The sequence below is a fragment of the Tahibacter sp. genome (genome assembly GCF_035481375.1).
Lineage (GTDB): Bacteria > Pseudomonadota > Gammaproteobacteria > Xanthomonadales > Rhodanobacteraceae > Tahibacter.
On the sequence record NZ_DATIGT010000071.1, the window covers coordinates 1 to 54,286 of the forward strand.

The following is a 54,286-nucleotide window of genomic DNA, read 5'->3' on the forward strand; positions in this document are numbered from 1 at the left end:
GCGCCGAAGCCGTCGGAGCCGAAGCCGTCGGAGCCGAAGCCGTCGGAGCCGAAGCGGTCGGAGCCGAAGCGGTCGGAGCCGAAGCCGCCGGCACCGAAGCCGAAGCATCGACCGGCATCGCCGTCGGCTTCACGGCCGCAGGCGTCGGCGACACCGGCGCCGAAGCGATCGGCGCGGCGCTGGTCGGCATGGCTGCAACACCGGCGTCGGACGGACGCAGTGCCGGACGCGGCTCGCGCGGCGTTTCGGTGCGCGCTGCGCCCGCGTCGCCCGAAGGCTTGGCCGTGTCGGCGGCATTTGCGGCTTTCGAATCATTTGCTACATCTGCGGCATCTTTCTCTTCGTCGTCGAAGTCGTCGGCGTCGAGATCGCTGCCGCCTTCGGCCGTCGTGCCGTCATTGCGACGACGGCGGCGACCGCCGCGACGTCCGCGACGGCGACGTCCGCCCTCGCGACCGGCCTCGTCGGCGGCGACGCCCGGCGCGACTTCACCGGCCGCCACGGCAGTCGCGGCGGCCGTTTCCCTGGGGTCCGTCACGGCAGCCGGCGCACGCGTCTCGGCGCGGGCTTCGGCCGGGCGCGATTCGGCCGGCGCTGCAGCGCGCGGCTCGACCGGCTTCGCGGTTGCGGTATCGGCGCGCGCATCGGCCGGTTTGGCATCGGCGCGCGCGTCCTGCGGGACGCGCTGGCCGCGGCCCTCGCCCTGCGGACGCTTGTCCTGGCGCTCTGCCTTGTCCTGACGCTCCGGCTTTTCCTGGCGCTCGGGCTTGGTCGCACCCGCCGCGTTCTGCGCCGTGCGCGCATCCTTGTCCTTGTCCTGGCGCGGGGGCTGGCCCTGGCCCGGTTTGGCCTGCTGGCCTTCCGGACGCGCCGGCTTGCCGCCGTCGCGCTGGCCGCGGCCCTGCGCGTCGCTGCGGGAACCGCGCTGGTCGCGACCGCCGCGACGCTGGTCGCGTTCACCGCGCTGCGGCTGTGACGGGCGCGCCGGCTTGACCGGCTGTGCCGGAGCGACGGCGGTCGGCGGGGCCGCGGGCTCGTCGCCCTTGAAGAACGCCATCACGCGCGACCAGAAACCCTGGCTCGGCACCGAGCGCGCCGGTGCGGCCGGAGCCGCCGGTGCCGGTGCTGCCGCGACGGGTTCGTCGCCGTCCGGACGCAGCGGAGCCGGGCTCGCCGGCACGACGCGGCTCACGGCCGGGCGTTCCGGCTCGGCGCTCGGCTGCGCGACCTGCGGCGGCGGCGTCACGACGATCGGCGTCAGGCGCTCGTAGCTCGGCCGCGGCGCATCGCCGAGGTCGGCGCTCTTGATGCGCTGGATTTCCAGATGCGGGGTTTCGAGCTTTTCGTCGGCGACGATGATCACGGCGACGTCGTGACGCTGCTCGATCTCGCTGACCTGGCGGCGCTTTTCGTTGAGCAGGAAATTCGCGACCGACGACGGCGCCTGCACGAGCACCTGGCCCGTGTTGTCCTTCATCGCGTGTTCTTCGACGAGGCGCAGCGCCGACAGCGACAGCGACTCGATGCTGCGGATGCGGCCGTGGCCGGTGCAGCGCGGGCAGACGATCTGCGTGGATTCGCCGAGGCTCGGGCGCAGGCGCTGGCGCGACATTTCGAGCAGGCCGAAGCGCGAGATGCGGCCGAGCTGCACGCGCGCGCGGTCGAGCTTCAGCGCATCCTTCAGCGTTTCCTCGACCTCGCGCTGGTGGCGCGGACTGTCCATGTCGATGAAGTCGATGACGATCAGGCCGCCGGCGTCACGGATGCGCAGCTGGCGCGCGATCTCGATTGCGGCTTCGCGGTTCGTGTTGAACGCGGTTTCCTCGATGTCGCCGCCCTTGGTCGCCTTCGCCGAATTGATGTCGATCGCGGTCAGCGCTTCGGTCTGGTCGATGACGATCGACCCGCCGGACGGCAGCCGCACGGTGCGCTCGAACGCGTTCTCGATCTGGGTTTCGATCTGGAAGCGCGAGAACAGCGGCGTCGTGTCGCGGTAGAGCTTGAGCTTGCGCAGGTTGGTCGGCATGACCTGCTGCACGAAGTCGCGCGCGTCGTGGTAGAGCTCTTCGTTGTCGATGAGGATCTCGCCGACGTCGTTGCGCAGGTAGTCGCGCAGTGCGCGGATGATGAGCTTGGATTCCTGGTAGATCAGGAACGGGCTCTGGCGCGAGGTCGCGGCTTCGGAGATCGCCTTCCAGAGCTGCAGCAGGTAGTCGAGGTCCCATTGCAGCTCTTCCGCGTCGCGGCCCATGCCGGCCGTGCGGATGATCAGCCCCATGTCGTCCGGGCAGTTGAGCTGATCCATGAGTTCCTTGAGATTGGCGCGATCCTCGCCCTCGATGCGGCGGGAGACGCCGCCCGCGCGCGGGTTGTTCGGCATCAGCACCATGTAGCGGCCGGCGAGCGAGATGAATGTCGTCAGCGCCGCGCCTTTGTTGCCGCGCTCTTCTTTCTCGACCTGGACGACGATCTCCTGGCCTTCCTTGATGAGTTCGCGGATGCCGGCGCGGTTGTGGTCGACGCCCGGCGTGAAAAATTCGCGGGAGATTTCCTTCAGCGGCAGGAAGCCGTGGCGCTCGCCGCCGTATTCGACGAAGCAGGCTTCGAGCGAGGGTTCGACCCGGGTGATGCGGCCTTTGTAGATATTGGCCTTTTTCTGTTCCTTGGACGGGATTTCGATATCGAGGTCGAACAGGTTCTGGCCGTCCACGATGGCCACACGCAACTCCTCACGCTGAGTCGCGTTGATCAACATGCGTTTCATTGTCTTGATTCCGTAATGCGCTCTACCGCGACGACGCGGAGGCGCATACCTCGCAGGAATACTCCTGCGTTACGCAGCGGCTGCTGCGTACGGAAAGACCGGCGGATGCCGGTCGGCGGACGACGGTGGCGCAATGCGCCGGTCCGGCGCCGTCCTGGCTGCGCACTCTCGCGGCCATCGCCGGGAGCGCGGTGTTGTTCTGGTCCGCCGCGACTCGCATCGCGTCGGCACGAAAAGTATTGCCGTTGCACGACCGGAGACCCTCCGCGGCGCTTGTTGCGCTGCGGGCAATCTCCGACCCGATCCGTTACGATGCCGCCGGTCGCCGCGATGGTTCCGGTCAGGAATCCGCCGGGGCCGGCAGTACAGTCAACGGGTAGGTGCGTCGCCGAACGATGGTCGAATACCTCGTTCCTTGACGCGAAGTGCCGCCCGAGTCTATCAGCTGACAGCAGATTTTTTCAATCGTGACGCGAACTTCGGGCAACTCCCCAGACGCGGCCGCAGGCGTGAGGCTGGTCCGCGTCGCGGACGACCGCGACGGGCAGCGCATCGACAATTTCCTCGCCGGGCAGCTCAAGGGCGTGCCCAAGAGCCTGATCTATCGGATCTTGCGGACCGGACAGGTGCGCGTGAACGGCAAGCGCGCCAAGCCCGACACGCGCCTGGCCGGCGGCGACGAGGTGCGCATCCCGCCCGTCCGCACGGCCGAGCCCGGCGTCGTGGCCCCGCCGTCGCGGGCGCTGACCGACCGTATCGGCGATTCCATCATTCACGAGGACCGCGACTTTCTCGTGCTGTCCAAGCCGGCAGGCATCGCCGCGCACGGCGGCTCCGGCGTCAGCCACGGCGCGATCGAACTGCTGAGGGCGCTTCGGCCGAACGACTCGATCGAACTCGTCCACCGCCTCGACCGTGACACCAGCGGCGTGCTCGTGCTCGCGCGGCGCCGTGCGGCGTTGACCGGACTACAGGAACTGATCCGCGAAAACCGCACGACCAAGCAGTACCTGTGTCTGCTGCAGGGCCATCTGGCGCGCGCTTCGCTCAGCGTGAACGCGCCGCTGCGCAAGTCCATCCTCCAGGGCGGCGAGCGCATGGTCCGCGTCGATACCGACGGCAAGCCGTCGCTGACGCATTTCAAGACCATGGACCGCTACGCGCCGGGCAGCTTCGTCGAGGCGACGCTCGAGACCGGCCGCACGCACCAGATCCGCGTGCACAGCCAGCATCTGGGGCATCCGATCGCCGGCGACGACAAGTACGGCGACGCCGATTTCAACAAATCGCTGCGGCCTTACGGCCTGCGCCGGCTGTTCCTGCACGCCAAGCATTTCGGCTTCGAACTCGGCGGCAAGACCTACGCATTCTCCGCACCGCTGGCCGAGGATCTCGCGGCGGTGCTCGACAAGCTGCCGCGCGCCGCGTCGCGGTAGCGCGGAACTTTTTGCAGGCGATGCGGTACTGAGCGCGGTGCGGTCGCGGGCTCCGCGACCCGCGCCGCTTCGGGCTATGATCGGCCGCTTATGCCTCGCATCCGCCAGCTCCCCGTCGAACTCGTCAACCAGATCGCCGCCGGCGAGGTCATCGAGCGTCCCGCTTCGGTCGTCAAGGAACTCGTCGAGAACAGTCTCGACGCCGGCGCGCGGCGCGTCGAAGTCGACATCGAGGAAGGCGGCGCGCGGCTGATCCGCGTGCGCGACGACGGCGGCGGCATCGACGCCGACGACCTGCCGCTGGCGGTCAGCGCGCATGCGACGAGCAAGATCGCGAGCTTCGACGATCTCGAACGCGTCGCGACGCTCGGCTTCCGCGGCGAGGCGCTGCCGAGCATCGCGTCGATAGCACGCTTCGCGCTGACGTCCAAGCCGGCCGCGCAGGCGCATGCGATGCGCGTCGAAGTCGACGGCGGCAAGCCGCAGCCGCCGAAACCGGCGCAGCATCCGGCCGGCACGACGATCGAAGTGCGCGACCTTTTTTACAACGTGCCGGCGCGGCGAAAATTCCTGCGCGCCGAGCGCACCGAGTTCGGCCGCATCGACGAGCTGATCGCCTCGCTCGCGCTCGTGCATACCGGCGTCGAATTCCGCCTGAGCAACAACGGCAAGCCGGTGCGGCTGTTGCGTGCGGCCGCCGACGCGGCGACGGTCGCCGCACGCGTCGGCGATCTGCTCGGCGAGGAGTTTCTGCAGCAGAGCCTGCGCATCGAACATGCGGCCGCCGGATTGAGCCTGAGCGGCTGGGTCGGGCTGCCGACGGCGTCGCGCGCCCAGGCCGACCAGCAATATTTTTATGTGAACGGCCGGCTGGTGCGCGACAAGGTGGTCGCGCATGCCGTGCGTCAGGCCTATGCCGACGTGCTGTTCCACGGCCGGCATCCGGCGTTCGTGCTGTTTCTCGATCTCGACCCGCTCGGCGTCGACGTCAACGTGCATCCGGCCAAGCACGAAGTGCGCTTCCGCGAGGCGCGCCTCGTCCATGATTTCCTGTATCGCACCTTGAACGATGCGCTGGCCGAGACGCGCGCGGGCACCGCGCCGTCGGTCGCCGCCGCACCTTTGCCGGGTGCCGCGGCGGCCAATGCCTATGCCTACGGCAACTGGCGCGGCCAGAGTTCGCTCGGGCTCGGCGCGCGCGAACCGCTGGCCGACTACGCCGCGCTGCTCGGCGGCGCGGCCGCGGCAGCCGCCGGCCCCGCGACAGCCATGGCGCCGCCGTCCATCTATTCTGGTGTGGACAATGCAGCATTTGCCGCGTCGCTCGCCGCGGCCGACTCGGGCGAGGCGCCGCCGCCGCTCGGCTATGCGCTCGCGCAGCTCCACGGCATCTACGTGCTCGCGCAGAACGCGCACGGTCTCGTGCTCGTCGACATGCATGCGGCGCACGAGCGCATCACTTACGAACGGCTGAAGACCGCGCAGGCCGGGCAGGGCATCCGCTCGCAGATGCTGCTCGTGCCGCTGTCGATCAGCTTGAGCGAACGCGAGGCCGCCTGCGTCGAGGACCAGGCCGCGCGCTTCGCCGAACTCGGCTTCGAACTGCAGCGCAGCGGTCCGCAGAGCGTCGTCGTCAAGCGGCTGCCGACGCTGCTCGACGGCGCCGATGCGACGCAGCTGATCCGCGACGTGATCGCCGACCTGCGCACGCAGGGCGATTCGCGCCGCATCGAGCAGGCCGGCAACGACGTGCTCGCGACCATGGCCTGCCACGGTTCGGTGCGCGCGAACCGGCGCCTGACGATTCCCGAAATGAACGCCCTGCTGCGCGACATGGAAGCGACCGAGCGCTCGGGTCAATGCAATCACGGCCGCCCGACCTGGGTGCAGCTTTCCATCAACGAACTCGACCGCCTGTTCCTGCGCGGTCGCTGACTGTTACTGACGAGGACCCTGCAATGTCGCTACTGCTTGCCGCCGCGCTGGCCGCGATGACGCCCACCGGCATCGTGCTCGAAAATGTCTCGATCGAGGACCGCTATCCGGCCGAGATCAAGATCTGGCGCGCCGAGCGTCTGGACCGGCTGAAGTCGGGAACGGGCTGGCTGAGTCTCGTCGGCCTGCACTGGCTCAAGGAAGGCGTGAACACGATCGGCAGTGCGAAGGGCAACGATATCGTGATCACCGCCGCGGCGCCGAAGCTCGGCAAGGCGACGCTGGCCAACGGTCAGGTGAAATTCGATCTCGAGCCCGGTGCGGTCGCCGTCGTCGGCGGCAGCGACCGGGCCACGAGCGCCGTGCTCCAGGACGATCGCACCGAGCGTCCGACGCAGGTCGCGTTCGCGTATGCGTCGTTCATCGTGATCGACCGCGACGGCAAGAAGGCGCTGCGCGTGCGCGATGCCCAGGCGCCGACGCTGAAGAATTTCAAGGGACTCGACTACTACGAGATCGCCGAGAAGTGGCGCGTCGAGGCGAAGTGGGAAGCGTTCGATCCGCCGAAGACGCTCGAAGTGCCGACCGTGCTCGGCACGGTCGAAAAGTATCCGGTTCCGGGCAAGGCCGTGTTCGAGCGCGACGGCAAGACCTACGAGCTCATGCCCGTGCTCGAGACGCCGAATGCCAAGCAGTTGTTCGTGATCTTCGCCGACCGCACGACCGGCAAGGAAACCTACGGCTCCGGGCGCTTCCTGTATGCCGACATGCCCAAGGACGGCAAGGTCGTCCTCGATTTCAACAAGGCCTACAACCCGCCGTGCGCATTCACGCCGTATGCGACCTGTCCGCTCGCGCCGCCGGAAAATCGGCTGAACCTGCGCGTCGACGCCGGCGAGAAGAAGTACAAAGGCGCGTCGCACTGACGCTGCGCGCATGCGCGTGCTGATCGTCTCCGACACGCACGGCCTGATCGATGCGCGCATCGCCGCGCTCGCGCAAGGCTGCGACGCGGTCGTGCACGGCGGCGACGTCGGCGCGGCCGGCGTGCTCGCGGCGCTCGGCGCAAGCCTGCCCGACGGACGCGTGACCGCGGTGCGCGGCAACACGACGTCGCGGCGAAATGGTCCGCGGGCGAATACGGTGCGCTTGCCGCGCTGCCGGAGCAGGCCGGACTCGATCTGCCCGGCGGCCGGCTCGTCGTCGTGCACGGCGACCGCTGGCCGCCGCGAGGCCGCCACGCGGCGCTGCGTCGGGCGTTCCCGGCTGCGCGCGCCGTCGTTTACGGGCATAGTCACCGGCTCGCGGTGGATGTCGATGCGGAGCCCTGGATCCTGAATCCGGGTGCCGCGGGCCGGGCGCGCACCTACGGCGGACCGAGCTGTCTGCTGCTTCAGGCGAGTACGCGCGAATGGCGCGTCGTCGCGCAGCGGTACGAGGACGGCTATCGCAGCCATTGATCCATCGCCACCACGCAAGGGGGAAACGTGGAATTCAGCAACAAGGCGCAGAAACTCTTTCTGGTGCTGACCGCAATCTTCGTCGCGAACGCGATCCTCGCCGAGCTCATCGGCGTCAAGATCTTCGCACTCGAAGACACGCTGGGGCTCGCACCGTTCAACTGGAATCTCTACGGTCAGACCGGTTCGCTGAGCTTCACGGCCGGCACCCTGCTCTGGCCGGTCGTGTTCGTGATGACCGACGTCATCAATGAATACTTCGGCCGCCGCGGCGTCCGCATGATTTCCTGGCTCGCGGTGTTCCTGATCCTCTATGCGTTCGTGTTCGCGTTCGCGGCGATCGCGCTCGCGCCGGCCGGCTGGTGGGTCAAGGTCGGCGAAGCCCAGGGCGTTCCCGACATGCAGGCCGCGTTCGCGCAGATCTTCGGCCAGGGACTCTGGACGATCGCCGGCTCGGTCACGGCGTTCCTGATCGGCCAGCTCGTCGACGTCGGCATCTTCCACGCGATCCGAAAGCGCACCGGCAACAAGCACATCTGGCTGCGCGCGACGGGCTCGACGCTCGTGTCGCAGGCCTTCGACAGCCTCATCGTGCTCTACATCGCGTTCGTGATCGGTCCGCAGCAGTGGCCGATCAGCCTGTGGCTCGCGGTCGCAACAGTGAACTATGCGTACAAAGTCTGCGCCGCGATCGCGCTGACGCCGGTGATCTACGCGATGCGCCGCCTGCTCGACGGCTGGCTCGGCCAGCCGCTCGCCGACGAACTCAAGACCAGGGCCGCCGCCTGAGCGGCGCGCGACCGAACAGCCCGTACCCGGAGTGCCGATGACCACGACGACCGCCCCCGCGCCCGCCGCCCGCATGCCGCGGCAGATTCCTTACATCATCGGAAACGAGGGCTGCGAGCGCTTCAGCTTCTACGGCATGCGCAACATCCTCGTGCAGTTCCTGATCACGTCGCTGCTGCTGCAGCACATCACGGCCGGCGCCGAGCGGGAGCTTGCCGCCAAGGACCTGATGCACACGTTCATGATCGGCGTGTACTTCTTTCCGCTGCTCGGCGGCTATCTCGCCGACCGCTTCTTCGGCAAGTACAACACGATTCTCTGGTTCAGCCTCGTCTACTGCATCGGCCAGTTCTGTCTCGCGCTGTTCGTCGATAACCGGCTCGGCTTCTTCATCGGCCTCGGCCTGATCGCGCTGGGCTCCGGCGGCATCAAGCCGCTCGTCGCCTCGTTCGTCGGCGACCAGTTCACGCAGGCCAACAAGCATCTCGCGAAGATCGTGTTCGACGGCTTCTACTGGATCATCAACTTCGGCTCGCTGTTCGCCTCGTTGCTGATGCCGCTGTTCCTGAAGAACTACGGCCCGCAGGTCGCGTTCGGCATTCCCGGCGTCCTCATGCTGGTCGCGACGCTCGTGCTCTGGCTCGGCCGCCGCCAGTACGTCATGGTGCCGCCGGCAACCAGCGCCGATCCGGATTCGTTCTATCGCGTCGTGCGCACGGCACTGCTGACGCGCCGCGGCGGCGAAGGCCGTCCAGGTCTCGTCGTCGCGATCGCCGGCGCCGTGCTCGCGATCGGCGCCATCGCCTTCGCGCACAAGCTCGGCGTCGTCATCGCGATCTGCCTTGCGCTCGTCGCGCTGCTTGCGGGCATCGGCGGCGGTGCCTGGGTGCAGCTCGAACGCGCGCGCGGCCGGCATCCGGATGCCGCCGTCGACGGCGTGCGCAGCGTGCTGCGCGTGCTCGTGATCTTCGCGCTCGTGACGCCGTTCTTCTCGCTGTTCGACCAGAAGGCGTCGACCTGGGTCATCCAGGGCAATGCGATGACCAAGCCCGACTGGTTCGTCGCCTCGCAGATGCAGGCGCTGAATCCGGCGCTGGTCATGATCCTGATCCCGTTCAACAACCTCGTGTTGTATCCGTGGCTGCGCCGCATCGGCTGGGAGGCCACGGCGCTGCGCCGCATGACCGCGGGCATCGCGTTCAGCGGACTGTCGTGGATCGTCATCGGCACGATCCAGGTCGTCATGGACGGCGGCAGCCCGATGTCCATCGTCTGGCAGGTGCTGCCGTATGCGCTGCTGACGTTCGGCGAAGTGCTGGTGTCGGCGACCGGCCTCGAATTCGCCTACAGCCAGGCGCCGTCGGCGATGAAGGGCGTCGTCATGAGCTTCTGGAACCTCACGACGACGATCGGCAACCTCTGGGTGCTGCTCGCCAATTTCGCCGTGCGCAATCAGGGCGTGACCGACTCCATCGCCTCGACCGGCTTCAGCGTGACCGCGTTCCAGATGTTCTTCTTCGCCGCATTCGCGCTGATCGCGGCGCTGGTCTTCGGCCTGTACGCGCGAAGTTATCGAGAAGTGGACAATTACAGGTCGGCTTGACCGCGGGTCGGGTTGAGCCGAAGGCGAAGCCCAGCATCAAGGTGCATCTGCGCGAAATGCCCATGCCGAAGCGATCGGCGGAGTTTCCCGGACGATCGCTTCGACACGCGTTCTTGGTCGGTGCGATACCTTGATGCCGGGCTTCGCCGGCACTCAGCCCAACCTGCGTTCCCCAGAAACACCGCCGGCTGTCCCGGCCCGGCAGTGCTCCGCGAATAAAAAAGCCGGCGCGATCACCTCGCGACGCGCCGGCAAACGGAGGACTCGTTCAGCGCTTGGCGACGGCGGCTTCGACGGCCGGCGTCTGGCGTTCGTAGACGATGCGTCCGGTGCCCCCGTTGCAGGTGCCGACGGTTTTGCGCTCGTCGGCGGCGTCCTTGGCGATCACGGTCAGGCTGTACTGCCTGACGCCCTTGGCGTCGAGGCCGGCGGCGATTTCCTGGCGCAGCTCGTCGCAGGGCTTGCGCGCCCAGGCGGCGCCGGTGCTCAGGAACAGGGCGACAGCAAGCAGGGTCAGGACGGTTTTCACGGAAGTCTCCAGTCGGGTAGGGCCGTTGTCGGCTGGAAAACAGCTTCGCGCCGGCCGCTGGCGGCATCCGGTGCGAGTTGTGGCAAGGTGCTGACGGAGCGGGTCGGAACGCGGGCTGTCGTCGACGCATGAGCTGGTACGTCTATCTGATCGAATGCCGCGGCGGCAGCATCTATACCGGTGTCGCCGTCGACGTCGCCGCGCGCTACGCCGCGCACGCGGCCGGCAAGGGCGCGCGCTACACGCGGTCGCGCCCGCCCGAACGGCTGCTCGCGGTATTCGCGATGGCCGACAAATCCGCGGCACTGCGCGAGGAAGCGCGCATCAAGCGGCTGACTGCGTCTGAAAAGCGCACGCTGGTGGCCCTTTCCGAAAACTGAGCGGCCCCGGACGCGTCGCCATGCAAGGCCCTGCGGCCCGGCTCTGCGATTCCCGCCGCAGGCAATGACTTCCGGCCGATACGCTACTGTCAACTTCACACTATCGTTCACTCAAGCCTATGAATCAGTGAGCGGCAGATGGACGGTATCGATAGCCATCGCAAGAAGTTCGAGCGCGAACTCAGCGCCGGCACCGTGTCGCTGGTGCTGCTGTCGGTGCTCGCGCAGTCCGCCGAGCCGCTGTATGGCTACCAGATCGCGAAACAGCTGGAAAAGAACGGCGACGGCGTGCTGATCGGCAAGCAGAGCGCGCTGTATCCGGTATTGCGGAATCTCTGCGCGGCGGGGCTGCTCGACAGCGAGGTCGAGCCGTCGGTCACCGGGCCGCCGCGCCGCTACTACCGCGCGACCGACCTGGGCCGCGAGGTCTTGCGCGAATGGGAAGGCGCCTGGACCGCCACGCGCACGTTTGTCGACACCGTCATCGAGGGGAAGAAACTATGAACCGGCCAACGCCGCGCACTATCGACGAATACCTGGAGCAGCTGCGCGACGCGCTGCGCGGCGAAGACGCCGCGCTGATCCAGGACGCCCTCTACGACGCCGAAGACCATCTGCGTGCCGAGTTCGCCGAAAACCCCGGCGCGGCGCCGGCGGAACTGCTGGCGCGCATCGCCAACAGCTACGGTGCGCCCGACGAAGTCGCCGAAATCTACCGCGACAAGGAAGTCGTCGTGAACCGCGCGCTGCGCACGCCGCGGCCGCCGCCGGCGAAGTCCGCGCTCGCGCGGTTCTTCGGCGTCGCGGTCGACCCGCGCGCCTGGGCGTCGATGTTCTACATGCTGCTCGCGCTGCCGACCGGCATCTTCTATTTCACGTGGGCGCTGACCGGTCTGTCGCTGTCGTTCGGCCTGATGATCCTGATCATCGGCCTGCCGCTGACCGTTCTGTTCCTGGCGACCGTGCGCGCGCTGAGTCTCGTCGAAGGCCGCATCGTCGAGGTCATGCTCGGCGAGCGCATGCCGCGGCGTCCGCCCTATGCACCGCGCAACCAGCCGCTGCTCGAGAAGGTCAAGCAGCTGTTCACCGACGCGCGGACCTGGGGCACGCTGTTCTACATGGTGCTCATGCTGCCGCTCGGCATTTTCTACTTCACGCTGCTGATCACGTCGATCAGCGTCGGGCTCGGGCTCGCGCTGAATCCGATCGTCCACATGCTGACTGGTTTCGGCCTCGTCAACATCGACGGCGAAGTCTGGATGGCGCCGCTGTGGCTGCAGCCGTTCCAGGTGCTGCTCGGCGTGCTGATCCTGTTCGGTTTCATGCATCTGGCGCGCGGCATCGGCAAGCTGCAGGGCGCGCTGGCCAAGCAGCTGCTCGTGCATGCGGGATGAGGTGCGGGAACAGGGAGCGGGAATACGAATCGTAGTAGCGGGCCGCCGCTCCGTGAGAGGGACCTGCAGTCGATCGAGAATTCGCCGCGGCCGGTGACGGTCCGCGGCGAAATTTTTTTCCGGATCGCTGTCGATCCGGCGCACGCTGCTTCGACGTCTGAGTAGAACCGCCGCCACGCGCGGCCGACCACCGACGTAGGAGAACGACGATGCGCTGCATGATTCTGGTCAAAGCCAACCACGACACCGAAAACGGCGTGATGCCGACCGAGCAGGAATTCGCCGAAATGGGGCGCTACAACGAAGAGCTCGTCAAGGCCGGCATCATGCTGGCCGGCGAAGGATTGAAGGCAAGTTCGCACGGTGCGCGCGTGGAGTTCTCGGGCAGCTCCCGCACCGTCGTCGACGGGCCGTTTGCCGAAACCCGGGAACTCGTCGCCGGTTTCTGGCTCTGGCAGGTGCGCGATCTCGACGAAGCGATCGAATGGGTCAAGCGCTGCCCGAATCCGACCGGGCAGATGGGCACGATCGAGATCCGTCCGCTGTTCGAGATGGAGGATTTCGGCGCCGAACTCACGCCGGAGCTGCGCGCGCAGGAAGAACGCCTGCGCGCCGAGGTCGAGAATCGCAAGTGATTCGCCGGCGCCGCGGCGTGCGCGTCTTGCGTGCGCCGCGGCCGCATTCCACCATCGCACGCGGCCGCAGCGGCCGCTCCATGACATCGGGGAACACTCATGTTGAAGATCATCCTGCTGGTCGTCCTCGTCGCGATCGCCGCACTGCTCGTGGCCGCGGCGTTCCGGCCCGATTCGTTCCGCATCGAGCGCAGCATCACGATCAAGGCCGCGCCGGAGAAAGTGTTCGCGTTGATCGACGATTTCCACCGCTGGACCGCCTGGTCGCCCTGGGAAAAGCTCGACCCGGCGATGAAGCGCGAGCACAGCGGCAGCGCGAGCGGCAAGGACGCGGTCTATGCCTGGGAAGGCAACGGCAAGGTCGGCAAGGGCAGCATGCAGATCGTCGAGTCGGTGCCGCATTCGAAAGTTCTTATACAACTGCACTTTATCAAGCCGATGGATACGCGCAGCCACGCCGAGTTCACGCTGCGGCCCGGCGGCGACACGACCGAAGTGAACTGGGCCATGTACGGCCCGCAGCCCTACATGTCCAAGCTCATGGGCCTGGTCTTCAACATGGACAAGATGATCGGCAAGGACTTCGAGAAGGGACTGGCCGACCTCAAGAGCGCGGCGGAGTCCTGACTGCCGATGCGAGCGCACTGCGATGAACCCGTACTCGCTCTGCGGTGCCGCGCATGAGCGCGGCATCGCACAAGGCCATCGCGACGGTCTGGCGCATGGAGTCCACGCGCCTGATCGGCGGCCTCATGCGCATGGTGCGCGACCTGAGCCTGGCCGAGGACCTGGCTCAGGATGCGCTCGTTTCGGCGCTGGAGCAGTGGCCCGATGCGGGCGTGCCGGACAATCCGGGCGCCTGGCTCATGGCCGCGGCCAAGCACCGCGCAATCGACCGGCTGCGGCGTAACGACATGGCGCAGCGCAAACATGACGAACTCGAAGTCGAGCACGAGCTGCAGCAGCTGCTGCAGGCGCCCGACGGCGAGCAGCTCGACGACAGCGTCGGCGACGACGTGCTGCGGCTCGTCTTCATCGCGTGTCATCCCGTGCTGTCGAGCGAGGCGCGCGCCGCGCTGACCCTGCGCCTGATCGCCGGCCTGACGACCGACGAGATCGCGCGCGCATTCCTCCAGGCCGAGCCGACGATCGCGCAGCGCATCGTGCGTGCGAAGAAGACGCTGAGTTCGGCCAATGTGCCGTTCGAACTGCCGCCGGCCGGCGAACTCGCACAGCGGCTCGCGTCGGTGCTCGGCGTGATCTATCTGATCTTCAACGAAGGCTATTCGGCGACGGCCGGCGACGATCTGATGCGTCCGCAACTGTGCGAGGAAGCGCTGCGTCTCGGACGCATCCTCGTCGCGCTGATGCCGCGCGAAGCCGAGGTGCACGGCCTGCTCGCGCTCATGGAAATCCAGGCCTCGCGCGCGCCGGCGCGCGTGGACGCGAGCGGTGCGCCGGTGCTGCTGCTCGACCAGGACCGCGGGCGCTGGAACCAACTGCTGATCCGGCGCGGCCTTGCCGGACTTGCGCGCGCCGAGGAACTCGGCGGCGCACTGGGCCTGTACGCCCTGCAGGCCGCGATCGCGGCCTGCCACGCACGTGCGCGCGTCGCCGCCGACACCGACTGGCGGCGCATCGCCGCGCTGTACGGCGCGCTCGCGCAGGTCGCACCGTCGCCCGTCGTCGAACTCAATCGTGCGATGGCCGTTTCGATGGCATTCGGGCCGGCGGCCGGACTCGCGATCGCCGACGCGCTGCAGGACGAACCCGCACTGCAGAGCTATCACCTGCTGCCGAGCGTGCGCGGCGATCTGCTCGCGAAGCTCGGCCGCAACGACGAGGCGGCGGCGGAATTCCGCCGCGCGTCCGGGCTCACGCGCAACCTGCGCGAACAGGTTGAATTGCAGCGCCGCGCGGCCGAGTGCCTCGGGCGCCACGGCATCGACAGCTGAGCCACGCGGTGCGCAATCGCATCCGCGTGCGCGCCGGCGTCGTCCGCTCAGCCGCGTAGCAGCATCGACCAGAGTTCCGCGGCGACGGTTTCCGCCTGATCCGGCGCGAGGCCGCGCGCGCCGACCTCGAGAATCAGCCCGCGCCCGAGCACGAGCACCTGCCCGCTGCCGGCGCGCGCGAAACCGAACGACTCGCCATCGCGGCTGCGCCGGAATCGCAGCGTGCGTCCCGCGCCGTGGCTGTTGCGCGCTTCGGCCACGAGGAGGCGCCAGCTGCGTTCGAGCGATGCGTCGTGGCGACGCGCCGCGGCAGCGGTATGCACGTAGACGGCGAGCTGCACGGCATCGTCAGTTCCGGTTCCGCGCATGAGGCAGGCGCCCGCAAGCGAGCCTTCGCGCGGTTCGGCCAGCGCGAGCGGCCGCGCAATCAATCGTGCCGCGGCGCCGCGCGCGAGCGCGCAGGCGTCGATTTCGGTCTGCGCCGCGCTGCGTGCGCGACAGCCGGACAGCATGACCGCGGCGGCGAGCAGGCCGGATGCGACACGGTGCGTGATTCCGGAAGGCGCGCCGATCACGTCCGGTGCCGCATGACGGCCGGCCGCGTCGAGCCGCTGTGCGAGTCGCGGCAGATGCCGCGCCGGCACCGCCGGACAGGCGTGATGCTCGTCGTGGTAGAGCATGTTGAAGCTGAGCCACTGCAGCCAGCCGCTGCGGCTGCTGCGTGCGGTGCGGCCGGCCGATGCGCAGCCGCGGTGCACGCTCCAGATGCCGATCATCGGCACGAGCGCGTTCGCTGCGATCAGCGAGATCGCGAGCGTCTGCAGGCCTGCGTCGCCGCCGCACCAGATCAGGGTTTGCAGCGCCGCGACGGCGGCGAGTTCGCGTCGGACCCAGCGCCGCTGGCGTGCGCTGCCGCGGCGCAGCGTCTCGACATGGATCAGCAGCGGATACGCAGGACTGCGCAGCAGCGCGGCCCAGAAGCCGTAGCCGGCTATGCGTCCCTCGACATCGTCCGCGGCGAGGCAGTTGCGATGGTGGTGCAGGTGCGTGTGTTCGATCGCATGCAGCGCGCCGCCGAGCAGCAGGCTCAGGGCGAACAGCAGCAGATCGCCTTCGCGGCGCGCGAGGCCGAGGTTGCGGTGGAACGTGTCGTGGGTCAGACGCAGCGCCGCGGTGAAGAACGGCGCGACGGCGAGGACGGCGAGCAGCGTCCATCCGGCCGCGGCGCAGCTCCAGGCCAGCACGAGCCACGGCAGCGGCAGCAGCAGTTCGGCGATTCGTTCGCGCGGGCTCAGGTGTGCGAGATCCTGCCAGCGGACGCGCTCAGCCATGACCGTGCTCCCGGCGCCGGCGGCGCAGGCCCGGCCGCCAGCGCGTGAACAGCCGGTAGGCCGCGTCGGCTGCGCGATAGAGCGCGTCGAAGCGTTGCAGCGGAGCGACGAGCAGGCGCCAGCCCGGCAGCCGCTGCCACAGGCACAGATGGGCCTGCAGGCCGATGCGCAGACGCCCGTCGCCGTCGCGCACGTGCAGCAGCGCGAGCGCCGCGGCCAGATCGAAGCCGTCGCGCTCGACCGACGGCGCGTCGCTCGCGATGTCGTGCCAGCGGATCGCGGCCTGCGGCGCGAGCCGGCGGTAGGCGGCGACCTCGCGGCGGCAGACCGGGCAATAGCCGTCGAAGAACACGGTGATGGGTTGCGGGCAGGGCATGGCGACAGTCCGGCGGGGCGATGTCGCCAGCCTCGGACGCGCCGCGATGCGCGCGCTTCCGCAATGACCATTCCGCAGCAGAAATTCCGCCCTTGCGCGTGTAGCCCTGCGCAATCAGCAGGTTACGGATTTCCAGAATGATCGTTATGCAATCGGTGCGGCGCTTGCGCCGGCGTCCGCGGCGCGCTTGCGATAGCGGCCCGGCACCTCGCCGGTGATTTCGCGGAATGCGGCGTAGAAATTGGACTGCGAGGTGAAGCCGACCGACAGGCCGACCGACAGCACCGACGCGTCGGGCTCGGCCAGCAGCAGGCGCTGCGCCGCGGCGACGCGATGCTCGCGCACATGGCGCGAGAAGCCGACGCCGAAAGCCGTGTTGATGAGTTCGGACAACTGGTGCGGCGTCAGCTCCATGAGTTCGGCAAGACTCGCGAGACTCAGGTTTTCATCGGCGTAGACCTTGTCTTCGGTGAACAGCCGCGCGAGCCGCGCGAGCGCGGCGTCTTTGTCGACGCGCGCGAGCGTCGAATTCGCGTAGGCGCTGCGCACCGCGTCGGCGGCGCGGCCGGGCAGGTCGGGATGGCGCAGCAGCAGCCACAGGGCCAGCCAGAAACCCACCGCGATCAGCAGCGCGTAGCCGACGACGTAGGCGCGCTCGCCGACCCAGCTGGCCGCGAGGCCGAGTGCGAGCACGAGCGCGGCGATCGCCGCGAAGCCGGCGAACGCGGCCGCTTCGACGCGGAAATGGCGTCGCTGCGAGCGCAGGCGATGGACCAGCCGCAGCAGCAACAGTGCATGCGCGGTGCCGAATGCGAACGCGAGCGGCACGGCGATGCGGCCCGGCAGGACGAAGGCGAGCGCGAGCGGCGCGTAGTGCAGCGCACGCCACCAGCGAGGCGGCGCCGGCGGCTGCAGTGCGGCCGTGAAGAAGCGATGGAACGCGGCGGCGGCGACGAACAGCAGCGCGACGTAGACCGGCCTGTCGAACAGCGGCGTGCCCTCGAGCAACTGCGCGGCATGCGCGCCCTGCAGGGCCGCGAGACTCGCGAGCAGCACGAGCCCGTGCGCGCGGGCGGTCGCGTCCTGGCCGGTCGGGCCGTAGCCGCCGAGTCCGGCCGCGATCAGCAGCAATGCGCTGCCGACCGAGAAACCGACGGCGAGCACGGTGAGCACGGCAAATACGGTCAGGACGGCGAGCATCGAGCGTGGTCGTGCGCAGACATGGTGCGGAGCATCGCGGCTGGACTCTGGTCGGCGCAAGCGGCGCGCATCGACAATAGCCGGACGATTCCCGCGGAGCAGCGCCATGCGTGCCGATGCGTCAGACAGGACCAACGCACACGCCGTCGCGCATGCGCAGTTCACGATACGGCGCAGCTACGCGGCCGCACCGCCGTGGGTGTTCGCGGCCTGGGCCGATCCGGCGGTCCGGCAGCGCTGGTTCGTCGCGTCCGACAGCTGGGACGTCTGCGATCACGGCCACGACTTCCGCGTCGGCGGCGTCGAGCACGGCCGCTTCCAGCGTCGCGCGGGTGAGCCGGTCTATGCGAGCGAGGCGATCTATCTCGACATCGTCGCGCCGCGCCGCATCGTCACGGCCTGCACGCTCGCGCGCGACGGCGTGCGCATCGCCGCGACGCTGCTGACCGTGCAGTTCGACGCCGACGGCAGCCGCACGCGCCTCGTGCTGACCGAGCAGGGCGCCTTCCTCGACCGCCACGATTCCTCGCGCGCCCGCGAGCAGGGCTGGCAGCAACTGCTCGACGCGCTCGGGCGCGAGTTCGGCGGCTGACGCGAGAAAAAATCGCGGCGCGTGTCGATTCCGGCCGCGCCGGTTCGACGCCTCTGCAGAGCGCGATGCGCGGACCGGTACACACTGCCGATCGCCGCGGCTCGCGTATCGTTCGTCCACTGCCCTGGAGCCTCGCCATGTCCCTGCATCCGCGCCTGTTCGCCCTGTTCGCCGTCGCCGCGCTGCCGGCCTATGCCGCGCCCGAAAAATACGTGCTCGATCCCGACCACACGTTTCCGAGCCTCGAAATGCCGCACATGGGCCTGTCGGTCTGGCGCGGCAAGTTCAACCGCACGAGCGGCGAGGTGCTGCTCGATCTGGCCGCGCGCCGCGGCACGGTGAAGGTCGAGGTCGACGCGAACAGCATCGACTTCGGTCTGGACTCCATGCACGAACATGCGATCACCGCCGACTGGCTCGACGTCGCGAAGCATCCGAAGCTCGTCTATACCGGCGAGCTGCAGTTCACCGGCGACAAGCCGACCTCGGTCAAGGGCCAGCTCACGCTGCGCGGCGTCACCAGGCCGCTGACGCTCGACATCAAGAGCTTCACCTGCATGGAGCATCCGTATTTCAAGAAGCCGGTCTGCGGCGCCGACGCCGAAGCGCGCCTGGATCGCGGCGACTACGGCATGACGCAGCACACCGACAACGGCATGGGCAAGTTCCTGATCCGCATCCAGGTCGAAGCGTTCAAGGATGCATTGCCGACGATGCCGACGAGCTGAGCGCAGTTTGGGTTGAGCCGCAGGCGAAGCCCGACATCGAGGTCGTCCTGCGGGGCGAACGCCCAGCGAATGAAGTGGCTCGCGGTGCATTCGAATCGTGCCGCGAGCGCATTCCTCCGACGCGGGTTCTTTGCAGCGGAATCACTTCGATGTTGGGTTTCGCCTGCTCAGCCCAACCTACGAAACCGCGCCGAGCGCATCGCCGAGGCGCTCCACGCCGACGATGTCCATTTCGCCGATACGGGATTTTTTCGGCGCGTTCGCCTTCGGCACGACGGCCTTGAGGAAGCCGTGGGTCGCGGCTTCCTTGAGGCGTTCCTCGCCGTTGGGGACGGGGCGGATCTCGCCGGACAGGCCCACTTCGCCGAAGGCGACGAGCTTGTCGGGCAGGGCGCGGTCGCGGAAGCTCGACAGGATCGCGAACAGGATCGGCAGGTCGGCTGCGGTCTCCTGTACGCGGATGCCGCCGACCACGTTCACGAACACGTCCTGGTCGTAGACCGCCGCGCCGCCGTGGCGGTGCAGCACGGCCAGCAGCATCGCGAGCCGGTTCTGTTCGAGGCCCAGCGCGACGCGTCGCGGGTTCGCGAGCGGCGACTGGTCGACGAGCGCCTGCACCTCGACGAGCAGCGGCCGCGTGCCTTCCCGCGTGACCATGACGGCGCTGCCGGGCGTCGGGCCCGCATGCGCGGACAGAAAGATCGCCGACGGATTCGGCACTTCGCGCAGGCCTTTTTCCGACATTGCGAACACGCCGAGTTCGTTGACCGCGCCGAAGCGGTTCTTGAACGCGCGCAGCACGCGGAAGCGGCTGCCCGATTCGCCTTCGAAATACAGCACCGCGTCGACCATGTGTTCGAGCACGCGCGGGCCGGCGATGCCGCCTTCCTTCGTCACGTGTCCGACGAGGAACACGCTGATGCCGGTCTCCTTGGCGAAGCGCGTGAGCTTCGCCGCCGATTCGCGCACCTGGCTGACCGAACCCGGCGCGGCGGTCAGCACTTCGGTCCATATCGTCTGGATCGAGTCGACGATGAGCACGCGAGGCTTCTGCGCGGCCGCGTGTTCGATGATGCGTTCGACGCAGGTCTCCGCGAGCGCGCGCAGCGGCGCGAGCGGCAGGCCCAGGCGCTGCGCGCGCGCGGCGACCTGGGCCAGCGATTCTTCGCCGGTGACGTACAGGCCGCTGAGCCGCTCGCCGAGCGCACCGAGCATTTGCAGCAGCAGCGTGGATTTGCCGATGCCCGGATCGCCGCCGATCAGCACGACCGAACCCTCCACGAGCCCGCCGCCGAGCACGCGGTCGAGTTCGCCGATGCCGATCGAGGTGCGTTCCTCGATGTTCTGCGCGACGTCGACGAGCGAGAGCACGCGCGGCGCGGCCGTATCGCCCGCATAGCCGCCGCGCCGCGGTGCGGCAGCTGCCTTGGCCGGCGTCACGACGATTTCGGACAGCGAATTCCAGGCGCCGCAGTCGGTGCACTGGCCCTGCCACTTCGTGTGCTCGCTGCCGCACTCGTTGCAGACATAGGCCGTTTTTGCCTTGGCCATCGACGTCTCCGTGTCAGTCTTCGACGAACAAAACGCGCTTGGTCATACCGCAGGTCAGATCGTAGGCGATCGTGCCGGCGCGTTCGGCGACGTGTTCGACCGGCAGGCCTCTGCCCCAGAGCAGCACGCGGTCGCCGACGCGCGCCGAGGTCGCGCCGCGCAGGTCGATCGTGACGAGGTCCATCGACACGCGACCCACGATGGCAGCGCTTTGGGTCCCGACGAGAACGGGCGTGCCGACCGCGGCGCTGCGCGGATAGCCGTCGCCGTAGCCGATCGCGATGACGCCGACGTCCATGTCCTCCGGGCATTCATACGTGCCGGCGTAGCCGACGCGCTCGCCGCGCTGCAGCCGGTTGATCGCGATCAGCCGCGTCGACAGGCTCATGGCCGGCGCGAAGCCGAAGTCCTCGCCGGACTTTCCGGCGACGACCGAGAGTCCGTAGAGCAGGCCGCCGGCGCGCACCCAGTCGCCGCGCGCCGCAGGCCAGCCGAGCACGCCGGCCGAGTTCGACAGGCAGCGCTCGCCGGGCAGGCCTTCTGTTGCCGACTGGAATTGTGCAATCTGCGAGGCCGTCGTCGTGTTGTCGAATTCGTCGGACGCGGCGAAGTGCGTCATCAGCACGATGTCGCGCTCGATCGACGGCATGACATGCAGGCGTTCGAGCACGCCGCGCGCGCGTTCCGGCGCGAAGCCGAGCCGGTGCATGCCGGTGTCGATCTTCAGCCAGACGCGCAGCGGCCGTGCGTCGCGATCGGCCTCGAGCCAGGCGAGCTGCGATTCATGATGGATCACGGCATCGAGGCGCAGGCGGCGCAGTTCAGCGAGGTCGGCCGCTTCGTCCGGCCCCGACAACACGACGATGCGCTGGCGATGACCCGCGGCACGCAGGCGCTGGCCGTCGGCAATCGCGGCGACGCCGAACGCATCCGCTTCGGCGAACGCCCGCGCGACGCGCTCGAGCCCGTGACCGTAGCCGTCGGCCTTGACCACTGCCATGACCTTTGCGCCCGCGCTCAGGCTGCGGATGCGTGCGAGATTCGCGCGCAGGGCATCGAGGTGGATGGCGGCGACGGCGGTGCGGCTCATGAAAGCAGGGGAGAGTGCAGAAGAGTGGGAAAAGAGAGGGGCAGCCGTGAAGCGACTCCGGAAACCGGTGGAGAAGCAGAACAAGCGAATTCAGCGCATCCTGCTCTCACTCGTTTCTCACTCCTCTCCACTCTTTTCTCGCTTCACTCGTAGGACCCGAGATAGTTGTCCGACGCGTAGTTCTCGAACTTCGTGTACTGCCCGAGGAACGTGAGCTTCACGCTGCCGGTCGGACCCGAACGCTGCTTGCCGATGATGATCTCGGCGAGACCTTTGTCGGGCGAATCCTGGTTGTAGTAATCGTCGCGGTAAATGAACATGATCACGTCGGCGTCCTGCTCGATAGCGCCGGATTCGCGCAGGTCGGCCATGACGGGGCGCTTGTCCTGGCGTTGTTCCAGCGAGCGGTTGAGCTGCGACAGCGCGATCACGGGCACATTCAGTTCCTTCGCGAGCGCCTTGAGGCTGCGCGAGATTTCTGAAATTTCCGTGGCGCGATTCTCCTTGTTCCCGGGCACCTGCATGAGCTGCAGGTAGTCGATCACGATGAGGCCGAGGTCGTGTTCGCGCTTGAGGCGGCGGCAGCGCGCGCGCAGTTCGCCGGGCGACAGCGCCGGCGTGTCGTCGATGAAGATCTTGGCTTCGGACAGCAGCGTGATCGCGCTCGTGACGCGCGGCCATTCCTCTTCCTGGATGTCGCCGTTGCGCAGGTGCTGCTGGTTGATGCGGCCGACCGAGGAGATCAATCGGAACGCGAGCTGCGAGGCCGACATTTCCATCGAGAACACGGCGACCGCGCGCTTGGTCTTCATCGCGGCGTATTCGGCCATGTTCAGCGAGAACGCGGTCTTGCCCATCGCGGGGCGCGCCGCGACGATGATCAGATCCGACGGCTGCAGGCCGGCGGTCATCTCGTCCAGATCGGTGAAGCCGGTCGGCATGCCCGTGACGGTGCCGCGATTCTCGAAGCGGTGATGCAGGATCGCGAACGCGTCCTTGACCGCGGTGCGCATCGGCACGAAACCCTGGCGGCCGCGCGCACCGGCTTCGGCGATGCGGAATACGCGCTGCTCGGCGCCCTCGAGGATTTCCTGCGTGCTGCGGCCTTCCGGCGCGAAACCATCGCTGACGATCTCGGTGCCGGCGTCGATGAGCTGACGCAGCACCGACTTCTCGCGCACGATGTCGCAGTAGGCAATGATGTTCGCCGCGCTCGGCGTGGTGTTCGCGAGCTGCAGGATGTAGGCGGTGCCGCCGACGAGATCGGCGAGACCCTGCGATTCGAACCATTCGCCGAGCGTGACCGCGTCGCAGGGCATGCCCTTGTTCGACAGTTCCGTGATAGCGCGGAAGATGACGCGATGGTCCTTGCGGTAGAAATCGTCCTCGTTCAGACGATCGGCGACCTTGTCCCAGGCCTCCGGCGACAGCATCAGGCCGCCGAGCACGGCCTGTTCGGCGTCGACCGAATGCGGCGGCACGCGCAGGGAGTCGATGCGTTGGACGGTCTTGCGATCGGGAGAGGCGGCCATGGAAGTCTCGGACGAGAACGGCACGGCGCTCGATTATCAAAGCACCGTCTCAAATTGCTAGACAACAAGCTGTTGATAACAGCGGTATAGGCTGTGCGATTGCGCCGCGCATACGGCGGCGCCCGCACAAAAAGAAACGGGCGCCGCGAGGGCGCCCGTCGTGAAACGATGCAGCGGGGCGATCAGCCGGCCGTGACGACGACCTTGACCGTCGTGTGCACGTCGGCGTGCAGGTGCACGTGCACCTCGAATTCGCCGACGTGACGCAGCGGGCCTTCGCCCATGACGACTTCCGACTTTTCCAGCGGCTTGCCGGCGGCGGTGAACGCTTCGGCGATGTCGCGCGGACCGACCGAGCCGAACAGCTTGCCTTCCGGGCTCGCGTTCGCGCTGATCGTGACGCTGGCGCCTTCGAGAGCGGCCTTGCGCGCTTCGGCGCCCGACAGGACCTGGTTGGCCTTGGCTTCGAATTCCGCACGACGCTGTTCGAACTGGGCGAGGTTGTCGGCGGTGGCCGGCACGGCCTTGCCCTGCGGAACGAGGTAGTTGCGGCCGTAACCCGGCTTCACCTTGACCTTGTCGCCGAGCACGCCGAGGTTCTTCACTTTCTGCAGCAGGATGAGATCCATGAATTTCTCCGATTCGTTAGCACCGGCGGAGCCGATGCAGCGGTGGCTGTCCGAATCGCGATGTCGCTAAACGTCGCGGGACTGAAAAACCTCAGCCCCGGACGAGCCGGGGCTGAGAGCAAAGGCTGAGCCTTAGTGGTTGTCGCAATACGGCAGCAGGGCCAGGAAACGGGCGCGCTGGATCGCGTCGCCGAGCTGGCGCTGGTACTTGGCCTTGGTGCCGGTGATGCGGCTCGGGACGATCTTGCCGGTCTCGCCGATGTACTGGCGCAGCGTGTTCAGATCCTTGTAGTCGATCTCGACCGTGCCTTCGGCGGTGAAGCGGCAGAACTTCTTGCGACGGAAAAACTTGGACATGGTGGGCTCCTGGACTTAGGCCGCTTCGGCGTCGTTGGAATCGGCATTGCCGCCGAAACCGCCTTCATCGTCGTCGCGACGACGGCGATCGCCGCTCTTCTCGTCCTTGGTCTTCATGATGAAGGACTGTTCCGTCACGGCGGCGTCGCGCACCAGGATCAGGTGGCGCAGCACGGCATCGTTGAAACGGAAGCCCGACTCGAGTTCGTTCAGCACGTTCTGGCTGCACTCGATGTTCATCAGGACGTAGTGGGCTTTGGCCAGGTTCTGGATCGGGAACGCGAGCTGGCGGCGGCCCCAGTCTTCCAGACGGTGGATGGCGCCCTTGTCGCCTTCGATCAGCGTCTTGTAACGCTCGATCATGGCGGGCACCTGTTCGCTCTGGTCCGGATGGACCAGGAACACGATTTCGTAGTGACGCATGGAAACTCCTTGTGGATGACGCAGGGCGGATGCCGCTGCGCAGCCTCCCGCGGCGCGGTGAGGCAAGGTCCCCACGCCGGATTGGCGCACGGGGTCGCGGATTCTAGCCGCCGCACCGACGCATGGCAAGTCGTTGAAGCGCAAGCATCCCGGTGTCCGGCGGCCGCGCGGGCCGGCTGGCCAGCCGCGGTGATTTTGGGCACAGTGCGGCGACGCTGTTGCGTGTCGCACGACACGCCGGGGACGGCAGCGTTCGTACCGTGTCGTTTCAGCCAAGAGGGTTCGCCACATGACGACGTCGAATCGCCGCGCCCGCCGCGGCCTGCGCCTGGGCGGCCTCGCCGCCGCATTGCTTGCCGCCCTGTCGGGTGCCGCGAACGCGGAGACCGCCGAGCCGCCGAAGGAAAGCCGGGATGCCGACGACGCGCCGGCGCTGGAAACGGTGACCGTGACCGCGCAGCGCCGCGTCGAGAACATCCAGGACGTGCCGATGGCGATCACGGCCGTGGAGGCCGACAAGCTCGAGATTCTCGCTTCGGGCGGTGACGACATCCGCTTCCTTGCCGGCCGTCTGCCGAGCCTCAACATCGAATCCTCGTTCGGCCGCGCGTTCCCGCGCTTCTACATCCGCGGCCTCGGCAACACCGATTTCGACCTCAACGCCTCGCAGCCGGTGTCGCTGGTCTACGACGGCGTCGTGCAGGAAAACCCGATCCTCAAGGGCTTTCCGCTGTTCGACCTCGATCAGGTCGAAATGGCGCGCGGCCCGCAGGGCACGCTGTTCGGACGCAACTCGCCGGCCGGCGTCATCAAGTTCGAGTCGGCCCGGCCCGAGCGCGAGTTCGGCGGCTACGGCAGCCTGAGCTACGGCCGCTTCGGTACCTCGAATCTTTCCGGTGCCGTGACCGGCGGCGTCGGCGAGAGCGGTGCGCTGCGCCTGTCCGTGCTGCATCAGCGCCGCGAGGACTATGTCGACAACACGCGCAACGGCCCCGGCGAGGATCTCGAAGGCTACCGCGAGAGCGCGGCCCGCCTGCAGTACCTGCTCGCGCCCGACGACGGCTTCGAGGCGCTGTTCAACGTGCATGCGCGCAAGCTCGACGGTACCGCGCGGCTGTTCCGCGCGAACATCATCCGCCAGGGCAGCAATGACTTCGTGCCGGGTTTCCGGCGCGAATTCGTCGCCATCGACGGCCGCAACGAGCAGAACCTCGACCAGATCGGCGCGAACATGCGCCTGCGCTGGGATCTCGGCAGCACGACGCTGCATTCGATCACGGGCTACGAAAGTGTCGACGCATTCAGCCGCGGCGACATCGACGGCGGCTTCGGCGCGGTGTTTCTCGGCGAGGGCAACTACGGTCCGGGGCTGATTCCGTTTCCGGCCGAATCCGCCGACGGCCTGCCGCATCATCGCCAGCTGTCGCAGGAATTCCGCATCGAATCCAACGAATGGGGCCGCTTCGACTGGCAGGCCGGCGTGTTCGGCTTCGACGAGTCGATTTCGGTCGACACCTTCAGCTACGACACTTTCGCGCCGGGCCAGCCGCAGAACGGCTATGCGACGCAGGAGCAGGACAACGAGGCCTGGGCCGTGTTCGCCTCGGGCGACCTCGACGTGACCGAGCGCCTGAAGCTCCGCGGCGGCCTGCGCTACAGCGACGACCGCAAGGAGTTCGTCGCCGAGCGCGTCACCGGCCCATTCGGCCCGCCGATCGCGCCGATCCGCGTCGATCCGAGCGATTCGGACGTGAGCTGGGACCTGAGCGCGGTGTATCAGGCCAACGATCAGGTCAATCTCTATGCGCGCGTCGCCAAGGGCTTCCGCGCGCCGAGCGTGCAGGGCCGCCTGATGTTCGCCGACGCGACCCTGCCGAGCGACGAACTCGTGACCATCGCGAATTCGGAAACCGTGCTGTCGTGGGAAGCCGGGCTCAAGACGCAGCTCTGGGACAACCGCCTGCGCCTGGGCTTCGCGCTGTACCGCTACACGATCGACGATCCGCAGCTGACCGCGGTCGGCGGCAACGCGAACATCGCGCGCCTGGTCAACGCCGACAAGGCCGAAGGCCACGGTGCCGAACTCGATCTCGAAGCGCTGCTCGCCGAGAACTTCCTCGTGACCTTCGGCGCAAGCTGGAACCCGACCAAGATCCGTGATCCGAACCTGACGGTGTTCAAGTGCGGCGCGCCATGCACCGTGCTCGATCCAGCCGGCAGCGTCGCCGGCACCGTGCGCATCGACGGCAACCCGCTGCCGCAGGCGCCGAAACACGTCTACAACCTGACCGCGCGCTACGGCATTCCGATGGGCAACGGTGAATTCTTCGTCTACACCGACTGGGCCTATCGCAGCAAAGTGAACTTTTTCCTCTATGAGTCGGTCGAGTTCACCGGCAAGCCGCTGTTCGAAGGCGGCCTGCGCGCCGGCTACGACTGGAACTATGGCGACTACGAAGTCGCGCTGTTCGGCCGCAACATCACCGACCGCAAGGTCATCGTCGGCGGACTGGACTTCAACAACCTGACCGGCTTCCTCAACGAGCCGCGCACCTGGGGCGTGGAGTTCAAGGCGCGATTCTGAAGGCAGGGACGAGTACAGAGGCGTGAGAAACGGGTCGAACCGGCTCGCTTCTCACGCCGCCGCGCATACGCGTCGGTGGTTGCGGGCAGCCGGAAGAGAAAAAAGAGTGGGGAGGCGCGAGAAGCGAGGAGGCAGTGCGCCGCACCCGTTTCTCACTCCTCCCCACGCTTTCCTGCTGTTACGCCATGAACCCCAGATTCGACGTCGGGAAGTTGATCAGGTTCGGGAAGATCGTGGCGAGGTCGTTCGTGCCAGTCACGCCCATCCAGCGCGCGAGCGTCGCGGCCATCTGATCGACGCTGGTCGACGGAATCGTCTGGCCGCGCGAGAAACTGATCGCGTTGTTGAGCGCCTGGTCGGGGAAGGTGCCGTAGAGGCGGCCGCCGTTGACCATGCCGCCCATGACGAACTGCACGCCGCCCCAGGCGTGGTCCGAACCGTTGCCGTTGGAACTCAGCGTGCGCGCGAATTCGCTCATCGAGAACGTCGTCACTTCGTTCTGCGCGCCGATCTCGCCGAGCGCAGTCCAGAACGCACCGAGTGCCTGCGACATCCGGTTGAGCAGTGCGCCGTGGCCGCTGTTGTTCGTCGACATGAGCCCGTCGTGCAGATCGAAGCCGCCCGTGCGTACGAAGAAGACCTGGCGCTTGTGCTGGATCTGGCCGCTCGACTCGCGCGAGATCTTGATCATGCGCGCGACCATCTTGAGCTGGTCGGCGAGCGAGTTGCCGCTCGGAAATACCGTCGTCACGTTGCCCGAGCCGTCGGTCGCGGTCAGCGAGGAATTGACGAGATCGTAGAGATCGCGGCCGCGTTTGAACGTGCGGGCGTAGTCCTTCGCGAACGGCGAGGGGTTGGCCGTGTCGGCGAGCAGCAGGTCGAGCGCGCCGGCGCGCTGGGAACCGTAGGTGCCGCCGGTGCTGTTGGCCGAGTTGTAGATGTTCGAGAGCCCGGTGAGGCCGCTCGAGGACATCTGGTACGGGAACGTGTCGTTGCCGACTTCGAAGCGGTTCGCGCCGGCCAGCGAGATGCACGGCGACAGCGACTGGTTGAGATTGTCCGCGCGCACGCGATCGGCGACGAGGCCGCCCCAGCCCGTGTTCGTCGCGGTCGTGCGCGCGAGATGCCACAGGTTTTCCTGGTCGTTGTGCGAGTACAGCTGCGGCGGACGCAGCGACGGCGAGCTGTTGTACTCGGTCTTCGTGATCGGACGCACCAGCGTGCCGACGTTGGCGATGAAGGCGAGCTTGTTCGCGCGATAGATCGTCGCGAGATCGGCCATGCCGGTCGGATAGTTGCCGTTGCCCGGATTGACCGCGTAGAGCCCGCCGGTCGCGCTGTCGGTGATCTGGAACTGGCTGGTCAGCGCGGCGCGGTCGATCGCGAGGCCGCCGGCATTCGTGTTCGCGTTGTAGACGCCGCCGCGGGCGGTCGCATAGACGCCGTGACGCGCCGTGTCGTACGGCAGCAGCATGTTCCAGGAATCGTTGCCGCCCGAGAGATAGACGCAGACCAGCGCGCGGTAGCCCGCGACGCTGCCTTTCTGCGCGGCGAGCGCGGAGCCGACGAGACCGAGCTGCGGTACCAGTGCCGAGGCGCCGCCGGCGCAGAGTGTCGTGCCGAGATTGCGCAGGAAGCGGCGACGGGCTTGTTCTTTGGAGTTCATCGCGGCAGTCCTCAGCGTTGCGTGGCGAATTCGGGGGACATCGCGGCGATCTGCAGCAGCGAGCGCGCCTTTTCGCTCGCCGACGCGCCGTTCATGAAGCTCAGCATGTTGATCAGCGTCGTACGCGTGTTGCTCGACATCTGGCCGTAGAACATGCGCCGGTTCACTTCGTCGACCATCAGCGTCGGCGTCGCCAGGTTGGCCAGCGCGCTGACGTTGATCAGCGGCCGGTCGGTCGGCGGATTCGTCATGCCGACGTAGTAGCGGAAGGTGTAGTCGGCGAGGCTGTTGGAGATCGTGTAGGTCGAGCCTTCGTTGATGATCTGCATTTCCGGCGACACCAGGTTCGCGTCGTCGAGCGGACCGCCGGGATGCTCGTAGTCGGGCTCGTAAAAATTGAACACGGTCGGCGCGCCGAGCGGCCGCTGCGCGTAGCTGCCGGTCGGATTGGTCATGCCCATGCGGATTTCGCCATACTGCGTCGCGGCCGGCAGCTGGAAATCCCAGGCGCGCATGACGGCGGTCAGGCGCAGCAGCGGTTCGCGGACCTTGCCGAAGTTGGCCGGCGGATTGGCCGCGCGGGCTTCCGGATCGAGCAGGATCTGCTTGATGACCGCGGCGAGATCGCCGCGCTCGTTGTCGCCGTTGTTGTTGAATTTCTGCGCGACGCGCGTGATGTAGGCCGTCGACGGATTGCTGGTCGTGAAGCGCTGGATCAGCTGGCGCGCCATGAACGGTGCGACATTGGGATGCGAGGCGAGCAGGTTGAGTCCGTCGCGCACGTCGACCGCGCAGCTCTGGCCGGCCGGCAGCGTCGTGCCGCCGACGAGCACTTTCGACGTGGTGTCGTGCTCGGTCGCGACGCAGGACATCGGCAGATAGTTATTGGTGCCGCCGAAAAGGTTCGTGCCGGCGTTGTTGTAGGCGAAGCCCGTGAACACCTTCGCGTACTGGCTGATGACGTTCTGGTCGTAGGTCGGAATCGGTTGGCCGTTCTGCAGCAGCGGCGAGTAGTCGATGTTGCGTTCGACGACGCCGATCGAGAACAGCTGCATGACTTCGCGCGCGTAGTTCTCGTCGGGCTCGCGGCCGGTCGCCGCCTTGCGGTTGCGGAAGTGACTCAGGAACTTGCCCATCGACGGGTTGTAGGTCACCTCGTCGAGCAGCGTGCGGTAGTAGCCGAACGCGTTGCGCGCGAGCAGATCCCAGTACTCGCTCATCTGCACGGGTTCGCCGCTGATGCTGCCGTTGGTGTCGGAGATCACGAAGATCTGCGACAGCGCCCAGGCGGTGCGCTGGCGCAATTGATCCTGGCCGGTCATCGCGGTGTGGAACCAGCGGCTCAGACGCTGGTTCTGCCCGATCGACTCGGTGCCACCGGCGGTCATCGCGGCGGCGACCGCTTCCATGTGCGGCCGCGCCGCGGTCATCGCGACGGAATTCATCTGCTGGTCGATCCAGGCCGAATAGCCGATCTGGCGGACCTTGGCGATGTCCGCGGTCGTCGGACCGAATGTGGCCTGGGTCAGGAAGCGGGCGGCTTCGCCGTCGGTGGCCGGAATGTCGGTCGCCGGTTCGAAGCCCGATTTGAAGAAGGTGCGCGCCTGTGCGGCAGGTGCGACGAGGGCGGCGCACAGGAGCAGTGCGCCGCAGCGGCTGGTCAGAGGCATGGTGGTTTTCCCCGATACTGGCGAGCGGAAATTACGCACACGCATACGGGTGCGTCGTGATGGCCTGCACAGGAAATGTGAAACGCCGCTGAACGGTAGCGGTTGACCCGCTCTGCGGTATGGGCGCCCATTTGCGCTTTCGCCCGACGTCCCATGGCGGTCACAAAGTGACGTTTTTGTCGTGCCGGCAGTGGGTTAGCGGTAGTGGACGAATGGCGCCATGCGCAGGATCCGCTACGCTGCGGTCCGGTTCAAACGCAGCGCCGCACGCGGATTTCACGCACTGTCCGTTCCCGCGGGCTTCCGATGCGTCCGTCGGAAGCCCGGTGCGGACTACATGCGGAACACGCCGTAGCGCTGCGGCTCGATCGGCGCGTTGAGGCTGGCCGAGATCGCGAGACCGAGGACGCGCCGCGTATCGGCCGGGTCGATGACGCCGTCGTCCCAGAGCCGGGCGCTCGCGTAGTAGGGATGGCCCTGGCGTTCGTACTGCGAGCGGATCGGTGCCTTGAACGCGTCTTCCTCTTCGGTGCTCCAGCTCTGGCCGCCGGCTTCGAGGCCGTCGCGGCGCACCGTAGCGAGCACCGACGCGGCCTGCTCGCCGCCCATGACGCTGATGCGCGCATTCGGCCACATCCAGAGAAAGCGCGGCTGGTAGCCGCGGCCGCACATCGCGTAGTTGCCGGCGCCGAAACTGCCGCCGATGATCACGGTGAATTTCGGTACGTGCGAACAGGCCACCGCGGTGACCATCTTCGCGCCGTCCTTCGCGATGCCGGCGTTTTCGTATTTGCGGCCGACCATGAAGCCCGTGATGTTCTGCAGGAACACCAGCGGAACGTTGCGCTGGTTGCACAGCTCGATGAAGTGCGCGCCCTTCAGCGCCGACTCGGCGAACAGGATGCCGTTGTTCGCGACGATGCCGACCGGATAGCCGTGGATGTGCGCGAAGCCGCAGACCAGCGTCTTGCCGTAGCGCGCCTTGAACTCCTGGAATTCCGATCCGTCGACGATGCGCGCGATGATCTCGCGGATGTCGAACGGCCGGCGCGTGTCGGCCGGCACGACGCCGTAGATTTCCTCGGCCGCGTAGGCGGGCTCGCTCGGCGTCGCGACGGCGACCGGCAGCTGCTTGCGCCGGTTCAGGTGCCTGACGACATCGCGCGCGATCGCGAGCGCGTGGGCGTCGTTCTCGGCGAAGTGGTCGGCGACGCCGGAGATCGACGTGTGCACGTCGGCGCCGCCCAGCGATTCGGCATCGACGACTTCGCCGGTCGCCGCTTTGACGAGCGGCGGGCCGCCGAGAAAGATCGTGCCCTGTTCCTTGACGATGATGGTCTCGTCGCACATCGCCGGCACGTAGGCGCCGCCGGCCGTGCACGAACCCATGACGACGGCGATCTGCGCGAGGCCCAGTCCGCTCAGGCGTGCCTGATTGTAGAAAATGCGGCCGAAGTGCTCTTTGTCCGGAAACACCTCGTCCTGCAGCGGCAGGAACGCGCCGCCGGAATCCACGAGATAGATGCACGGCAGGCGATTCTCGAGCGCGACTTCCTGCGCACGCAGATGTTTCTTGACCGTCATCGGGAAATACGTGCCGCCCTTGACGGTCGCGTCGTTCGCGACGACGACGACTTCCTGCCCGTGCACGCGGCCGATGCCGGTGATCACGCCGGCGCAGGGTGCGGCGTCGTCGTACATGCCGTGCGCGGCCAGCGGCGAGAGTTCGAGGAACGGCGAGCCCGGATCGAGCAGCGCGCGGATGCGCTCGCGCGGCAGCAGTTTGCCGCGCTCGGTGTGCTTCGTGCGTGCCTTGTCGCCGCCGCCGAGCGCGACCTTCGCCATCTGCGCCTGAAGATCGTCGACCGCGGCGCGGAGCTGCGCGGCGTTGGCCTGGAATTCGGGGCTGCGGGGGTCGATCTTCGATTCGATCTGGGTCATGAGCACACCGGGCTGAGGCAAGGGCGGAATGAAAGCACAGGGTGTCGGCGCTTGGGAAATTCCTCGCCGCATTTCCGTCGGGCTATCGAAGCGCGTCGTCGAGAATCGCCGCGCCGACAACGCTGAACACGATCGCCAGCAGGCCGTAGACGAACGAATAGCCGACGATGCGACGCCAGCGCAGGCTCGCGCGCTCGTGCGGCAGACGGCGGCGTGCGAGCCAGTCGGCGAACCAGAGCGCAGGCACGGGCAGTGCCGCGGCGATCAGCCACGGCATCTCCGTCGGCGAGGCGCCGGTGAAAGCCAGTCCCATGACCCAGCCGACCGCGGCGTACATTGCGGCAGGCGCGAGGCTGCGCCAGCCGAACGCGGCGGCGCTGACGAGTCCGAGACCGGCAGGCGCGGCCGCTCCGCCGACGCGATCGGCGACGATCGCGAGCAGCATGCCTGCCGCGATACCGATCGGCAGCGCGCGGGCCGGTGCGAACCAGACGGTGACGCGCTCGCGCCAGCGCTCGTGCGCAGCATCCGTGATCGCGATCAGTCGCGCGAGTCCGTGCAGCGCGAGGCGCCAGCCGTTGATCACGACGATGACCGGCACGGCGATCACGAGCAGCGTGAGCATCAGGCCGGCGAAACCCGACGAATCGCCGTTGGGCGATTGCCACAGGGCCAGCGCGCCGAACAGCGCGACGCCGAGCCACACGACACCTCCAAGGATCGCCGCCCGCAGCGCGCCGGCGAACGACTGTCGCAGATTCGGCGGCGCGCCGGGATGCGCACTGCGCCAGTACGCGACATTCGCCGCGCCGAACAGGTGCTGCGTCGCGGCGTCGCCATAGTGTTGCGACCAGCCGTTGAGCAGGCGATTGACGCGCACGAGGCGCTGTCCCGACAGCAGCGCGCGGAAGCGCGGCAACCGATCGCGCTGTTCGCGCAACTGGCACAGCAGCCGGATCTCCTGCTCGACACCGATCGTGTCATCGCCCTTGGGAATCAACTGCTGCTTCGTCGCGAGATGCCAGTCGAACTGCGCTTCGGCGCCGGCATGGAACAGTGCCGTATCCACGGCGCGCAGGTGTTCGCGCGGAACGCCGATCTGCAGCAGATGCCGTTCAGAGCCGAGCTGACGCCAGCCGAACGCGCCGCCGAGCACCTGCAGCGCGCGCAGCGTCGGGCGCGCGCCCGTCGTGATCCGATGCAGCAGCGCCAGCTCGACCACGTTGCGGCTGATGAAGCTCGCGAACTCCGGGCACTGTGCGAACCATCGTGCAAACGCATCGCTGTCGTGCGGCGTGTCCGCATCGACCGCGAGCAGTTCGTCGACGACGACCTCGGGCGGACGCAGCGCCGGCAGTGCGAAGTCGACCGGCGTCGCATCGTGTCCGGCGGGCGTCTGCGCAGGGACGCGCACCGGTGGAGCCGTCGCGGTACCCGATTCTGTTGCCTCGGACACCGCAGGCGCGACATCCGGCGCTGCCGCCGTTTCCGGGCACTGCGCCGCCGCGACGACTTCGTTGTCGGCGCGCGCGTCGGTCTGCGCTTCGCGCTCGCGCGCGAACGCCAGACAGATCTCGTACGCGCGGCGCAGCTGCTGAAAGCCGTCGGGATTGTCCTCGGGGCGATTGAGCTTGAGCAGTTCCGCATAGCGGCGGCGCACCGCCGTCGGTGTCGCCGTCTGATCGAGCTGCAGGCATTGCCACGGCCACGGCAGGTTCATGGCGGCAAAGGCGTCGCCTCGCCGTCGAGGTAGTCGAGCAGTTCGCCGAGATGACGTCGTGCCGGCTCGATCTGCCGCGGTTCCTGCGTTTCGAGCGCGGCCTTGAACGCGAGCAGCCGCGCGCCGATTTCGCGGCGCGCATCGCCGGTGTGTTCCTCGTACAGACGTGCCGCGCGCGCGAGCAGCGCGAGATTGGCCTGCTGGTCGCGCGGATGCACCTTGAGCGTCGCGAGCGCGGCGAGGCGTTCGCGGATCTGCTGCGGCGTGAGCAGGCCCGGATTCTGCTCGATGACGAGCTGCTTCTCGGTACCGGTCGCGACCACGTGAGCCTGGACTTCGAGCAGACCGTTCACGTCATACGTGAAACGCACCTGGATCGGATTGTCCTCGCGACGCTTGTGCGGCAGCGGCAGTTCGAGCTTGCCGAGGAATACGTTGTGCGCGACTTCGGGCGACTCGCCCTGGAACACGCGCAGCTCCAGCACTTCCTGGAAGTCGCGCACCGGCGAATACGTTGCGACGCGACTGGCCGGAATCACGGTGTTGCGCTCGATCAGCGGCGAGAACATGCCCTGGTGGACGCGCTGGTGCTCGTCGGTGTGCTGCACTTCGACGCCGAGCGTGTACGGGCAGACGTCGGTCATCACGATTTCGCGGAACGCGACATCGCGGGCCTTCATGCCGGCCAGCGCACAGGCGCCGAGCGCGACGGTCTGGTCGGGATGGATGTGCCGCAGCGGCAGGCGGCCGAACAGGCGCGCGACGAGGCGGCTGACCATCGGCATGCGCGACGCGCCGCCGACGAGCACGATCTGGTCGAGATCGTGCGGACGCGTGCCCGAATCGCGCATCGCCCGCTCGATCGGTGCGCGGAGCCGGCCGAGCAGCGTCGCGCAGGCGGTCTCGAAGCGGCTTTCGCTGACGGTCCACTCGCGCGGCGCCTCGTCGAACGGCAGGCTTGCGCGCACCTCGGCGTTCTGGCTGAGCTGACATTTGACGCGTTCGAGCCGCGCACGCAGCGCGGCGCGTGCGCGTGGGCTCAGCGCGGTCGGCGCGATCTGCAGATCGCGCAGCGCGGTCTCGACGAGCACGTCGACGAAATCCTCGCCGCCGAGGAAGTTGTCGCCGGCGCTCGCATGGACTTCCATCACGCCGTCGAACGATTCGAGGATCGATACATCGAACGTGCCGCCGCCGAGGTCGAGCACGAGAAACTTCGATTCGCCCTGCTGCTCCTGCAGGCCGTAGGCCAGCGCCGCGGCGGTCGGTTCGTTGACGAGCCGCTCGACGCGCAGGCCGGCGATTTCGGCGGCGTTGCGCGTGGCCTTGCGCTGCGCGTCGCTGAAATAGGCCGGCACGCTGACGATCGCCTCGGTCGCGTCGATGCCGGTGTGCACCTTGACGTCGGCGAGCAGCGACTGCAGCACGAGCGCGGACAGTTCTTCGGGACGCAGGCGCCGGTCGCCGAGCCGCGTTTCGCGCGCGCTGCCCATGTAGCGCTTGAACGCGGCGACCGTGCGGTCGGGCGCGAGCGGCAGCTGTTCGAGCGCGGCGCGACCCACGAGCACGCGGCCGCCATCGTCGACACCGACCACGGATGGCGTCAGCACCTCGCCGAGCGCATTGGGCACGAGCTGTGCGCCGTCGGCGGTCCACAGGCCGATCAGCGAATGCGTGGTGCCGAGATCGATGCCGACAATCATGACTGCTCCGAATACGTCAATGTCCGGTCGCGGTGCCCGAACGCAAAACCGGCCGCATCTGCGGCCGGTTTCTGCGATCGGGCGCGGCGCGATCAGTCCTTCTTCGTGGCGTCCTTCGCCGCTTCCTTGGTCTCGATCGCGGCTTCCTTGATTTCGCGGCCGACGGCGACGGCGCCGTCCTTGACCTCGTGACCGACTTCCTTGGCGCCTTCGACAAGTTCGCGGCCGACGGCCTTGCCGGTTTCGGCCGCCTTCTCGGTGCCTTCGATCACGGCCTGGCCGGTTTCGTTGCTGAGCGTGCTGATGCGATCGCCGACCTTGTCGGCGGCCTGCTTCGCGTCGCCGGCGGCATCCTTGAGCGCTTCCTTCGTCGACGCAGTCGCGTCGGCGGCGGTCTTCTTGGCTTCTTCGATCTTCTGCGCGGCGGCCTTCGCGGCCGCGTCCGCGCGCTGCTGCGCGGTCTGCGAATCCTGCGGGCTGCAGGCGGCGAGGCCGGCGAACAGGGCGGCACTCCAAAGCATGCGATGGACGGTCATACGAAGCTCTTCCTTGTCTCGGTGTCGCGGCAGTATTGAGCCGCTGCCGGACCCAGGCAAGCGGCGTTCTTCGGCGTCGGTGCAAAAAGCGATGCGCGCCGGCCGGCGCGCATCGCGGTGCCGGATCAGATCCGGGATCAGACCAGTTCGATCGCGATCGCGGTCGCTTCGCCGCCGCCGATGCACAGCGAGGCGACGCCGCGCTTGAGGCCGCGGTTCTTCAGCGCGTGGATCAGCGTGACGACGAGGCGCGCGCCGCTGGCGCCGATCGGATGGCCGAGCGCGCAGGCACCGCCGTTGACGTTGAGCCTCGCGTGCTCGATGCCGAGTTCGCGCATCGGCGCCATCGCGACGACGGCGAAGGCTTCGTTGACTTCGAACAGATCGACGTCCGCGACGCTCCAGCCGGCCTTCTTCAGCACTTTCTCGATCGCACCGACCGGCGCGGTCGTGAACCACTGCGGTTCCTGCGAATGCGTCGCATGGGCCGCGATGCGGGCCAGCGGCTTCACGCCGCGGCGCGCGGCTTCGTCGGCGCTCATCAGCACCGTCGCGGCGGCGCCGTCGGAGATGCTCGAGGAACTCGCCGCGGTGATCGTGCCGTTTTCCTTGCGGAACGCCGGCTTCAGCGACGCGATCTTGCTGGTGTCGCATTTTGCCGGTTGTTCATCCGTGGAATATTCCACGTCGCCCTTGCGGGTCGAGACCTTGACCGGAACGATCTCGTTCGCGAACGCGCCGCCGCTCTGTGCGGCCAGCGCGCGCTTCACGGTTTCGGCCGCGTAGGCGTCCTGTTCCTCGCGCGTGAAGTTGTACTTGTCGGCGCACTGTTCGCCGAACACGCCCATGGCCTTGCCGTCGTAGGGGTTGGTCAGGCCGTCCCAGGCCATGTGGTCGACGGCTTCGAAGTTGCCGTAGCGGTTGCCGCTGCGGGAGTTCGGAATCATGTGCGGCGCGTTGGTCATCGATTCCATGCCGCCGGCGACGACGACCGCGGAGGATCCGGCCTTGATCGCGTCGTGCGCCTGCATGATCGCCTTCATGCCCGAGCCGCAGACCTTGTTGATCGTCGTGCAGCCGGTCGATGCGGGCAGGCCGGCGCCGAGCGCGGCCTGGCGCGCGGGCGCCTGACCGAGGTTGGCGGGCAGCACGCAGCCCATGATGACTTCGTCCACGTCGCCGGCGGCGACGCCGCCGTGTTCCAGCGCGGCCTTGATCGCCGTCGCGCCGAGGGTCGGCGTCGGAACGCCGCTGAATTGACCGAGGAAGGAACCGATGGCCGTGCGCTTGGCGCCGACGATGACGATATCGGACATACAACTCTCCGCGTAGCGTGGATAGAGGCGGGCTGGGTCGGCGCCGGGGCGCCGAACCGCTCGATTATGCGCCGGTCTGTTGCGCTGCGGCAATTGAACCGGTGGCTGTCCATAGGGGGTTCCCGCGCGTTTTTTCCCGTGCTGGCGGAAGCGGCCGCCATTCTGTCGGAACGGCCGTGCGGCCTTCGCGAAAACGCGCGGTTGTGCGGCTGCGTATGCGCAGCTAGCCTCGGGCCATGCGCGACAGGGGGCGAGCATGCAGGCGGTCGCGACTGCCCGGATTGTTCCGGCCGGTCGTGTATGCGTTGCTGGTCGCGGGGACGTTCGGCGGGGCGCAGGCGAGCGACGTCCCCGGCATCGAGGACGTGCGTTTCCGCACCTTCAGCACCGAGGAAGGACTGTCGCAGGCGACCGCGCGCGCGATCGCGCAGGACAGCAGCGGTTTCATCTGGATCGGCACGCAGGACGGCCTCAACCGTTTCGACGGCCACAACTTCCGCATCTATCGCCACGATCGTTCCGATCCGCATTCGCTCGCGCAGAACCACGTCTGGGACATCGTGCCCGACGCCGACGGCGATCTGTGGATCGCGACGCAGGGCGGCGGGCTCGGCCGTTACGACGCCGAACTCGATCGTTTCGACAACGTTCGCGCCGACCCGGCGCGCAGCGACGCGCTCGCCGCCAACCACGTCACGGCGCTGCTGCTCGATCGCGCGCAGCGGCTCTGGGTCGCGAGCGTCGCCGGGCGCCTGCAGTGGCTCGATCGCGGCAGCGGCCGTTTCAGCGATGTGCCGATCGGCGCATTGCCGGCGCTGCGCATGGTGCGCGCGATGCTGCAGTCGCGCGACGGCAGCATCTGGCTCGGCACGCACGACGGCCTGCTGCGCCTCGACGCGCACGGCCGCACGCGGCTGCCGCTGCCGGCGGAAGTCGCGCACCTGGATATCTTCGCCCTGGCCGAAGCCTCCGACGCGACGGTCTGGATCGGCACGCTCGATGCCGGCGTCGTGCAGGTGTCGGCCGACGGCCGCCTGCTGCAGCACCTGCGCCACGATCCGGGCGCGGCGCCGGGCGAGAGTCTGCCGGACGACGCCGTGCGCGGCATCCTGCCGGATCCCGACGGCACGCTGTGGTTCACGAGTTCGAACCGCGGCCTTTCGCGCTACGACCCGAAGCGCCGGCGCTTCGGCATCTATCGCCACGATGCGGCGCGCGACTACACGATTGCGGGCAACCGGCTCTGGGGCATCCTGCGCGAGCGCAGCGGACTGCTCGTCGTCGGTTCCTGGGTCAACGGCTTCAGCATCCACGATCCGCGCACGCGCGCGTTCACGCTGATCGACGCCGTCGCCGGCGAGCCGCGCGCGCTGCCTTCGCGGGCCGTGCCCAGCGTGCACGCCGACGCCGACGGTACGCTCTGGATCGGCCTCAGCGACGGCGGCGGCCTCGTGCATCTGGACCCGCAGCGCGGCGTGCTGCGGCGCTACGTGCACGATCCGGCCGATCCGGGTTCGCTGTCGCACGATTTCGTGCAGTCGCTGACGCGCGGCCGCGACGGCAGTCTCTGGGTCGCGACGGTCGGCGGCGGACTCAATCGGCTGCGCGCGGGCGCGACGCGCTTCGAGCACTATCGGCACGATCCGCACAATCCCGGCAGTCTCGCCGCCGACGCGCTCGTGTTCGTCAGCGAAGACCGCGCCGGCACGCTGTGGGTCGGCACGCTCGATCACGGCCTGGATGAACTCTGCGGCGGCTGCGACACCTTCCGGCATCACGCGCACGATCCGGCCGACGCGCAGAGCATCGCCGGCGATACGATCAACGGCGTGCTCGAAACGCGGCGCGGCGATTTCTATCTGGCCTATCGCTCGGCCGGACTCGGCCGCTTCGATCGCAAGACCGGCCGCGCCACGCCGCTGCGTCCGCGCGACGGCGCCCTGCAAGGACTCGGCAACGATTCGGTCGCGGCGCTGCACGAAGACCGCAACGGGAGGCTCTGGGTCGGCATGCAGGGCGGCGGACTCGCGCTGCTCGAGGATCCGCGCGACCCGGCCTCTCCGGTGCGTCCATTCGGCACGCGGCAAGGACTGGCCGCCGATGCGATCGGCGAGATCGCCGAGGACGAGCGCGGCCTGGTCTGGGTCAGCACGACCGTCGGCATCAGCCGCATCGATCCCGACAGCGGACGCATCGTCAATTTCGGGCGCCATGCCGGCGCGCTGTCGCGCGGCTACTGGGCGCGCTCGATGGCGCAGCTGCCCGACGGACGCATCGCCTTCGGCGGTCTGGACGGACTGACGCTCGTCGATCCGCGCAGCGTGAGTCTCGCGCCGCCCGCGGCGCCGATCGTCACGAGCCTGCTGCTCAACAACGTGCCGGCGGAGCTGCGCTGGCGCGACGCGAATTCGCCGCTTGCGCGCAACCTGGTCCGCGGCGGCGACGTCGCGCTGCGCCACGACGACGACAATGTCACGTTCGAATTCGTGTCGCCGTATTTCGCCGGCGCGGAATCGCTGCGCTACGCGTACCGGCTCGACCCGCATGACGCGCGCTGGATCGAAGCCGACCACCGCCGCCTGTTCGCGACCTATACCGACCTTTCCGCCGGCAACTATCGGCTGCGCGTGCGCGTGCGCCGCGATGCCGAGGACTGGATCGCGCAGGAAGGCGGCGTGACCGTCGTCGTCGCGGCCGCGCCGTGGGCCTCGCCCTGGGCGTTCGTGCTGTATGCGGCGCTGGCCGGCGCCGGCGCGTTCGTCGTCGCGCAGCGGCTGCGCGCGAGCCGGCGCGCGCGCGAACAGGTGCAGGAACGCATCCAGCTCAGCGAGGAACGCCTGAAGCTCGCGCTGACCGGCAGCGGCAGCGAACTCTGGGACATCGACCTGCCGAGCGGCCGCATGCACCGCGAGAACCGCATGGAGCACGTCGCCGCGACCGCCGACGCGGCGGAACAATCCCTGTCGGGTTTCCGGCCGTTCGTGCATCCCGACGATCTGGACGCGTTCGAGGCGCAGCTTGCGGCGCACCTGCGCGGGCAGACGCCGGTGTTCGAGGCGAGCTACCGCACGCCGGACCGACAGCAGGAATGGGTCTGGCTGCTCACGCGCGGACGCGTCGTCGACGTCGACGAACGCGGCCACGCGCGGCGCATGAGCGGCATCACCCAGGACATCACCGCGCTCAAGCGCGCCGAGGCCGCGCTGCGCGCGCTCAACGAGGAACTGGAGCTGCGCGTGGAGCGGCGCACGTCCGATCTGCGCGCGGCCAACGTCGAGCTGCAGCACACGCTCGACCGGCTCACGCTGACCCAGCGGCAACTGCTCGAATCGGAAAAACTCGCCTCGCTCGGCGGCCTCGTCGCCGGCATCGCGCACGAGATCAACACGCCGCTCGGCGTCGGCATTACGGCAGCCTCGCACCTGGCCGAGGAAGCGACGCGCCTGACGCGCCTGCTGCAGCAGAACCGACTCGGCCGCGGCGATCTCGATCGCTTCCAGCAGACCGCCTGCGAAAGCGCGGAGATGATCCTGCGCAATCTGCGCCGCGCCGACGCGCTCGTGAAAAGCTTCAAGCAGGTCGCCGTCGACCAGTCGACCGAAGACCGGCGCGTGGTCGAACTCGGCGCCTGCGTCAGCGAGATCCTGACGACACTCGGTCCCACGCTGAAGAAGACGCCGCATCGCGTCGAGCTGGTCTGCGCGCAGCCCGTGGTCTGCGAGACCGCGCCGGGCGCGCTGTATCAGATCGTGACGAATCTCGTCATGAATTCGCTGATTCACGGCTTCGCCGACGGACGTCCCGGGCGTATCGTCGTCGCCGTGGCGCGCGACGCGGGTGCGGTCGCGATCGATTACCGCGACGACGGCGTCGGCATGGACGAAGCGACGCGCGCGCGCATCTTCGATCCGTTCTTCACGACGCGGCGCGGGCAGGGCGGATCGGGACTCGGCATGCATATCGTCTACAACCTCGTCACCCAGTCGCTCGGAGGGTCGATCCGCGTCGACAGTGCGGCGGGCCAGGGCATCGAGGTCGCCATCCGTTTCGGCGGCGAGCGGCATGGCGCGGGCTGAGCGCCTCGGCCGCCGCCTCTTCGCACGCGTGGCCGCCGCGATCGCGTGCGTCGCGATCGCGGCCGGTGCATTGCCGTTCGCAGCGCCGGCGGCCGCGCGCGTGGAAACCGAGGCCGTGCGCTTCCGCAACTACGACGTCGAGGACGGCCTGTCGCACGGCCGCGTCAGCGCGCTCGCACAGGACCGCAGCGGCTATCTCTGGATCGGCACGCGCGACGGCCTCAACCGCTTCGACGGCAAGCGCTTTCGCATCTACCGCCACGATGCCGAAGATCCGGACAGTCTGCCCGACAACGTGATCATGTCGCTCGCCATCGGCGAGGACGGCACGCTGTGGATCGGCACCGCCGGCGGCGGGCTCGCGCGCTACGACGAGGAACGTGATCGCTTCCAGACGTTCCGTGCCGGCATCGCGAGCGGCCTCGCCAACGACTACATCCGCATCCTGCAGCCCGCGCCCGGCGGCGAACTCTGGGTCGGCTGTTTCGGTGCGACCCTGCAGCGATTCGATCCACGCCGCGGTCTGGCGCGCGACCTGGTGCTGGGACGCTTGCCGGAGCTGCAGCGCGTCCATCGCGTACTGACGTTGCCCGACGACGCCGGCTTTGCGTTCGTGGTCGAGGACCGCCTGCTGCTGTGGGACGGCCATTCGACGGCGCTCAAGTCCCTGTTCGCACCGCAGCCCGGCGAAGTCGACCCGAACCTCGAATGGGCCGTGATCGACCAGGACCGCCGGCTCTGGCTCGGCAATCTCGACGGCACGCTCGTGCGCGCCGATCTCGACGGCAACGTGCGCGCGCGCTATCGGCCGGGCGAGGGGCTGCGTTCGGGCGGCGCGCGCATCCTGCTGCAGACGCGCAGCGGCGACATCTGGCTCGGCATGAGCAGCGGCATCGCGCGCTACGACGCTGCGAACGACCGGTTCGTCGAAGTCGTGAACGACGATTCCGATCCGATCAGCCCGCCGAGCGACGTCCTGCTGCTGTTTGAGGATCGCGACGGCCTGCTCTGGGCCGGCAGCGCCGCGCGCGGCGTCGGCATGCACGATCCGGCGAGCGAGGCGATTTCGGTCTACCGCCGTCGCGCGAACGATCCGATCTCGTTTCCGCCGGGCGCGGTGCAGGCCGTCGCGGCAGCACCCGACGGTACCTTGTGGCTCGGCTACGGCGGCGGCGGACTCGTCCATCTTCGGCCCGGCGGCGGCATCCTGCGGCGATACCGCCACGAAGCCGGCGACGAGGCGAGCCTGGCCAGCGACGCGATCGCGGCGCTCGCATTCGGACGCGACGGCTCGCTGTGGATCGGCCACGACAATCACGGCCTCGACCGGCTGGCGCCGGGCGCGACCGCGTTCCGCCACTACCGCCGGCGCGCCGGCCAGCCTTCGTCATTGCCCGGCGATCTGATCAACGACCTCTATGTCGACGCCGACGACACGCTATGGGTCGGCAGCGACGGCGGCGGGCTCGGCAGCCTTTGCGGCGGATGCGAAACATTTCAGACGTATACATTGGGCGGCGACCCGTTCGACCTGTCGGTCGCGACCGTCACCGGCATTGCCGAAACGCCGGATCGCGCGATCTGGTTCGGCCTGTTCGGCGGCGGTGTCGCGCGTCTCGCGCCCGACCGCCGGCAGGTGCGGCGCTTCTCCGCCACGGCGCCTCCGGGCGCCGGGCCGCGCAACGACGTCGTGCGCGTCGTCCACGCGAGTCGCGACGGCAGTCTCTGGGCCGGCGGCAGCAACGGCCTGGACCGCATCGTCTACGACCGCGGCAGCGCCGTGCGCTTCGAGGTCCAGCCCTGGCAGACGGTCGACGGCTCGAGCAGCATCACGTGCATCGTCGACGACGACCGCGGACGCCTGTGGCTCGGCACGGTCGACGGCCTGATGCTGCGCGATGTGGCGGCAGCGCCGGCGCCGCGCCGCGCCGACCTGCTCAACGGACTGGATCGCCGCGGCTACATCAGGAATGCCTGCCGCGCCGCGCGCGGGCAGCTCTATCTCGGCGGTCCGCACGGTCTCGTCGTGTTCTCGCCGGCGCAACTGCCGTCGCCGCCGCCGATCGGCCCGCTCGTGCTCGATGAACTGCTGTTGTTCAATGCGCCCGTGCGTCCGCGGCCCGACGACGGCGACGCGCTGCTCAAGCGCACGCTCGCGCATTCCGAGCGCGTGCGCCTGGGGCATCGCGACGCCGTGTTCGGCTTCAGCTTCGCCGCGCTCGACTACCGCTCGGCCGATCGCGTGCGCTACCGCTATCGCCTGGACGGCCTGCATGCGGACTGGATTCCGACCTTGCCCGACCAGCGCAGCGTGACGTTCTCGGGCGTGCCCGCGGGCAGTTACCGCTTTCGCGTACAGGCGCAGCGCGACGGCGGCGAACCGCGCGAGACCGGCGTCGACGTCGCCATCGCGCCGGCACCGTGGCGTTCGGGCTGGGCCTATGCGGGCTACGCTCTGCTGCTGGCCTTCGCGATCGGCCAGGTGCTGCGGCGCAGCCAGCAGCGGCTGGGCTACGCGCGCCACGTCGCGGCGACGATACAGCGCAGCGAAGAAGCGCTGCGCCGCCTCAACGACGAACTCGAATCGCGCGTCGCGCAGCGCACCGCGGACCTGAGCCGCAGCAACCTCGAACTGCAGGCGACGCTCGACCAACTGCGCCGCGCGCAGCGCCAGCTCGTCGAGGCGGAGAAGCTCGCCTCGCTCGGCGGTCTCGTCGCCGGCATCGCGCATGAGATCAACACGCCGCTCGGCGTCTGCCTGACGGCGGCGTCGCATCTGCAGACGCAGGCGGCGCAATTGCGTACGCGGCTGACATCGGGCGAGCTGCGCCGGTCGGAACTCGACGAGTTCCAGCAGGCCGCCTGCGAAGGCAGCGACATCATCCTGCGCAACCTGCAGCGCGCCGACCGGCTCGTGCGCAGCTTCAAGCAGACCGCGGTCGATCAGTCGAGCGACGCCTGGCGCGAACTCGATCTGGAACAGTCCGTGCGCGATACGCTCGTGATGCTCGGCCCGGTGCTGAAGACCACGCCGCACCGCATCCAGATCGATGCGACGGAACGTCTGTTCGTGCACACCTCGCCGGGTGCGCTCTACCAGATCGTCAGCAACCTCGTGCTCAACGCGCTGCAGCACGCCTTCGTCGCCGGCCAGGTCGGCACGCTGACGATACGGCTGCTGCGCGACGGCGAGGAGTTCGGCATAGACGTCGCCGACGACGGCCGCGGCATGGACGAGCGCGAACGCGCGCGCGTGTTCGAGCCGTTCTTCACGACGCGCCGCAGCGAAGGCGGCAGCGGCCTCGGGCTGCATATCGTGCACAACCTCGTCACGCAGGTGCTCGGCGGGCGCATCGTCTGCGCGTCGGTCGAAGGGCGGGGCACGCGGTTCGCGATCCGCTGGCCGGCGCCGCGTCCGGCGGCAAAGGACGCCTGACGGGGGCGTCGAGAATCGTCGACAACGGCGGCTCCTGGAGGTTTCCCGACAGAAGCGCGTCGCGCTCAGTCGGGCAGGTTGCGCCGCAATGCGACGACGCTGTCCCAGTTCGCGAACAGCAGGTCGGTGAGGTCCGGATCGAATTTCGTGCCGCGGTGTTCGCCGATGAACGCGCGGATCTCCGATTCGGGCCAGGGTTCCTTGTAGCAGCGCCGGCTGCCGAGCGCGTCGAACACGTCGGCCAGTGCGGTGATGCGGCCGGCGACCGGAATGTCGGCGCCGTGCAGGCCGCGCGGATAGCCGCTGCCGTCCCAGTTTTCGTGATGGCTGATCGCGATGTCGGCAGCGAGGCGCAGCACGGGCCGGCGCGATCCCGCGAGCAGGCGCGCGCCGATTTCGGTGTGCGTGCGCATGATCGCGGTTTCCTCGGGCGTATGCGCGCCGGGCTTGTTGAGGATCGCGTCGGGTATGCCGATCTTGCCGATGTCGTGCAGCGGCGCGGCGTAGTTCAGCAGCTCGCAGGTCTTTTCGTCGAGACCGTGCAGACGTCCGAGCATCGCCGCGAGCAGCCCGACGCGGCGTACGTGGTTCGCGGTTTCCTGCGAGCGTGTCTCGGCCGCCCCGGCGAGCAGGTAGACCATGTCGAGCTGGCTCTCGAACAGTTCCTGGGTCAGATGCAGGTTCTCGAACGCGATCGCGACGTTGCTGCAGAACACCTGCATGAGCCGGCGGGCGACTTCGTCGATCGCGTGCGCTTCGCCGACGTAGAGCAGCGCCTCGGACGAATTGCTGTCGATGAAGTGCAGCACGTAGTGGTCGTCGCCGAATACGTGCTGCCTGTGCAGATAGGCGTTTCGCAGCGACTGCACGACATGGACCGGCAGTTTCTCGTCGGCGTTGCGTTCGACGTAGCGGCTGTAGTCGCCGCTCGCCGCGACGACGTGAAAATGATCGGGGAGCGCGCCGTTCGGGCGGCTGATGCGGCAGCACAGCGCGCCGCCTTCGACGCCGACGAGATCGGTCAGCTGTGCGAGCACGGTCGAGGCGAACTGATGCGGCTGATGATGCGCGAACACCTGGGTCGACGCGCGGATGACCTGTTCGAGACCGCGCCGGTTCGCTTCGATCGTGCGCATGTCGCGATACGCGCGCAGCGCGGCGTACAGCGTCGTCGCGAGCTTCTGCGCGGTCAGCTCGGTCTTTTCCTTGTAATCGTTGATGTCGTAGGCCGCGATGACTTCATGCTCGGGCGCCTGGCCCGGCTGGCCGGTGCGCAGCACGATGCGGACGAACTGGTTGCCGATCTGCTCGCGGATCGTGCGCACGAGATCGAGGCCGGCCTGTTCGGACTCCATGACGACGTCGAGCAGAACGACGGCGGCATCGTCGTGGCGCGCGAGCAATTGTTCGGCTTCGCGGCTGGAGAATGCGCTGATGAGTTCGAGAGGACGCTCGGCGAAGCGGAAATTGCCGAGCACGAGCCGCGTGACGTTGTGGACCTCGGGTTCGTCGTCGACGATCAGCACTTTCCACGGCGGCAGCGCGCGCGCCGGCTCGGCGGCGAATTCGAGGCGATCGTCCAACACACCCATGCGGCCCCTCCCGCAGGTGAGTCGCCGGCAGTCTACCCCAGTTGTCCGAGCTTGCGAGGGCGGGTTGTCGGAAATTCACGGATTCCCACGTTCACGGTCGTGAACGCGCGAATCGGGAATCGTCAGAAGCAAGAGGCGCGACATCGCGCTGCTACGATTCCCGATTCCCGCCGGATCACGACTTCCCGTGAAACAGCTCGCGGCCGATCAGCATGCGGCGGATTTCGTTCGTGCCGGCGCCGATCTCGTAGAGCTTCGCGTCGCGCAGCAGGCGGCCCGTCGGGAATTCGTTGATGTAGCCGTTGCCGCCGAGCGCCTGGATCGCTTCGAGCGTCACGCGCACGGCGTTCTGCGACGCGTTGAGCAGGCACGACGCCGGGTCGATGCGTGATTTGACGCCGCGGTCGAAGTCCTGCGCGACCATGTACGCGAACGCGCGCGAGGACTGCAGCGCGGTATACATGTCGGCGACCTTGGCCTGCATGATGCCGAACGTGCCGATCGGCGCGTTGAACTGCTTGCGCTCGCGCACGTAGGGCAGGGTGATGTCGAGCGCGGCCTGCATGAGTCCGATCGGTCCGCCCGACAGCACGAGACGTTCGGTGTCCAGACCGCTCATGAGCACGCGCACGCCTTCGTTGAGCTGGCCGACGACGTTCTCGGCCGGAATCTCGCAGTCCTCGAACACGAGTTCGCAGGTGTTCGAACCGCGCATGCCGAGCTTGTCGAGCTTCTGCGCCGTGGAAAATCCCTTCATGCCCTTTTCGACGATGAAGGCCGTCATGCAGCGCGAGCCGGCCGGACGCGGCGCCGTGCGCATGTAGACCAGCAGCACGTCGGCGTCGGGGCCGTTGGTGATCCACATCTTCGAGCCGTTGGCGATCCAGCGGTCGCCCTTGAGTTCCGCGCGGCAGCTCATCGAGCCGACGACGTCGGAGCCGGCGCCCGGCTCGCTCATCGCGAGCGCACCGACGAGTTCGCCGCTGCAGAGTCCCGGAATATACTTCTTGCGTTGTTCCTCAGTGCCGTTGTGGAACAGGTTCTGCACGCAGAGGTTCGAGTGCGCGCCGTAGGAGAGTCCGACCGAGCCCGATGCGCGCGAGATCTCTTCCATTGCGACGAGATGGGCGAGATAGCCGAGTTCGGAGCCGCCGTATTCGCCCGGCACGGTGACGCCGAGCAGGCCCATCTCGCCGAATTTCTTCCAGAGATCGGCCGGGAACAGATTTTCGCGGTCGATCAGGTCCGCGCGCGGGGCGATCTCCTTTTCGGCGAACTGGCGCACCGATTCGCGCAGGAGGTCGAGGTCTTCACCGAGGGGGAAAGGACGCATGCGGAAATCACCGGGTCGGGGCGCAGAGCCTCGATTCTAGCGTCGCGCCGGAAACACCGGGAATGGGCATGTCCATACTTTTGGCGGCCCCCCGCGGATGCGGCGCCGGAGGGTCGCCCCGGCGCCGCGCCCGACGTCAGCCCGCGGAGTGGATCACCGGGCGGCCGTTCAGCGGCTGGATCTTGCGGTTGTTGTGCGGATAGCGCGCGAGAAACGCGCCGAGCTGGTCCTTCGACATCGTCACCGGCGCGGCCAGCACGTACCACTCCACGTTTTCCGTCAGCGGCGGCGTCGTCAGCGAGCCGAGGTAGTGGTAGTACTCGTGCTTCTTCGGCATCAGCGCTTCGATGTCGATGTCACGGGCCGTCGCGGCATGCGCGGCCAGATCGTCGATGATCGTCTGGGCCGCCGCGTTCGCCGCGCCTTCCTGGAACATGACGCCGACCACCGCGAGACGGCCGTCCTGCGCCTTGAACACGAAATGGCCCTCGAGCGGATAGTGCCTGCCGTCGATCGTGTGCTCGCTCTGCGCGTGGAAATGAAACTGGGCGAGAGAAAAGTGACGCCCGCGGATCTGCGCCTGCGCCGCGTGCGTGTCGACCTGCACGGCATGGCCGTTGTCCTCGACCTTGTCGACGTCGTCGGACAGGCGGAATTCGAGCGCCTGCGGTTCGTCGCCCGAGGCTGGCGTGGCGCTGGCCGTGACGATGTCGATCGGAGACTGCGCGCGATCGAGCGCGGCGCTCCATTTTTCCTGATGGTCGTAGTCGAGCTTGCCCTCGTTCGCGAGGGCGGGTGCGGCGAGGCCGGCAATCAACAGCGCGAGTACTGCGGAACGCATGGTCGAACTCCGAGGGAAGGGCGCCGCGGAGTCTATCGGGGCGGGGCTGTGGTTCGCAGCGGACCGCAGACCGGCAGGCGACGGCCTGCCGGTCCTCAGGCATATCCGTCTTGCGTCACTGCCCGCGCATGCGACCCAGGAAGCGGGTCTGCTGGTTGCCCATGTGCGGCAGCTTGATGCGGCCGATCGCGTTGATGCGTTCCTCGGCCATGCGGTCGGCGGCCTTGTAGGTCGGAATGCCGTCGCGCTTGGCGATCTGGAAGATCTTGCCGAGGTTGTAGTAGATCGTGCGCATCATCCGCATCGCACGTTCGCGGTTGTAACCGTCGATTTCCAGCGACACGTTCATGAGTCCGCCGGCGTTGACCGCGTAGTCGGGCGCATACAGGATGCCGCGCGCTTCGACTTCGTCGCCGATCGCGTCGTTGGCGAGCTGATTGTTCGCCGCTCCGCAGATCACCTTGCACTGCAGGCGCGGCAGCGTCTTGTCATTGACCGTGCCGCCGAGCGCGCACGGCGAGTAGATGTCGGCCGGCACGTCGTAGATTTCATCCAGGCCGACGGCTTCGCAGCCGAACTCGTCGACGCAGCGCTTCACGGCTTCCTGGTTGATGTCGGTGACCCACACCTTCGCGCCCTGCTCGCGCAGCAGCTTCACGAATTCCATGCCGACGTGGCCGACGCCCTGCACGGCGTAGCTGTACTTGCCGACGTCCTCGTTGCCGAACTTCACGTTCAGCGCGGCCATCAGGCCCTGCAATGTGCCGAACGCGGTGAACGGCGAGGGATCGCCCGAGCCGCCATGGACCTGGTGCACGCCGGTCACGAATTCAGTTTCCTTGAGCACGTATTCCATGTCGTTGACGTCGATGCCGACGTCTTCGGCCGTGATGTAGCGGCCGTTGAGCGAATTGATGAAGCGGCCGAACGCGCGGAACAGCGCTTCGGACTTGTCCTTGGACGGATCGCCGATGATCACGGCCTTGCCGCCGCCGAGATTGATGCCCGACACCGCGGCCTTGTAGGTCATGCCGCGCGACAGACGCAGCACGTCGTTGAGCGCTTCCTGCTCGGTCTTGTAGGCCCACATGCGCGTACCGCCGAGCGCCGGACCGAGGACCGTGTTGTGGATCGCGATGATGGCCTTCAGGCCCGCGTCCTTGTTGTGGCAGAAAACGACCTGCTCGTGGCCCGTCTGAGCGAGGGTTTCAAAGATCATCGACGTACTACTCCGGTGTGGAGACGCGGGATGGCGCGGGGAAGGCGCTGAACGTGGCGCACCAACTTCGCGAACATCCTGCGCTAAGTGGCTGAGTGAGAAGGGGTACGCACAAACGCCGGCAAGAGGGGGCGGGCGTCGGCGGCGCGTAGTGTAGCCGCGAGTGCCGGTGGGTGGAACGCTCTAGCCGCCACGGTCGGGCAGGACCGCAACAACTCGTGCGGCGCCGTGCCGAAAAGCAGCGTTTGCTTCAACGCGGACCGCGCGCTTCGTTCTTCCGGAGCCGCCTGCGAGGAAGCGGCGCATGACTGCGCCGTGGAAACGTCGAGGTTTTTCGACGTTCCCTTGGGTCAAGGGAGCGCCGAACGCGAGCGGCGCTCGCGTTCGGCGCAGGTGTGGATGAGGAGCGGCACGGCAAAGGGGCGTAACGCGAATGCTGCGTTGCAGCTCAAGGAATCATGATCTTGTTCGTTCGCGACTTCTCGGGCTTCGGCGCGGGCTTGCCGGCCTCGTCCTCGATCGTGCGCAGGCTCACGTCGTCGGCCCAGATCGTGCCCGCGTCCTTGAGCAGCAGGCCGATGACGACGTTGTGCACGTCGTGCGGCACGGTCACCGCCACTTTGACGGTTTTCCACTTGTCGACAGTGCCTTCGATTTTCTCGCCGAGCACCTGGTCGAGCACGTCGCCGGTGCTGCTGGTCAGGTTGATGTAGGGGTAGAAACCGTCGGGGCCGACGTTCTCGGTACGCAGCTGGAAGCGGAACTCGACCCGGCGGCCCGCGATCGGTGCGGCGGGAACCGCCTGGTCGAGCGCGCCGTAGTGCTGTTCCTTGATGCGCGTCAGCCGGAAGCTGCGCTTGCCCTTGACCTGGATGTCGCCGACCGTCGTGAACTCGTAGGCGTCCTCGCCGGAATGCTGCAGCGCGCGCCAGCCGCTGACGACGTCGTGGACCGTGGCCGGTTCCTCGAAACCCGGGTTCTTGAGCCGGATGTCCTTGGCGGACGCGGTACCGGCGGCGGCGAGGCCGAGCAGCAGGGCGGTGCGAAACAGCATGCGTGACTCCGGAAAATGACGGGCAAAGCGCAATCATAGTGCGTCGCCGCGACGCGTGCCGCCTCCGTCAGCGCGACACGGCGGGCTTTCATTCGTCCGGACAACCGCCGGGCCGGCGCGACGGCGCCGCGGGCTACAATCTCCCCCCTGCGCCACTTCGCCCGGAACGACGATGAGCATTCCCGCCAAACTCGTAGCCACGCAGGATCAGGCCGCGCCCGCTGCGCCGCTGCGTTTCGTCACCGCCGCGAGCCTGTTCGACGGGCACGACGCCGCCATCAACATCATGCGGCGCCTGATCCAGGCCCAGGGCGCGGAGGTCATCCACCTCGGCCACAACCGTTCCGTCGAAGACGTCGTGCGCGCCGCGCTGCAGGAAGACGCCGATGCGATCGCGCTGAGTTCTTACCAGGGCGGCCACGTCGAATACTTCAAATACATGGTCGACATGCTCAAGGAACGCGGCGCGGGTCACGTGCGCGTGTTCGGCGGCGGCGGCGGCACGATCACGCCGGAGGAGATCGCCGAGCTGCAGGCCTATGGCGTGGAGCGCATCTACCACCCCAACGACGGCATGCACATGGGCCTGGTCGCGATGATCGAGGACGTCGTGCGCCGCGCCGGGCAGGGCCGCAGCCAGCGCATCGCGGCGCAGGCGACGCCCTCGGGCGCGCAGCCCGCGCTCGACGACGAGATCGCGATCGGCCGCGTGCTCACGGCGATCGAGAACGGCGACTACGGCGACAGCGAACTCGCGCAGCTGCGCAGGGACTGGGCCGCCGGCGAATCGCGTTTCGCGCTGGCCGGCCGTGGCGCGCCGGTCGTCGGCATCACCGGCACCGGCGGCGCCGGCAAGTCGTCGGTCACCGACGAACTGCTGAACCGCTTCCTCGCGAGCTTCCCCGACATGCGCATGGCCGTGATCTCGGTCGATCCGACGCGGCGCCGCACCGGCGGCGCGCTGCTCGGCGACCGCATCCGCATGAACGCGCTGCGCAGCCCGCGCGTGTTCATGCGTTCGATGGCCACGCGCCGGCAGCACGTCGCGACGAACGTCGTGCTCAAGGATTGCATCGCCTTCCTCAAGGGCCTCGGCTACGACCTCGTCATCGTCGAGACCGCGGGCATAGGCCAGTCCGATTCGGAAATCGTCGACCTCGTCGATTTCCCGATGTACGTGATGACCAGCGACTTCGGCGCGCCGAGCCAGCTCGAGAAGATCGACATGCTCGACTACGCCGAGCTCGTCGTGCTCAACAAGTTCGACAAGCGCGGTGCCGAAGACGCGCTGCGCGACGTGCGCAAGCAGTGGAAGCGCAACCGCACCGCGTTCCAGATGAAGGACGAGGATGTCCCGGTCTATCCGACGATCGCGAGCCAGTTCAACGATCCGGGCGTCAGCTGGATGTTTGCGAATCTTTGCCGGCTGCTGGCGGCAAAGATGGGCATCGGGCATCGGGAATCGGGAGTCGTGAGTCCGCGCTGCGATTTCGCGCCGGAACTCGACACCTCGCTGAAAGAACCGCGCGCGACGGTGCTGATTCCGGGCCACCGCGTGCGCTATCTCGCCGAGATCGCCGAGCAGGGGCGCGGCGTCAACGCGACGATTCTTGCGCAGGCCGAAGTCGCCGACCGCGCCCAGTCGTACTGGCAGTCGCTGCGCGATCTCGACGACGCGAAGCTGCCGAAGGCGCTCGACCTCTACGCGGTCGAGCACCTGACCGACGGCGACGACCGCAGCCTGAAGACCCTGCGCCAGCGCTACAACGACGCGATCCAGTCGCTGAGTTCCGAGGCGCTGAAGCTCCTGCGCGAATGGCCGGCGCGGCTGAAGTCGGTGACCGACGAGGTCAACGAATACCAGGTTCGCGACAAGACGATCCGCGTGGAGAACTATCGCGAATCGCTGAGCCACCAGAAGATCCCGAAGATCGCCGCACCGAAGTACCGCAGCTGGGGCGAACTGCTCGTGTTCCTGCAGAAGGAAAACCTGCCGGGCTACTACCCGTACACGGGCGGCGTCTATCCGTATCGCCGCACCGGCGAGGATCCCATCCGCATGTTCGCGGGCGAGGGCACGCCCGAGCGCACGAACCGCCGCTTCCACTACCTCAGCGTCGGCCTGCCGGCCGCGCGCCTGTCGACCGCGTTCGACTCGGTCACGCTGTACGGCGAAGACCCGGCGATCCGCCCCGACATCTACGGCAAGATCGGCAATTCCGGCGTCAACATCGCGACGCTCGACGACATGAAGAAGCTCTACTCGGGCTTCGATCTCTGCGCGCCGTCGACGTCGGTCTCGATGACGATCAACGGACCCGCGCCGATCATCCTCGCGATGTTCATGAACACCGCGATCGACCAGCAGGTCGAGAAGTATCTGCGCGAAGACGGCGCGCGCTGGGACGCCGCGCGCGAGAAGATCGACGCGCTCTACGCCGGCCGCAGCCGTCCGCAGTACGGCGGGCTGCTGCCCGACGGCAACGACGGGCTGGGTCTCGGGCTGCTCGGCGTCACCGGCAATCAGGTCGTCGATGCGGAAACCTACGAGCGCATCAAGGCGCAGACGCTCGCGACGGTGCGCGGCACCGTGCAGGCCGACATTCTCAAGGAAGACCAGGCGCAGAACACCTGCATCTTCTCGACCGAGTTCGCGCTGCGCATGATGGGCGACATCCAGCAGTATTTCGTCGACCGCAACGTGCGCAATTTCTACTCGGTGTCGATCTCGGGCTATCACATCGCCGAGGCCGGCGCGAACCCGATCAGCCAGCTCGCCTTCACGCTGTCCAACGGCTTCACCATCGTCGAGTACTACCTGGCGCGCGGCATGAAGATCGACGACTTCGCGCCCAACCTGTCGTTCTTCTTCAGCAACGGCATGGACCCGGAGTACACCGTCATCGGCCG

General features: G+C 67.9%; 41 protein-coding genes and 1 pseudogene. 19 read left to right on the forward strand and 23 right to left on the reverse strand.

Translation table 11 applies throughout. From position 1 onward, the window contains the following. A partial coding sequence (locus VLF18_RS04015; protein ID WP_325278331.1) for an Rne/Rng family ribonuclease occupies nucleotides 1-2,764 on the reverse strand: 2,764 nt, incomplete at its 3' end. A gap of 464 nt (nucleotides 2,765-3,228) precedes the next feature. Here VLF18_RS04015 and VLF18_RS04020 point away from each other — a divergent pair. From VLF18_RS04020 to VLF18_RS04045, 7 genes and pseudogenes are all read left to right on the forward strand, one after another. Beyond that, on the forward strand, nucleotides 3,229-4,200 hold the full coding sequence (locus tag VLF18_RS04020; RefSeq protein ID WP_325278371.1) for an RluA family pseudouridine synthase: 972 nt from the start codon (nucleotides 3,229-3,231) through the stop codon (nucleotides 4,198-4,200). Nucleotides 4,201-4,290: 90 nt separating this feature from the next. Further along, nucleotides 4,291-6,135 (forward strand): DNA mismatch repair endonuclease MutL, encoded by a 1,845-nt coding sequence (gene mutL, locus VLF18_RS04025; protein WP_325278332.1) that lies wholly within the window; start codon nucleotides 4,291-4,293, stop codon nucleotides 6,133-6,135. Nucleotides 6,136-6,158: 23 nt separating this feature from the next. Beyond that, nucleotides 6,159-7,061, forward strand: coding sequence for a DUF1684 domain-containing protein (locus VLF18_RS04030; RefSeq protein WP_325278333.1), 903 nt, complete (start codon nucleotides 6,159-6,161; stop codon nucleotides 7,059-7,061). Between the two features lie 10 nt (nucleotides 7,062-7,071). Then, nucleotides 7,072-7,236, forward strand: a pseudogene (locus VLF18_RS23115) (metallophosphoesterase family protein); the annotation flags it as partial. 80 nt (nucleotides 7,237-7,316) lie between these two features. After that, nucleotides 7,317-7,595 carry a metallophosphoesterase family protein gene (locus VLF18_RS23120; RefSeq protein WP_414717181.1) on the forward strand — a complete coding sequence of 93 codons (279 nt, stop codon included), beginning with the start codon at nucleotides 7,317-7,319 and terminating at the stop codon, nucleotides 7,593-7,595. A 27-nt stretch (nucleotides 7,596-7,622) separates the two neighbouring features. Further along, a complete protein-coding gene (locus VLF18_RS04040) occupies nucleotides 7,623-8,384 on the forward strand; it encodes a queuosine precursor transporter (protein ID WP_325278335.1) in 762 nt (253 codons plus the stop codon). A gap of 37 nt (nucleotides 8,385-8,421) precedes the next feature. Next, nucleotides 8,422-9,987 (forward strand): oligopeptide:H+ symporter, encoded by a 1,566-nt coding sequence (locus VLF18_RS04045; protein WP_325278336.1) that lies wholly within the window; start codon nucleotides 8,422-8,424, stop codon nucleotides 9,985-9,987. A gap of 268 nt (nucleotides 9,988-10,255) precedes the next feature. Here the strand turns inward: VLF18_RS04045 and VLF18_RS04050 are convergent, their stop codons facing one another. After that, nucleotides 10,256-10,516 (reverse strand): DUF1161 domain-containing protein, encoded by a 261-nt coding sequence (locus VLF18_RS04050; protein WP_325278337.1) that lies wholly within the window; start codon nucleotides 10,514-10,516, stop codon nucleotides 10,256-10,258. Nucleotides 10,517-10,644: 128 nt separating this feature from the next. On the opposite strand from VLF18_RS04050, the gene VLF18_RS04055 reads away from it, so the two are divergent. The 6 genes from VLF18_RS04055 to VLF18_RS04080 all read left to right on the forward strand — a co-directional run bounded on the left by VLF18_RS04055 (nucleotide 10,645) and on the right by VLF18_RS04080 (nucleotide 14,880). Continuing rightward, a complete protein-coding gene (locus tag VLF18_RS04055; RefSeq protein WP_325278338.1) occupies nucleotides 10,645-10,896 on the forward strand; it encodes a GIY-YIG nuclease family protein in 252 nt (83 codons plus the stop codon). Nucleotides 10,897-11,034: 138 nt separating this feature from the next. Next, complete coding sequence (locus VLF18_RS04060) at nucleotides 11,035-11,400, forward strand: PadR family transcriptional regulator (RefSeq protein ID WP_325278339.1); 366 nt, start codon at nucleotides 11,035-11,037, stop codon at nucleotides 11,398-11,400. Beyond that, nucleotides 11,397-12,290, forward strand: a complete 894-nt coding sequence (locus VLF18_RS04065) for a sensor domain-containing protein (protein WP_325278340.1) — start codon at nucleotides 11,397-11,399, stop codon at nucleotides 12,288-12,290. Before VLF18_RS04060 ends, VLF18_RS04065 begins: the two co-directional genes overlap by 4 nt. Before the next feature lie 209 nt (nucleotides 12,291-12,499). Further along, nucleotides 12,500-12,925, forward strand: a complete 426-nt coding sequence (locus VLF18_RS04070; RefSeq protein WP_325278341.1) for a YciI family protein — start codon at nucleotides 12,500-12,502, stop codon at nucleotides 12,923-12,925. Between the two features lie 99 nt (nucleotides 12,926-13,024). Next, nucleotides 13,025-13,552 (forward strand): SRPBCC family protein, encoded by a 528-nt coding sequence (locus VLF18_RS04075; protein ID WP_325278342.1) that lies wholly within the window; start codon nucleotides 13,025-13,027, stop codon nucleotides 13,550-13,552. Between the two features lie 53 nt (nucleotides 13,553-13,605). Then, nucleotides 13,606-14,880 (forward strand): RNA polymerase sigma factor, encoded by a 1,275-nt coding sequence (locus VLF18_RS04080; protein ID WP_325278343.1) that lies wholly within the window; start codon nucleotides 13,606-13,608, stop codon nucleotides 14,878-14,880. Nucleotides 14,881-14,927: 47 nt separating this feature from the next. Here the strand turns inward: VLF18_RS04080 and VLF18_RS04085 are convergent, their stop codons facing one another. The 3 genes from VLF18_RS04085 to VLF18_RS04095 all read right to left on the reverse strand — a co-directional run bounded on the left by VLF18_RS04085 (nucleotide 14,928) and on the right by VLF18_RS04095 (nucleotide 17,787). Then, nucleotides 14,928-16,211, reverse strand: a complete 1,284-nt coding sequence (locus VLF18_RS04085; RefSeq protein WP_325278344.1) for a fatty acid desaturase — start codon at nucleotides 16,209-16,211, stop codon at nucleotides 14,928-14,930. Next, a complete protein-coding gene (locus VLF18_RS04090) occupies nucleotides 16,204-16,587 on the reverse strand; it encodes a DUF393 domain-containing protein (RefSeq protein ID WP_325278345.1) in 384 nt (127 codons plus the stop codon). The genes VLF18_RS04085 and VLF18_RS04090 overlap by 8 nt, the downstream gene beginning before the upstream one ends. A gap of 144 nt (nucleotides 16,588-16,731) precedes the next feature. Continuing rightward, a complete protein-coding gene (locus VLF18_RS04095; protein ID WP_325278346.1) occupies nucleotides 16,732-17,787 on the reverse strand; it encodes a helix-turn-helix domain-containing protein in 1,056 nt (351 codons plus the stop codon). Nucleotides 17,788-17,893: 106 nt separating this feature from the next. On the opposite strand from VLF18_RS04095, the gene VLF18_RS04100 reads away from it, so the two are divergent. Together VLF18_RS04100 and VLF18_RS04105 are read left to right on the forward strand one after the other, a co-directional pair. Beyond that, nucleotides 17,894-18,379, forward strand: a complete 486-nt coding sequence (locus VLF18_RS04100; RefSeq protein ID WP_325278347.1) for an SRPBCC family protein — start codon at nucleotides 17,894-17,896, stop codon at nucleotides 18,377-18,379. A 137-nt stretch (nucleotides 18,380-18,516) separates the two neighbouring features. Next, nucleotides 18,517-19,107: a YceI family protein gene (locus VLF18_RS04105; protein ID WP_325278348.1), complete on the forward strand. Its 591-nt coding sequence runs from the start codon at nucleotides 18,517-18,519 to the stop codon at nucleotides 19,105-19,107. 177 nt (nucleotides 19,108-19,284) lie between these two features. On the opposite strand, the gene radA is transcribed toward VLF18_RS04105, so the two are convergent. From radA to rpsF, 6 genes are all read right to left on the reverse strand, one after another. Continuing rightward, nucleotides 19,285-20,658, reverse strand: coding sequence for a DNA repair protein RadA (gene radA / locus VLF18_RS04110; protein ID WP_325278349.1), 1,374 nt, complete (start codon nucleotides 20,656-20,658; stop codon nucleotides 19,285-19,287). 13 nt (nucleotides 20,659-20,671) lie between these two features. After that, on the reverse strand, nucleotides 20,672-21,748 hold the full coding sequence (gene alr, locus VLF18_RS04115; protein WP_325278350.1) for an alanine racemase: 1,077 nt from the start codon (nucleotides 21,746-21,748) through the stop codon (nucleotides 20,672-20,674). Between the two features lie 143 nt (nucleotides 21,749-21,891). Further along, nucleotides 21,892-23,280, reverse strand: coding sequence for a replicative DNA helicase (locus tag VLF18_RS04120; protein WP_325278351.1), 1,389 nt, complete (start codon nucleotides 23,278-23,280; stop codon nucleotides 21,892-21,894). 182 nt (nucleotides 23,281-23,462) lie between these two features. After that, a complete protein-coding gene (gene rplI / locus VLF18_RS04125; protein ID WP_325278352.1) occupies nucleotides 23,463-23,909 on the reverse strand; it encodes a 50S ribosomal protein L9 in 447 nt (148 codons plus the stop codon). 132 nt (nucleotides 23,910-24,041) lie between these two features. Continuing rightward, entirely contained in the window at nucleotides 24,042-24,266 is a 225-nt protein-coding gene (gene rpsR, locus VLF18_RS04130; protein WP_325278353.1) for a 30S ribosomal protein S18, read from the reverse strand. A gap of 15 nt (nucleotides 24,267-24,281) precedes the next feature. Continuing rightward, the gene (rpsF, locus tag VLF18_RS04135) at nucleotides 24,282-24,689 is read right to left on the reverse strand and encodes a 30S ribosomal protein S6 (RefSeq protein ID WP_325278354.1); all 408 of its coding nucleotides are present in this window, start codon (nucleotides 24,687-24,689) and stop codon (nucleotides 24,282-24,284) included. Between the two features lie 289 nt (nucleotides 24,690-24,978). On the opposite strand from rpsF, the gene VLF18_RS04140 reads away from it, so the two are divergent. Next, a complete protein-coding gene (locus VLF18_RS04140) occupies nucleotides 24,979-27,273 on the forward strand; it encodes a TonB-dependent receptor (protein ID WP_325278355.1) in 2,295 nt (764 codons plus the stop codon). Between the two features lie 178 nt (nucleotides 27,274-27,451). On the opposite strand, the gene VLF18_RS04145 is transcribed toward VLF18_RS04140, so the two are convergent. The 7 genes from VLF18_RS04145 to VLF18_RS04175 form a co-directional block, all read right to left on the reverse strand. Continuing rightward, nucleotides 27,452-28,939, reverse strand: a complete 1,488-nt coding sequence (locus tag VLF18_RS04145) for a DUF1501 domain-containing protein (protein WP_325278356.1) — start codon at nucleotides 28,937-28,939, stop codon at nucleotides 27,452-27,454. A gap of 11 nt (nucleotides 28,940-28,950) precedes the next feature. Further along, nucleotides 28,951-30,609, reverse strand: a complete 1,659-nt coding sequence (locus VLF18_RS04150; RefSeq protein ID WP_325278357.1) for a DUF1800 domain-containing protein — start codon at nucleotides 30,607-30,609, stop codon at nucleotides 28,951-28,953. Nucleotides 30,610-30,942: 333 nt separating this feature from the next. Next, entirely contained in the window at nucleotides 30,943-32,550 is a 1,608-nt protein-coding gene (locus VLF18_RS04155; RefSeq protein ID WP_325278358.1) for a carboxyl transferase domain-containing protein, read from the reverse strand. An 82-nt stretch (nucleotides 32,551-32,632) separates the two neighbouring features. Next, the gene (locus tag VLF18_RS04160) at nucleotides 32,633-34,270 is read right to left on the reverse strand and encodes a hypothetical protein (protein WP_325278359.1); all 1,638 of its coding nucleotides are present in this window, start codon (nucleotides 34,268-34,270) and stop codon (nucleotides 32,633-32,635) included. Then, nucleotides 34,267-35,973, reverse strand: a complete 1,707-nt coding sequence (locus VLF18_RS04165) for a molecular chaperone HscC (RefSeq protein ID WP_325278360.1) — start codon at nucleotides 35,971-35,973, stop codon at nucleotides 34,267-34,269. Before VLF18_RS04165 ends, VLF18_RS04160 begins: the two co-directional genes overlap by 4 nt. A gap of 92 nt (nucleotides 35,974-36,065) precedes the next feature. After that, nucleotides 36,066-36,509, reverse strand: coding sequence for a hypothetical protein (locus VLF18_RS04170; protein ID WP_325278361.1), 444 nt, complete (start codon nucleotides 36,507-36,509; stop codon nucleotides 36,066-36,068). A gap of 137 nt (nucleotides 36,510-36,646) precedes the next feature. Then, a complete protein-coding gene (locus VLF18_RS04175; RefSeq protein ID WP_325278362.1) occupies nucleotides 36,647-37,825 on the reverse strand; it encodes an acetyl-CoA C-acyltransferase in 1,179 nt (392 codons plus the stop codon). 296 nt (nucleotides 37,826-38,121) lie between these two features. Between VLF18_RS04175 and VLF18_RS04180 the strand changes: the two genes are divergently transcribed. Both VLF18_RS04180 and VLF18_RS04185 read left to right on the forward strand, forming a co-directional pair. Continuing rightward, on the forward strand, nucleotides 38,122-41,901 hold the full coding sequence (locus VLF18_RS04180) for a two-component regulator propeller domain-containing protein (RefSeq protein ID WP_325278363.1): 3,780 nt from the start codon (nucleotides 38,122-38,124) through the stop codon (nucleotides 41,899-41,901). Beyond that, nucleotides 41,888-45,337 carry a two-component regulator propeller domain-containing protein gene (locus VLF18_RS04185; protein ID WP_325278364.1) on the forward strand — a complete coding sequence of 1,150 codons (3,450 nt, stop codon included), beginning with the start codon at nucleotides 41,888-41,890 and terminating at the stop codon, nucleotides 45,335-45,337. The genes VLF18_RS04180 and VLF18_RS04185 overlap by 14 nt, the downstream gene beginning before the upstream one ends. Nucleotides 45,338-45,402: 65 nt before the next feature. On the opposite strand, the gene VLF18_RS04190 is transcribed toward VLF18_RS04185, so the two are convergent. The 5 genes from VLF18_RS04190 to VLF18_RS04210 all read right to left on the reverse strand — a co-directional run bounded on the left by VLF18_RS04190 (nucleotide 45,403) and on the right by VLF18_RS04210 (nucleotide 51,376). After that, a complete protein-coding gene (locus VLF18_RS04190; protein WP_325278365.1) occupies nucleotides 45,403-46,929 on the reverse strand; it encodes a DUF3369 domain-containing protein in 1,527 nt (508 codons plus the stop codon). A gap of 175 nt (nucleotides 46,930-47,104) precedes the next feature. Next, a complete protein-coding gene (locus VLF18_RS04195) occupies nucleotides 47,105-48,262 on the reverse strand; it encodes an isovaleryl-CoA dehydrogenase (protein ID WP_325278366.1) in 1,158 nt (385 codons plus the stop codon). 136 nt (nucleotides 48,263-48,398) lie between these two features. After that, nucleotides 48,399-49,103 carry a carbonic anhydrase family protein gene (locus VLF18_RS04200; protein ID WP_325278367.1) on the reverse strand — a complete coding sequence of 235 codons (705 nt, stop codon included), beginning with the start codon at nucleotides 49,101-49,103 and terminating at the stop codon, nucleotides 48,399-48,401. Nucleotides 49,104-49,218: 115 nt separating this feature from the next. Continuing rightward, entirely contained in the window at nucleotides 49,219-50,322 is a 1,104-nt protein-coding gene (locus VLF18_RS04205; RefSeq protein WP_325278368.1) for a Glu/Leu/Phe/Val dehydrogenase dimerization domain-containing protein, read from the reverse strand. 448 nt (nucleotides 50,323-50,770) lie between these two features. After that, nucleotides 50,771-51,376, reverse strand: a complete 606-nt coding sequence (locus VLF18_RS04210; protein ID WP_325278369.1) for a hypothetical protein — start codon at nucleotides 51,374-51,376, stop codon at nucleotides 50,771-50,773. Nucleotides 51,377-51,548: 172 nt separating this feature from the next. On the opposite strand from VLF18_RS04210, the gene VLF18_RS04215 reads away from it, so the two are divergent. Further along, nucleotides 51,549-54,286 (forward strand): methylmalonyl-CoA mutase family protein (locus tag VLF18_RS04215; RefSeq protein ID WP_325278370.1); only part of this gene is annotated, 2,738 nt, incomplete at its 3' end.

Coding starts and splice junctions, on each gene's coding strand:
- mutL (WP_325278332.1), top strand. CDS start 4,291: ATGCCTCGCATCCGCCAGCTCCCCGTCGAACTCGTCAACCAGATCGCC.
- VLF18_RS04030 (WP_325278333.1), top strand. CDS start 6,159: ATGTCGCTACTGCTTGCCGCCGCGCTGGCCGCGATGACGCCCACCGGC.
- VLF18_RS04045 (WP_325278336.1), top strand. CDS start 8,422: ATGACCACGACGACCGCCCCCGCGCCCGCCGCCCGCATGCCGCGGCAG.
- VLF18_RS04055 (WP_325278338.1), top strand. CDS start 10,645: ATGAGCTGGTACGTCTATCTGATCGAATGCCGCGGCGGCAGCATCTAT.
- VLF18_RS04060 (WP_325278339.1), top strand. CDS start 11,035: ATGGACGGTATCGATAGCCATCGCAAGAAGTTCGAGCGCGAACTCAGC.
- VLF18_RS04065 (WP_325278340.1), top strand. CDS start 11,397: ATGAACCGGCCAACGCCGCGCACTATCGACGAATACCTGGAGCAGCTG.
- VLF18_RS04070 (WP_325278341.1), top strand. CDS start 12,500: ATGCGCTGCATGATTCTGGTCAAAGCCAACCACGACACCGAAAACGGC.
- VLF18_RS04075 (WP_325278342.1), top strand. CDS start 13,025: ATGTTGAAGATCATCCTGCTGGTCGTCCTCGTCGCGATCGCCGCACTG.
- VLF18_RS04080 (WP_325278343.1), top strand. CDS start 13,606: ATGAGCGCGGCATCGCACAAGGCCATCGCGACGGTCTGGCGCATGGAG.
- VLF18_RS04085 (WP_325278344.1), bottom strand. CDS start 16,211: ATGGCTGAGCGCGTCCGCTGGCAGGATCTCGCACACCTGAGCCCGCGC.
- VLF18_RS04090 (WP_325278345.1), bottom strand. CDS start 16,587: ATGCCCTGCCCGCAACCCATCACCGTGTTCTTCGACGGCTATTGCCCG.
- VLF18_RS04095 (WP_325278346.1), bottom strand. CDS start 17,787: ATGCTCGCCGTCCTGACCGTATTTGCCGTGCTCACCGTGCTCGCCGTC.
- VLF18_RS04100 (WP_325278347.1), top strand. CDS start 17,894: ATGCGTGCCGATGCGTCAGACAGGACCAACGCACACGCCGTCGCGCAT.
- VLF18_RS04105 (WP_325278348.1), top strand. CDS start 18,517: ATGTCCCTGCATCCGCGCCTGTTCGCCCTGTTCGCCGTCGCCGCGCTG.
- radA (WP_325278349.1), bottom strand. CDS start 20,658: ATGGCCAAGGCAAAAACGGCCTATGTCTGCAACGAGTGCGGCAGCGAG.
- alr (WP_325278350.1), bottom strand. CDS start 21,748: ATGAGCCGCACCGCCGTCGCCGCCATCCACCTCGATGCCCTGCGCGCG.
- VLF18_RS04120 (WP_325278351.1), bottom strand. CDS start 23,280: ATGGCCGCCTCTCCCGATCGCAAGACCGTCCAACGCATCGACTCCCTG.
- rplI (WP_325278352.1), bottom strand. CDS start 23,909: ATGGATCTCATCCTGCTGCAGAAAGTGAAGAACCTCGGCGTGCTCGGC.
- rpsR (WP_325278353.1), bottom strand. CDS start 24,266: ATGTCCAAGTTTTTCCGTCGCAAGAAGTTCTGCCGCTTCACCGCCGAA.
- rpsF (WP_325278354.1), bottom strand. CDS start 24,689: ATGCGTCACTACGAAATCGTGTTCCTGGTCCATCCGGACCAGAGCGAA.
- VLF18_RS04140 (WP_325278355.1), top strand. CDS start 24,979: ATGACGACGTCGAATCGCCGCGCCCGCCGCGGCCTGCGCCTGGGCGGC.
- VLF18_RS04145 (WP_325278356.1), bottom strand. CDS start 28,939: ATGAACTCCAAAGAACAAGCCCGTCGCCGCTTCCTGCGCAATCTCGGC.
- VLF18_RS04150 (WP_325278357.1), bottom strand. CDS start 30,609: ATGCCTCTGACCAGCCGCTGCGGCGCACTGCTCCTGTGCGCCGCCCTC.
- VLF18_RS04155 (WP_325278358.1), bottom strand. CDS start 32,550: ATGACCCAGATCGAATCGAAGATCGACCCCCGCAGCCCCGAATTCCAG.
- VLF18_RS04160 (WP_325278359.1), bottom strand. CDS start 34,270: ATGAACCTGCCGTGGCCGTGGCAATGCCTGCAGCTCGATCAGACGGCG.
- VLF18_RS04165 (WP_325278360.1), bottom strand. CDS start 35,973: ATGATTGTCGGCATCGATCTCGGCACCACGCATTCGCTGATCGGCCTG.
- VLF18_RS04170 (WP_325278361.1), bottom strand. CDS start 36,509: ATGACCGTCCATCGCATGCTTTGGAGTGCCGCCCTGTTCGCCGGCCTC.
- VLF18_RS04175 (WP_325278362.1), bottom strand. CDS start 37,825: ATGTCCGATATCGTCATCGTCGGCGCCAAGCGCACGGCCATCGGTTCC.
- VLF18_RS04185 (WP_325278364.1), top strand. CDS start 41,888: ATGGCGCGGGCTGAGCGCCTCGGCCGCCGCCTCTTCGCACGCGTGGCC.
- VLF18_RS04190 (WP_325278365.1), bottom strand. CDS start 46,929: ATGGGTGTGTTGGACGATCGCCTCGAATTCGCCGCCGAGCCGGCGCGC.
- VLF18_RS04195 (WP_325278366.1), bottom strand. CDS start 48,262: ATGCGTCCTTTCCCCCTCGGTGAAGACCTCGACCTCCTGCGCGAATCG.
- VLF18_RS04200 (WP_325278367.1), bottom strand. CDS start 49,103: ATGCGTTCCGCAGTACTCGCGCTGTTGATTGCCGGCCTCGCCGCACCC.
- VLF18_RS04205 (WP_325278368.1), bottom strand. CDS start 50,322: ATGATCTTTGAAACCCTCGCTCAGACGGGCCACGAGCAGGTCGTTTTC.
- VLF18_RS04210 (WP_325278369.1), bottom strand. CDS start 51,376: ATGCTGTTTCGCACCGCCCTGCTGCTCGGCCTCGCCGCCGCCGGTACC.